Annotated in this window: 52 protein-coding genes, 1 tRNA gene, 2 pseudogenes and 1 riboswitch (2 of these 56 running past the window's edge); of the genes and pseudogenes, 24 read left to right on the plus strand and 31 right to left on the minus strand. The window is 71.0% G+C overall.

What is annotated here, in order from left to right; translation table 11 throughout:
* From ACF07B_RS31325 to ACF07B_RS31340, 4 genes are all read left to right on the plus strand, one after another.
* Positions 1-604, plus strand: partial view of a DUF5819 family protein gene (locus ACF07B_RS31325; RefSeq protein ID WP_369481175.1) — the 3' portion only. It extends 35 nt beyond the left edge of the window; 604 of the gene's 639 nt are visible here — the last part of the coding sequence; its start codon lies off the left edge, out of view; it ends in the stop codon at positions 602-604.
* Complete coding sequence (locus tag ACF07B_RS31330) at positions 601-1596, plus strand: hypothetical protein (RefSeq protein ID WP_392181448.1); 996 nt, start codon at positions 601-603, stop codon at positions 1594-1596. Before ACF07B_RS31325 ends, ACF07B_RS31330 begins: the two co-directional genes overlap by 4 nt.
* 111 nt (positions 1597-1707) lie before the next feature.
* Positions 1708-2244 carry a hypothetical protein gene (locus ACF07B_RS31335; RefSeq protein WP_392181449.1) on the plus strand — a complete coding sequence of 179 codons (537 nt, stop codon included), beginning with the start codon at positions 1708-1710 and terminating at the stop codon, positions 2242-2244.
* 96 nt (positions 2245-2340) lie between these two features.
* Positions 2341-3222 carry a serine hydrolase domain-containing protein gene (locus tag ACF07B_RS31340; RefSeq protein WP_392181450.1) on the plus strand — a complete coding sequence of 294 codons (882 nt, stop codon included), beginning with the start codon at positions 2341-2343 and terminating at the stop codon, positions 3220-3222.
* A 146-nt stretch (positions 3223-3368) separates the two neighbouring features.
* Here the strand turns inward: ACF07B_RS31340 and ACF07B_RS31345 are convergent, their stop codons facing one another.
* Positions 3369-3494, minus strand: a complete 126-nt coding sequence (locus tag ACF07B_RS31345; protein WP_392181569.1) for a hypothetical protein — start codon at positions 3492-3494, stop codon at positions 3369-3371.
* 210 nt (positions 3495-3704) lie between these two features.
* Between ACF07B_RS31345 and ACF07B_RS31350 the strand changes: the two genes are divergently transcribed.
* From ACF07B_RS31350 to ACF07B_RS31365, 4 genes are all read left to right on the plus strand, one after another.
* The gene (locus tag ACF07B_RS31350) at positions 3705-4025 is read left to right on the plus strand and encodes a hypothetical protein (protein WP_362400103.1); all 321 of its coding nucleotides are present in this window, start codon (positions 3705-3707) and stop codon (positions 4023-4025) included.
* A 201-nt stretch (positions 4026-4226) separates the two neighbouring features.
* Positions 4227-4694: a hypothetical protein gene (locus ACF07B_RS31355; RefSeq protein ID WP_392181451.1), complete on the plus strand. Its 468-nt coding sequence runs from the start codon at positions 4227-4229 to the stop codon at positions 4692-4694.
* Positions 4691-5044, plus strand: a complete 354-nt coding sequence (locus ACF07B_RS31360; protein ID WP_392181452.1) for a transcriptional regulator — start codon at positions 4691-4693, stop codon at positions 5042-5044. The genes ACF07B_RS31355 and ACF07B_RS31360 overlap by 4 nt, the downstream gene beginning before the upstream one ends.
* Before the next feature lie 190 nt (positions 5045-5234).
* Complete coding sequence (locus tag ACF07B_RS31365) at positions 5235-7205, plus strand: potassium transporter Kup (RefSeq protein WP_392181453.1); 1971 nt, start codon at positions 5235-5237, stop codon at positions 7203-7205.
* Between the two features lie 161 nt (positions 7206-7366).
* On the opposite strand, the pseudogene ACF07B_RS31370 reads toward ACF07B_RS31365, so the two are convergent.
* From ACF07B_RS31370 to ACF07B_RS31385, 4 genes and pseudogenes are all read right to left on the minus strand, one after another.
* Positions 7367-7504, minus strand: a pseudogene (locus ACF07B_RS31370) (RNA-binding protein); the annotation flags it as partial.
* A gap of 57 nt (positions 7505-7561) precedes the next feature.
* Positions 7562-8194 carry a M15 family metallopeptidase gene (locus ACF07B_RS31375; protein WP_392181454.1) on the minus strand — a complete coding sequence of 211 codons (633 nt, stop codon included), beginning with the start codon at positions 8192-8194 and terminating at the stop codon, positions 7562-7564.
* 40 nt (positions 8195-8234) lie between these two features.
* Positions 8235-8708 carry a GntR family transcriptional regulator gene (locus ACF07B_RS31380; protein WP_392181455.1) on the minus strand — a complete coding sequence of 158 codons (474 nt, stop codon included), beginning with the start codon at positions 8706-8708 and terminating at the stop codon, positions 8235-8237.
* Complete coding sequence (locus ACF07B_RS31385) at positions 8701-9492, minus strand: hypothetical protein (RefSeq protein WP_369481167.1); 792 nt, start codon at positions 9490-9492, stop codon at positions 8701-8703. The genes ACF07B_RS31380 and ACF07B_RS31385 overlap by 8 nt, the downstream gene beginning before the upstream one ends.
* A gap of 439 nt (positions 9493-9931) precedes the next feature.
* On the opposite strand from ACF07B_RS31385, the gene ACF07B_RS31390 reads away from it, so the two are divergent.
* On the plus strand, positions 9932-10651 hold the full coding sequence (locus tag ACF07B_RS31390; protein WP_392181456.1) for a hypothetical protein: 720 nt from the start codon (positions 9932-9934) through the stop codon (positions 10649-10651).
* Positions 10652-10690: 39 nt separating this feature from the next.
* Here ACF07B_RS31390 and ACF07B_RS31395 read toward each other — a convergent pair whose 3' ends face one another.
* Both ACF07B_RS31395 and ACF07B_RS31400 read right to left on the minus strand, forming a co-directional pair.
* Positions 10691-11560, minus strand: coding sequence for a PRD domain-containing protein (locus tag ACF07B_RS31395; protein ID WP_369481165.1), 870 nt, complete (start codon positions 11558-11560; stop codon positions 10691-10693).
* 115 nt (positions 11561-11675) lie between these two features.
* Entirely contained in the window at positions 11676-13802 is a 2127-nt protein-coding gene (locus tag ACF07B_RS31400; RefSeq protein ID WP_392181457.1) for a glucose PTS transporter subunit IIA, read from the minus strand.
* Between the two features lie 633 nt (positions 13803-14435).
* Between ACF07B_RS31400 and ACF07B_RS31405 the strand changes: the two genes are divergently transcribed.
* Positions 14436-17645, plus strand: a complete 3210-nt coding sequence (locus ACF07B_RS31405) for an alpha-L-rhamnosidase (protein ID WP_392181458.1) — start codon at positions 14436-14438, stop codon at positions 17643-17645.
* A 54-nt stretch (positions 17646-17699) separates the two neighbouring features.
* Here the strand turns inward: ACF07B_RS31405 and ACF07B_RS31410 are convergent, their stop codons facing one another.
* A complete protein-coding gene (locus ACF07B_RS31410) occupies positions 17700-19601 on the minus strand; it encodes an ABC transporter ATP-binding protein (protein WP_392181564.1) in 1902 nt (633 codons plus the stop codon).
* Between the two features lie 171 nt (positions 19602-19772).
* Here ACF07B_RS31410 and ACF07B_RS31415 point away from each other — a divergent pair, with 171 nt between their 5' ends.
* The 3 genes from ACF07B_RS31415 (at position 19773) to ACF07B_RS31425 (ending at position 23080) form a co-directional block, all read left to right on the plus strand.
* A complete protein-coding gene (locus tag ACF07B_RS31415; RefSeq protein WP_392181459.1) occupies positions 19773-20756 on the plus strand; it encodes a YbhN family protein in 984 nt (327 codons plus the stop codon).
* A gap of 139 nt (positions 20757-20895) precedes the next feature.
* Complete coding sequence (locus tag ACF07B_RS31420) at positions 20896-21660, plus strand: crotonase/enoyl-CoA hydratase family protein (protein WP_392181460.1); 765 nt, start codon at positions 20896-20898, stop codon at positions 21658-21660.
* 334 nt (positions 21661-21994) lie between these two features.
* On the plus strand, positions 21995-23080 hold the full coding sequence (locus tag ACF07B_RS31425) for a mechanosensitive ion channel family protein (protein ID WP_369486164.1): 1086 nt from the start codon (positions 21995-21997) through the stop codon (positions 23078-23080).
* 274 nt (positions 23081-23354) lie between these two features.
* On the opposite strand, the gene ACF07B_RS31430 is transcribed toward ACF07B_RS31425, so the two are convergent.
* Positions 23355-24908, minus strand: a complete 1554-nt coding sequence (locus ACF07B_RS31430; RefSeq protein WP_369486165.1) for a M1 family metallopeptidase — start codon at positions 24906-24908, stop codon at positions 23355-23357.
* A 315-nt stretch (positions 24909-25223) separates the two neighbouring features.
* Here ACF07B_RS31430 and ACF07B_RS31435 point away from each other — a divergent pair, with 315 nt between their 5' ends.
* From ACF07B_RS31435 to ACF07B_RS31445, 3 genes are all read left to right on the plus strand, one after another.
* Positions 25224-27443: an NADP-dependent isocitrate dehydrogenase gene (locus ACF07B_RS31435; protein ID WP_392181461.1), complete on the plus strand. Its 2220-nt coding sequence runs from the start codon at positions 25224-25226 to the stop codon at positions 27441-27443.
* 175 nt (positions 27444-27618) lie between these two features.
* Complete coding sequence (locus tag ACF07B_RS31440) at positions 27619-28677, plus strand: right-handed parallel beta-helix repeat-containing protein (protein WP_362400156.1); 1059 nt, start codon at positions 27619-27621, stop codon at positions 28675-28677.
* Between the two features lie 30 nt (positions 28678-28707).
* Complete coding sequence (locus ACF07B_RS31445; protein ID WP_362400158.1) at positions 28708-29736, plus strand: methyltransferase; 1029 nt, start codon at positions 28708-28710, stop codon at positions 29734-29736.
* An 85-nt stretch (positions 29737-29821) separates the two neighbouring features.
* Here the strand turns inward: ACF07B_RS31445 and ACF07B_RS31450 are convergent, their stop codons facing one another.
* From ACF07B_RS31450 to ACF07B_RS31480, 7 genes are all read right to left on the minus strand, one after another.
* A complete protein-coding gene (locus tag ACF07B_RS31450) occupies positions 29822-30154 on the minus strand; it encodes a TcmI family type II polyketide cyclase (RefSeq protein ID WP_369485466.1) in 333 nt (110 codons plus the stop codon).
* Between the two features lie 30 nt (positions 30155-30184).
* The gene (locus ACF07B_RS31455) at positions 30185-30664 is read right to left on the minus strand and encodes an SRPBCC family protein (RefSeq protein ID WP_326784245.1); all 480 of its coding nucleotides are present in this window, start codon (positions 30662-30664) and stop codon (positions 30185-30187) included.
* 1 nt (position 30665) lies between these two features.
* Positions 30666-30926, minus strand: a complete 261-nt coding sequence (locus ACF07B_RS31460; RefSeq protein ID WP_362400163.1) for an acyl carrier protein — start codon at positions 30924-30926, stop codon at positions 30666-30668.
* A gap of 29 nt (positions 30927-30955) precedes the next feature.
* Positions 30956-32203, minus strand: coding sequence for a ketosynthase chain-length factor (locus ACF07B_RS31465; RefSeq protein WP_392181462.1), 1248 nt, complete (start codon positions 32201-32203; stop codon positions 30956-30958).
* Positions 32200-33468, minus strand: a complete 1269-nt coding sequence (locus ACF07B_RS31470; RefSeq protein ID WP_392181463.1) for a beta-ketoacyl-[acyl-carrier-protein] synthase family protein — start codon at positions 33466-33468, stop codon at positions 32200-32202. The genes ACF07B_RS31465 and ACF07B_RS31470 overlap by 4 nt, the downstream gene beginning before the upstream one ends.
* Positions 33465-33947 carry a cupin domain-containing protein gene (locus ACF07B_RS31475; RefSeq protein ID WP_369485463.1) on the minus strand — a complete coding sequence of 161 codons (483 nt, stop codon included), beginning with the start codon at positions 33945-33947 and terminating at the stop codon, positions 33465-33467. Before ACF07B_RS31475 ends, ACF07B_RS31470 begins: the two co-directional genes overlap by 4 nt.
* A 67-nt stretch (positions 33948-34014) precedes the next feature.
* Positions 34015-35139, minus strand: coding sequence for a SchA/CurD-like domain-containing protein (locus tag ACF07B_RS31480; protein ID WP_384241487.1), 1125 nt, complete (start codon positions 35137-35139; stop codon positions 34015-34017).
* A 234-nt stretch (positions 35140-35373) separates the two neighbouring features.
* Here ACF07B_RS31480 and ACF07B_RS31485 point away from each other — a divergent pair, with 234 nt between their 5' ends.
* Together ACF07B_RS31485 and ACF07B_RS31490 are read left to right on the plus strand one after the other, a co-directional pair.
* Entirely contained in the window at positions 35374-37050 is a 1677-nt protein-coding gene (locus tag ACF07B_RS31485) for an FAD-dependent oxidoreductase (protein WP_392181464.1), read from the plus strand.
* Positions 37051-37683: 633 nt separating this feature from the next.
* Positions 37684-38700 carry a DNA-directed RNA polymerase subunit alpha gene (locus tag ACF07B_RS31490; RefSeq protein WP_369485460.1) on the plus strand — a complete coding sequence of 339 codons (1017 nt, stop codon included), beginning with the start codon at positions 37684-37686 and terminating at the stop codon, positions 38698-38700.
* A gap of 153 nt (positions 38701-38853) precedes the next feature.
* On the opposite strand, the gene ACF07B_RS31495 is transcribed toward ACF07B_RS31490, so the two are convergent.
* Both ACF07B_RS31495 and ACF07B_RS31500 read right to left on the minus strand, forming a co-directional pair.
* Positions 38854-38927 (minus strand) — tRNA-Pro (locus ACF07B_RS31495).
* Between the two features lie 148 nt (positions 38928-39075).
* Positions 39076-39999 carry a LysR family transcriptional regulator gene (locus ACF07B_RS31500; RefSeq protein WP_392181465.1) on the minus strand — a complete coding sequence of 308 codons (924 nt, stop codon included), beginning with the start codon at positions 39997-39999 and terminating at the stop codon, positions 39076-39078.
* A gap of 71 nt (positions 40000-40070) precedes the next feature.
* On the opposite strand from ACF07B_RS31500, the pseudogene ACF07B_RS31505 reads away from it, so the two are divergent.
* A pseudogene (locus tag ACF07B_RS31505) lies at positions 40071-40949 on the plus strand (SDR family NAD(P)-dependent oxidoreductase); the annotation flags it as partial.
* A gap of 205 nt (positions 40950-41154) precedes the next feature.
* On the opposite strand, the gene ACF07B_RS31510 reads toward ACF07B_RS31505, so the two are convergent.
* The 5 genes from ACF07B_RS31510 to ACF07B_RS31530 all read right to left on the minus strand — a co-directional run bounded on the left by ACF07B_RS31510 (position 41155) and on the right by ACF07B_RS31530 (position 46492).
* Positions 41155-42066 (minus strand): ATP-binding cassette domain-containing protein, encoded by a 912-nt coding sequence (locus tag ACF07B_RS31510; RefSeq protein ID WP_392181466.1) that lies wholly within the window; start codon positions 42064-42066, stop codon positions 41155-41157.
* Positions 42067-42074: 8 nt separating this feature from the next.
* Entirely contained in the window at positions 42075-43142 is a 1068-nt protein-coding gene (locus tag ACF07B_RS31515) for an ABC transporter permease (RefSeq protein ID WP_392181467.1), read from the minus strand.
* Positions 43142-44161, minus strand: a complete 1020-nt coding sequence (locus tag ACF07B_RS31520) for a sugar ABC transporter substrate-binding protein (protein WP_392181468.1) — start codon at positions 44159-44161, stop codon at positions 43142-43144. Before ACF07B_RS31520 ends, ACF07B_RS31515 begins: the two co-directional genes overlap by 1 nt.
* A gap of 176 nt (positions 44162-44337) precedes the next feature.
* Positions 44338-45822 (minus strand): ATP-binding protein, encoded by a 1485-nt coding sequence (locus ACF07B_RS31525; protein WP_392181469.1) that lies wholly within the window; start codon positions 45820-45822, stop codon positions 44338-44340.
* On the minus strand, positions 45815-46492 hold the full coding sequence (locus tag ACF07B_RS31530; protein WP_369480087.1) for a response regulator transcription factor: 678 nt from the start codon (positions 46490-46492) through the stop codon (positions 45815-45817). Before ACF07B_RS31530 ends, ACF07B_RS31525 begins: the two co-directional genes overlap by 8 nt.
* A gap of 150 nt (positions 46493-46642) precedes the next feature.
* Between ACF07B_RS31530 and ACF07B_RS31535 the strand changes: the two genes are divergently transcribed.
* The gene (locus ACF07B_RS31535; protein WP_392181470.1) at positions 46643-47230 is read left to right on the plus strand and encodes a hypothetical protein; all 588 of its coding nucleotides are present in this window, start codon (positions 46643-46645) and stop codon (positions 47228-47230) included.
* Between the two features lie 829 nt (positions 47231-48059).
* Here ACF07B_RS31535 and ACF07B_RS31540 read toward each other — a convergent pair.
* Together ACF07B_RS31540 and ACF07B_RS31545 are read right to left on the minus strand one after the other, a co-directional pair.
* On the minus strand, positions 48060-49217 hold the full coding sequence (locus ACF07B_RS31540) for a Gfo/Idh/MocA family protein (RefSeq protein ID WP_392181471.1): 1158 nt from the start codon (positions 49215-49217) through the stop codon (positions 48060-48062).
* Positions 49218-49481: 264 nt separating this feature from the next.
* Positions 49482-50045: a PadR family transcriptional regulator gene (locus ACF07B_RS31545; protein WP_369480090.1), complete on the minus strand. Its 564-nt coding sequence runs from the start codon at positions 50043-50045 to the stop codon at positions 49482-49484.
* An 82-nt stretch (positions 50046-50127) separates the two neighbouring features.
* Between ACF07B_RS31545 and ACF07B_RS31550 the strand changes: the two genes are divergently transcribed.
* On the plus strand, positions 50128-50520 hold the full coding sequence (locus ACF07B_RS31550; protein ID WP_328455723.1) for a nuclear transport factor 2 family protein: 393 nt from the start codon (positions 50128-50130) through the stop codon (positions 50518-50520).
* Positions 50521-50571: 51 nt separating this feature from the next.
* Complete coding sequence (locus ACF07B_RS31555; protein ID WP_392181472.1) at positions 50572-50943, plus strand: ferredoxin; 372 nt, start codon at positions 50572-50574, stop codon at positions 50941-50943.
* An 18-nt stretch (positions 50944-50961) separates the two neighbouring features.
* Here ACF07B_RS31555 and ACF07B_RS31560 read toward each other — a convergent pair whose 3' ends face one another.
* On the minus strand, positions 50962-51549 hold the full coding sequence (locus ACF07B_RS31560; RefSeq protein ID WP_392181473.1) for a histidine phosphatase family protein: 588 nt from the start codon (positions 51547-51549) through the stop codon (positions 50962-50964).
* 204 nt (positions 51550-51753) lie between these two features.
* Positions 51754-51915, plus strand: a riboswitch (cobalamin riboswitch).
* A gap of 36 nt (positions 51916-51951) precedes the next feature.
* On the opposite strand from ACF07B_RS31560, the gene ACF07B_RS31565 reads away from it, so the two are divergent.
* A complete protein-coding gene (locus ACF07B_RS31565; protein ID WP_326789518.1) occupies positions 51952-52173 on the plus strand; it encodes a CbtB-domain containing protein in 222 nt (73 codons plus the stop codon).
* Positions 52174-52397: 224 nt separating this feature from the next.
* Positions 52398-53588 carry an acyl-CoA dehydrogenase family protein gene (locus tag ACF07B_RS31570; protein ID WP_392181474.1) on the plus strand — a complete coding sequence of 397 codons (1191 nt, stop codon included), beginning with the start codon at positions 52398-52400 and terminating at the stop codon, positions 53586-53588.
* A gap of 120 nt (positions 53589-53708) precedes the next feature.
* Here ACF07B_RS31570 and ACF07B_RS31575 read toward each other — a convergent pair whose 3' ends face one another.
* The 5 genes in view from ACF07B_RS31575 to ACF07B_RS31595 are tightly spaced (each overlapping or abutting the next) and all read right to left on the minus strand, a layout consistent with a single transcriptional unit that may run on beyond the window.
* Positions 53709-54359: a CoA transferase subunit B gene (locus tag ACF07B_RS31575; protein WP_392181475.1), complete on the minus strand. Its 651-nt coding sequence runs from the start codon at positions 54357-54359 to the stop codon at positions 53709-53711.
* Entirely contained in the window at positions 54359-55114 is a 756-nt protein-coding gene (locus tag ACF07B_RS31580; RefSeq protein WP_369480095.1) for a CoA transferase subunit A, read from the minus strand. The genes ACF07B_RS31575 and ACF07B_RS31580 overlap by 1 nt, the downstream gene beginning before the upstream one ends.
* Positions 55111-55233 carry a hypothetical protein gene (locus ACF07B_RS31585; RefSeq protein WP_369480096.1) on the minus strand — a complete coding sequence of 41 codons (123 nt, stop codon included), beginning with the start codon at positions 55231-55233 and terminating at the stop codon, positions 55111-55113. Before ACF07B_RS31585 ends, ACF07B_RS31580 begins: the two co-directional genes overlap by 4 nt.
* Positions 55230-55985, minus strand: a complete 756-nt coding sequence (locus ACF07B_RS31590; protein ID WP_392181476.1) for an SDR family NAD(P)-dependent oxidoreductase — start codon at positions 55983-55985, stop codon at positions 55230-55232. Before ACF07B_RS31590 ends, ACF07B_RS31585 begins: the two co-directional genes overlap by 4 nt.
* On the minus strand, positions 55982-56316 hold the 3' end of the coding sequence (locus ACF07B_RS31595; RefSeq protein ID WP_392181477.1) for a fumarylacetoacetate hydrolase family protein. 637 nt of this gene lie beyond the right edge of the window; only the last 335 of its 972 coding nucleotides appear in the window; the start codon falls outside the window, past its right edge; its stop codon occupies positions 55982-55984. Before ACF07B_RS31595 ends, ACF07B_RS31590 begins: the two co-directional genes overlap by 4 nt.

Raw genomic sequence — 56316 nt, forward strand, 5'->3', positions numbered from 1 at the left:
CATTGCCGGGGCCGCCCTCCTGGGCGCCTACCTGTCCGTCGCCGCGCTGACCCAGACACCCCTGAATCCCGTCAAGCTGCGCTACTACGACGAGATGAACGCGGTGACGGAACCCTATCTGTCGCAGAACTGGATGCTTTTCGCCCCGGACCCTCTGTCGGACGACCGCGGCATTGTCGCCCGTGCCAGGTGCGCGAACGGCAAGGCCACCGATTTCTACGACGTGTCCCGCCCATACGTGACCAGAGTCCAGCACGACCGGTTCTTCCCGTCTCGCATCAACCGGCTGGTCAGCGGGACCATCACGCAGATGGACAGTCCCGATCCGGTTCTGACCCGGCTCAGGAACAAGGAAGCGGAGAAGAAGAAGCGACCGGTTCCTCTGCTTCCCTACGAGAAGACTTCGCGAGATCAGGCGGAGATCTTCCTGGCGCGCTACTCGCTGTCCCAGTTGCGGAACGTGTGCGACGGGTCTCCCTCCGCCGTGCAGGTGCGCATGTACGTGCACGAGCTCCCTTCGTGGTCGCGGCGAAAGGATCCGTCCGCCAACGGCACGATCAGCTTCGAGGATCTGAAATGGCGGAATGCGGAGGACGTCACATGAGGAAGGTCGTCTCCACCATCGACAGGTGGAGTTCGGTGCCGATCGGAGCCGTCGGCGTCTCCGGAACCCGTGCCCTCCTCGGGTTCGTCGGCCTGATGTTCTACGTCAGCCAGTACGCCGACCGGGACTATCTCTTCGGCCCTGACGCCGTTCTCCCCTGGCGCGAATTCGTTGAACAGGTCCACGGCAACGGCTCTTTCAGTCTCTACACATGGAGTTCCTCGGAAGCGTGGTTCCAACTGGTCTTCCACCTGGGCCTGATCACCGCTCTGATGGTCACCCTGGGCATAGGCGGCAGGGCCGGACTCGCCTTGCACTGGGTTTTCCTGTGGTCTCTCTACGAACGTCAGCCGGTCCTGCTCGACGGTGGCGACAACCTCGCCTACCTGGTGCTCCCGATGCTCCTGGCCACCCGCTGCTACGACCGCTTCTCCTTCTCCTCCGGTCGCGTGGAAAGACTCGGCCGGCGCCTGCCGACGCAGGTGCGTTCGTTGGCGACGCCTCTGCACAATCTCGGTGTCGTGGCGATCGCGTCGCAGATGTGCCTGGTGTACGTCGTCAGTGGTCTGTACAAGGTCCAGGGACAGATGTGGCAGGACGGAACCGCCCTGTTCTATGTGCTCCGGGTTCCGGAGTTCACGTTCCCCGGAGTCTCGAACCTCATCTATCACAACGATTTCATGGTGGTGGCCGGGACGTACACGACCGTCATGTTCCTCGTCTACTTCCCTCTCGGAGTGCTGGTCCCCGCACTCCGGCCCTGGGCCGCCGCCATGTCGATCGGCTTCCACGTCGCCATCGGTCTGTGCATGGGCCTGACGGGATTCGCGCTGACGATGATCGCCTGCGACCTCGTCTTCCTCGACAGGGAACTCGGCCGGGCCGTTTCCACCGTGTCCAAGCTGGCCGCCCGGCTGGGCCGGCGAGCCGGGAAGGAGAAGGCTGCGGGCGAAACCGCTGCCGAAGTCACGCTCGCGGAGGAGCCGGTGTAGCGTTCCCGGCGCCTTCGGCCGGAAGGCCGCAGTTCGATGCCGGGCGCCGTGCAGGCTCGCGGATGCGGCATTCCACCAAGGTGACATGGACAAAGGAGAGACAGACAGGCGATGGAAGCGAACCCGGCCCTCCCGTCCCACAACGACGGCACCACGGTGGGACTGTTCTGGGTCTCGGCCGACGGCGTGTACGTCGGCACCCCGGCCACGGCACCGGCTCCGTGCGTGGTGCTCGAGGCCTCTGGGCCCCGCGTTACCGGTCCGCACGCACATGACTGGGCGTGGTCCGGCATAGCGGGTCTGGAGGTCACCGAAGTCCCCGTCCGCTCCACCGTACGACGCTGGACGACCCACGCCGTGACCTTCGCCGCCGCGGCCCTGGACGCCTGGGTGCCGAGCAGTCCCACCGAGATGACCGTGTCCATCACCGCACCCGAGGGCACGGTCCTGACGCCTGCCCACTCCAGCGCCGCCGTCGCCTACTCCGCGCTCGAGGTCGATCTCTCCCGCCGACTGATCGGCCGCTTCATACGGGGCACCGTCACTCCCGCCGTCATGACCGAGTGGTGGGTGCGGACTCGGCCGACCAGAATTCTCCGGTCGCGCGAACGGGAGGCTCTGCTCAGAGCCTGGCTCGCGTCGGACTGAACGGGCGCACGTCCACTCGCAGAGCGGCGGCAGCGCGCCCGTCCACTCGCAGACCGGCGGCAGCGCGTCGGCCCGAACACACGACGGGAGACCATCATGATCCGAGTTCCCACCTGCGTACTCAGCAGCTTTCAGGCACCCCAGATCTCTCACGGCCACGACCCCGGCCTGTTCACACAGATCGGTTCGCTGACCAAGCCGCTCACCGCGACCGTCCTGACCGCCTTGGCCGACGACGGAGTCCTGAGCCTCGACGACCCGCTGGAGCTGTTCCTGCCGGCGCCCGGCGGCACGGGAATCACCCTGCGCCAACTTGCCGACCACACCTCGGGCCTTCCCCGCATGCCTCCCGGCATCAGCGGGCGCGATCCCTACGTGGCTTTCGACGCCGACGGACTGGACTCGGTCGTACGAAACCTCGACACCCTGCTCACCGCCCCCGCGGGGACGGCCGAGGAGTACTCCAACCTCGGCTACGCGCTCCTGGGCGCGGCCCTGGTCGCAGCCACGCGCACCCCGTACGAGGAACTGCTGCACCGCCATCTCCTCGACCCGCTCGGCATCGTCGATGTCGCCGTCGATCCGCCGTCCGGCAGGCGGCTGTGCCGCACAGGGTTGTTCGGCCGGTCTCGCCGGACCTGGACCATGGACGGCGCGATCCTTCCCGCCGGCGGGCTGTGGGCCACTCCCCGGGCCGCCGCCCGCCTTCTCACCGACCTGCTCGTCGACCGCAGGCTGGGTGAACCGGCTCCGGCCTGGCAGAAGGCGGGAAGCCTTCTGTGGCACAACGGCGCGACAGGCGGCGCGTCCGTCTTCGCGGGAGCCGCACCGCAGGGCTGGATTCTTGTTCACCGTCTGTCCGGTCGAAGCGCCGTGACGGACAAGATGGCCCTGGACACGCTCAGACGGTTCATAGGGCCGGGTCCTGACGCCGGGGCGGACGGACGAGGAGCCGCCGCAACGGGACATGTCTCCTGAGCCGTCGGGCCCCCTCGCATCCGGTCGGGAGCGGGCGAAAACCGTCCCTGCCGGATCACATGCCGCTCAGCCGGCCGAGGTTGCGGTCGGCCATCCGATCGTGACCGCTTCGCGATGGCAGACGGGCGGACCGGGTGCCGCACGGGTCAGTCGTCCTTGCGGTCCAGGACGCGTCGGGCGGCCTCCGCCTCCGCCGCGGGCGGCGACAACTCGTCGGGCGTGTCGGGTTCGGCGTCCGCCTCCGACTCGCGCGGCGAAGTGAGACCCGTCATCCGGGGCCCGAGGCAGCCAACTGCTCTGCTGTGCAGCCCTTCCGGGAAAGCAGCACAGGTGACAGACGATCAAAATGGAAACCTGTCAGGAGGTTCGTCCATGCGACCGAGGGGCGGTTCGGGGAGGCCTGTAGCGTGGCTGGGAGTTCATCTGTCCGGCGTTTTCCGGGCGGCGACCACGGACGACCGGGCGAGAGAGACGGAGCGGGAATGTTCAACAAGAAGGAAGCGCATCTGATCGCGCTCAGCGATCTCGGCGACGCGCGGGACGCGGTGAGCCGGGCGCTGTCGGACGCTCCCGCCGACGAGGCTCCCGGGCTGCGGCGCGCTGCGCGGATCCTGGACGAACTGGCGGAGCGGGGCGAGGAGCCGCGGGTGCGGTGGGCCCGGGGAATCCTGGAGCGCGACGGCGTGGACCCCGTCACCCACGAGGTGGCCGCCGTACGGGCCCTGCGCCAGGAACTGCCGGGCCTGAGCCTGCTGGCCGCCACCCAGCTGGCCCGAGAGGCGAAACTCTCCCAGCAGGCATGACGCCCGCCGGTCGCAGGTGACGCGCGCTCAGGGTCGGCGTCCATCGACTCACTCAGGCGCGTGAGAGCCCCGCCGAGATCCACTCCCGGCGGGGCTCTCCCATGCTCCGACATGCCTGAACGGAAACTACTTGCCATACTGGAAAGTAGATGTCAGCATGGAATCAGTAAGCACGCCTGTCGTACGGAATCCGGAGAACCCGTGAACAGCTCAGGTCCGATGGGCCCCAGTGCCGAGTCCGCCGCGGCACTGGGCGCCGCACGGGCCGCCGAGAACGCGGCACGGCGGTCGGCGTTGTCCCTGCCGGCCTGGTATCCCGCCGTCCACGGCCTGTTGCTCGCCGTGGCCATGACCGGCTTCGGTCTGGCGTCGGCACAGCCCCGATGGCAGGGCTGGATCCTCGCGGCAGCACTGCTCTGCGCGGGCGCGTTCCTCGTGGTGACCTGGAGGGTGCAGCGCACCACCGGAGTCGCACCGTGGTTCGCCCGGCGCCAGCGCGGGACCGCGTGGCACGCGTGGATCCTGCCCGCGATCCCCTTCGCCGCGGGCTTGGCGGGAGCCCTCCTCTACGGTGGAGCCGGAGCGTTCACCGGTTTCGGCGTGGTGGCGGGCGCGGTGTCCTGGATGCAGGCCGGCCGCGCGCGCGTCGCTGCCCGGGAGGCGTCGTGACCGACACGGGCCCGCCCGGCCTGGACAAGGAGATCCACCACCCGACCCGGCTGACGGTGGCCGCGTTCCTCTCCGGTTGCGCCGAGGCCGAGTTCAGCACGGTGCGGGACTACTGCGGGGTCACCGACTCCGTACTGAGCAAGACGGTCGCCGCGCTGGAGAAGGCCGGTTATGTGAGCGTCCGCAAGGGCTACTTCGGCAAGCGGCCCCGCACCTGGGTCGCTCTCAACCTGACCGGCCGCAAGGCGCTCGCCGCGCACCTGGCCGCCCTGGAGGCGCTGGCCGGAGCCGCCCGCCGGGCCGGAGCCGAGGTGCCGGGCGCCGGTGGTGCCGACGGGACGCACACCTAGAAGTACCGTCGGGCCCCGCCGAGGCGGAGGCGCCGACACCGCCTCCTCGCCCTGCCTGGCGGCGCGAGATCGCCCGAACGCGGCGGCGTGCGCTACGGGCGGCGGTGCGGGTGATCGGTATCGTCGCGCCGGACGGCACCTGTCGGCACACCTCGTCCGGCGCACGGCGGCCCGAGCGGAGGAGGACGCCATGACCGATCCCCGGAACGGGGCCGCGACGGACGACGGAGCGGAATCGCGGGGGCCCGGAGGACATGGCCCGAGTGCGCACGACACGGTACGTCTCGCGGTGGTGATCGGCGCTCTCGGCGTGGTCTTCGGCGACATCGGGACCAGCCCGATCTACACCCTCCAGACCGTGTTCAACCCGAGCGACCCGCATCCGGTCCCCGTCTCCACGGACAACGTGTACGGCGTGGTGTCGCTCGTGTTCTGGTCCGTGATGACCATCGTGACGGTCACCTACGTGCTGCTGGCGATGCGCGCCGACAACGACGGCGAGGGCGGCATCATGGCACTGATCACGCTCGTACGGCGGTGGGGCTCGCGGCGTGGGCGGCGGACCACGGCCGTCCTGGCCGCGCTCGGCGTCTTCGGCGCCTCCCTGTTCTTCGGCGACAGCATGATCACTCCGGCGATCTCGGTACTGTCCGCGGTCGAGGGGCTCAAGGTCGTCCAGCCGTCGCTGGAGAGCGCGGTCGTGCCGATCACCGCGGTCATCATCGTCCTGCTGTTCCTGGTGCAGCGCAGAGGGACCGCGGCCGTGGGCCGGGTGTTCGGGCCGGTCATGATCACCTGGTTCGTGGTCATCGGCGCCTGTGGCGTGGACGGCATCATCGACCACCCGGCGATCCTCAGGGCGCTGTCGCCCACGTACGCCCTGGGTTTCCTGTTCGGCCATTTCGGCACCGCCTTCTTCGCCCTCGCCGCGGTCGTGCTCTCGGTCACCGGCGCGGAAGCGCTCTACGCGGACATGGGGCACTTCGGCCGCCGGGCCATCACCCGCGGCTGGATGTTCCTCGTGCTTCCCGCGTGCGTGCTCAGCTACTTCGGCCAGGGCGCGCTGATCCTGGCCGATACCCGCAACATCAGCAGCCCCTTCTTCCTGCTGGTGCCCGACTGGGGCAGATGGCCGATGGTCCTGCTGGCCACGGCCGCCACGGTGATCGCCTCGCAGGCCGTGATCACCGGCGCGTACTCGGTCACCTCCCAGGCCGCCCAGCTCGGCTACCTGCCGCGGCTGCGCATCGCGCACACCTCCGAGTCCACCATCGGCCAGATCTACGTCCCCTGGATCAACTGGCTGCTGATGGTCTCGGTCCTCACCCTGGTGTTCGCCTTCCGCAGTTCCACGGCTCTGGCCTTCGCGTTCGGCATGGCGGTCACCGGCACCATCACGATCACCACGCTTTTGTTCTTCTACGTCGCACGGGCCAAGTGGGGCACACCCGTATGGCTCGTCGCGATCGGCGCGAGTGTGCTGCTCTTCGTGGACCTGCTGTTCGTGGCGGCCAACCTGACGAAGCTCGTCCACGGCGCCTGGCTGCCGCTCCTGATCGGCCTCACCGTGTTCACCGTCATGACCACCTGGCAGCGCGGACGCGAGATCGTCACCACGGAACGCGTACGGCAGGAGGGCCCGCTGCCCGACTTCGTCGAGCGCCTGCGCAGCGGTGAGTTGTCGACGCTCCGCGTCCCCGGGACGGCCGTCTTCCTCAACCGGGGCAAACAGACGACTCCCCTCGCCATGCGGGCCAACGTCGAGCACAACCACGTGCGGCACGACCACGTCGTGATCCTGGCCATCGAGACCGAGCCGGTGCCCCGCGTACCGGCCGAGCAGCGGATCGTGGTCGACGATCTCGGCTACGGCGACGACGGCATCATCCACGTCACCGCACGCTTCGGCTACATGGAGACGCCGGACGTGCCCAGCACCCTGGCCATGCTCGACCCGGACAGGACCGAAGGGCCGCTGGAGCTCGACCGGGCGTCCTACTTCCTGTCGACGATCGAGCTGCGGCGGGGCAAGGCGCCGACGATGGCCCCCTGGCGCAAGCGGCTGTTCATCGCCGCCTCCCACATCACCGCGGACGCCGCCGAGTACTTCGGTCTCCCCCGGGCCCACACGGTGATCATGGGCTCGCAGATCGACGTGTAGCGGCGCGCCGGCCGGCGTCGGTGGCGCGCCGCTCGTGCGGCATCCGGGCACGAAAGCCCGGACGGGCTGGTCGGCGAGGGAGGGTGGACCGGCCCGTCCGGAGATCAGCGGCCGGTCACAGGCCCACGTCGCGGCGGCGGATGTCGTCCAGGGATTCCCTCCGGATGGCCGGGGCCGTCGTCCAGCGCGACGAACACACCGAACCGTTCGATCGCTGTGACGGTGCCGGAAAGGAAGTCGCCGCGGTGCAGCGATTCCAGGAATGCCCAGAGTTCTGGGTTCTCAGACGGTCCACCCATCATGCTCCCAGCGTTTCACGTCCCGGTCCCGCTCCTCATCCATCTCTGCGGCTGTGTTCAGGCTGGTCCGTAGAGGGCGCTGTCAGCCTTGCTGATCAGTGCCCAGTAGCGGTCGCCGTAAGACCAGTGCCACCACTCGCTGGGGTAGTTGACGAAGCCGGCCCCGCCCATGGCTCGGGCAAGGATGTCGCGATGGCGACGCGCTTGATGTGATAGCCCCGAGGCATCCAGCGGACAGTACTTCTCGTCTCCGGTGCGGTGGCCGTTCACAGCGCCCCCCATGTCCAGCTCGACGCCGTCGGCATCGACGAGCGTCAGATCGAGGGCCGCGCCGGCACAGTGTGGCGCCACCTCGACCGGAGAGACGAAGGCACTGGCCTGGCGCCGCAGGTCGACGGGGTCGGTGATGCCGGAGCGGCGTAGGCGCTCCTCGTAGAGGGCGAACCGCCGTGTCTGTTCGGCGCGGCTGCGATGCCCTTCCACGACGAGGAACTTGAGGCCGTCGGGCAGCAGCTCCGATGCCGAGCACAAACGTTCAAGCACCCCGGTCCTGACCCGGCCGTATGCTCCTGCCTCGTCTCGCTCCCGGGGGTCCAGCACAATCGCCGGGACCGAGGCCATCTCCGCGAGAGGTTCACCGCAGTCCTGCACCGGGATGTTGATCACCTTGGGATCACTCAGCACGATCATGGCACCTGAGCCTAGGAGATCGTCCCGGTCGGCGTGCAGGTCACCTTCCACGCTCCGGTCCGTAGGACTCCTGGGTGTGGTGGCCCGGTCCTGTCGGCGGGTACTCCGGCTGAACGGGGCCCGGGTGGAAGGGACGGTCCGGGTCCAGGGCCTCGTGGACGGTGGTCAGGATGGCCTCGGTGTCGGCGCCCAGCGCGCGGGCGGAGGAGATGAAGTCGCGTGCGAGGGTGGCGAGCTGGGAGGCGTCGGGGTGGGTCGGGCCGGCCGGGGGCGCCGCGACCCGGGAGCCCGCCCCGCGTCGGGTGCGGATCAGCTCGGCGGCCTCCAGCTCGCGGTAGGCGCGGGCCACGGTGCCCGGTGCGAGGCCGAGGTCCGTGGCCAACTGGCGCACGGTCGGCAGACGGTCGCCCTCGGCCAGCCGTCCGGTGAGGATCAGCGCGCCGAGCTGGGCGCGGATCTGCGCGTACGGTGGCACCTGGCTGGTGGTGTCGACGCGGACGACGGGCTCATGCATGGTCGGGTGACTCCTCCGCCGCATGGTCGTTGACGGCCCGGGGTGCCACCAACGTGACCAGGGACCAGACGACGGTGAACAGGTTCAGCAGGGCCAGCGGGTAGAACACCCAGAAGGTGAGCGCGCCCACCGCGCCGGCGCAGCCCGTATCCGTCAACGAGATGGAGACCATCAGCACGGCGTACAGCTGCTGGCTCGACACCAGGAGGCCCCAGGCTCCGGTCACCGCCCACGCGCGGTCGCGACGCTGCTGCTCCATGCCCGGTCCGTGGGCGATGCGCCGCAGGGCCCACACACAGGTGGGGGTGGCTATGGCGAGCGCGCCGAACGTCGGCAGGCTGTAGTACAGACCGGGCCAGGGACCCAGGGACGTCCGCATCCCGTTGCAGGTGACGGCGATGACCTTCCCCGTACGGAAGACGCGGTCGGGATCCACGGAGGCGGTGACGGCCGTGATCGCCAGCAGCACGGTGAGGGAGAGCCCCTGAAGGGCGATCAGGGGGCCCATGCGCGGCGGCACATGGTCTCTGACCAGGCGCGGGGAGAGACTCGCGGTGCGTACCGCGTTCTGAGGGACCAGGGTCAGCGCGTCGGCGAGAAGGACGCCCGCCACCGCGCAGAGGCCGAAAGCCGTGATGCAGAACACGACGCGCTGCTCGAACTCGATGTGCCCCAGCGTGGACACCGCCTGTGCGGCGATGATGCCGATGGCCAGGCCGGACCAGCGGGCGTAGTGGTCCGCGTGATCGAGGAAGCGGCTCTGGAGCGGGGCGGCATCGAGCATGGAGGGATCCCCTCAGGTCATCTTGTACCAAGCGGCGAGTACAAGATGCCGCACGAAGAAAACTTGTGTCAAACCATCGATACAAGACGAGGCAATGATGGCAGTTTTGCCCCTGTCACGACGCATATTTCGCCGTAACGGCCCCGGCAGGGGATCCGGGCCATAGATTCACGTCCCGGCCGCGGAGCACCGGCAGGATCCGGCACGCGGGCAGACGGCGGTCAGGGCATGGGACAACGGGGGAACGGCTGTGCGCGCACGAGGGTTGTGGATCGGTCTTGTGGCTCTGGCCACCGCAGCGGCCGGATGCGCGGCGGGAACTTCCGATACGCAGGAGAGTGCCTCCCCACCGGCGTCATCGGCTGCCGGTGCGGGGGGAACGGCCGCCTCGCCACGTCCGACCCGTCAGCAACAGGCCGCACGTGCCATCGGCCGGGCCATGATCAGCCGTTCCGTGACCGCCTTCGACATCGAGGCACGCCATACGAGCGACCCCGCCCAGTTCCACGGCCAAGGCCGCATCGGCATGTCCTCCGACGGCACGAAGGCCGCAGCGACCCATGTCCTGTACGAGCCCGGCGAGGACCCGTGGTATCCCCCGGACGTCGTGGTGATCGGAAACCACGCCTGGGTGACTCCGGACGGCTCCTCCGGCGCCGCCGCGGCCACCTACGGGCCGACCACCTATGTCGGCGATGCCGGCGCCGCGACGGACGACCTCAACGTCAGCAACGCCCTGCAGACTCGCTGGCTGGCGTCGCCGGAACATCTCGCGGCGCTGCTGGAGCACGCCGATCACTACCGCGAGACCGATCGCGCCGGACGGGTCATCACCGGCCGCGTCCCCCTCCCGGCCCTGGCGTCCGACCCGGCCGGAGCCTTCTTCTACCGCCCCTACGCCCAGGCGAGCCCGGGCGAGGAAGTCGCCTTCACCCTCGTCACCAGCCTCAACTACCTGCCGGTGTCCGTGGCGTTGACCGTCCCCGTCCGCCACGACGAAGGGGACCACCTGTCCCGGTTCACCTCCGACCCCTTCTCGGTGACGTACCGCGACTGGGCCGAGGGCCAACCCATCACCGCCCCCAAGCCTTCCCCCTCACCCCAGTGGGGCGGCTTGCCGTCCCAGGCCGACAGCACCACCGTCCAGCCCTCCGCCTGAACACGGCGTTCATCACACCGTCGGCATCGCCTCCGGGGCTCACGCGGCGGTGGCGTCGGCCTCCATGGTCATGCGGGCCACGTGGAGCGCGAGGTAGGAGACCTCGTCCTCGCTCAGGCGCCGTCCCAGACGCAGCTCGACGATCGTCGCCAACTGCTGCGCCGTGCGGGTCGCCTCGGGGTAGTACTGGCGGATGCCCTTCCCGATCGTGGACTCGTGGCCCGTGAGCTGCCGGTGCTGCTGGATCCGTACGAAGAGATAGCGCACGTGGGTGATGAACCGCGCCACGTTCATGGACTCGTGGGAGACGTCGAGCCCGTACCGCTCCCGCAGGACGGCGAGCATCTGCTGGATGACCCCGGTCATCGTGTACGTGAAGGACAGATCGCCCGAGACGAAGCCCGCGTTGACCAGGTGCAGCGCGAGCGGGGTCGCCTCGGAGGCCTCCAGTCGCGGGCTCACGTGCTCGTTGATGGCCTGGAGCAGAAGCTGCGCCTGGGCGTACTCGGTGGCGTACAGGGTCTGCACCTCGGCGCGCAGCGGGTACTCGATGACGATGCCCTGCGCGGCCCGGTCCAGCGCGCCGGCGACGTGGTCGGCGACGGCGATGGCGAGGGTGGGGCGAGTGGACTCGCGCCCCTCGATGCCGACGTCACCGAGGGCGGTCACGACGGCCTCCAGGACCTCCTCGCTGATGAGGGCGAGGGCCTCGGCCAGATGGTCGGGATCGGCCGCGGGGCCCAAGGCGCGGTCGTCGGCCGGGACGAAGACCCGCTCGATCAGCGCGGGGTCGACGGGCTTGCCCTGGTGGGAGCTGAAGCCGATGCCGCGCCCGGTGAGGATGACCGGCTGGTCCTTCTCGTCGCTCGCGAGGACCACATTGTTGTTGAGGACACGCAGAGCCTTCACCGGCGGCCCTCCTTTCCGTCCGTTTTCCCATCCTCCCCCGAACCGGCGCGGCGCGTGCACGCGTCCCCTCCCGGGAGGGGGCGTGCACGCGCCGGACCGGATCAGTCGCGGCTGGTCACCGCCGTACGGTCACCACAGGGGCGCCCGCGGCGACGTCCTGCCCCGTGTGCGGCTCGACCGAGGCCATGTCCGCGGTGTTCAGGACGGTCATCAGGGTGACGGTCGGGTACCCCGCGGCGCGCACGGCGCCGAGGTCGACCTCGGCGAGGAGGTCGCCGGCGGAGATCTTCCGGCCCGCCTCGACGCGCACGTCGAAGCCCTTCCCGTTCATCTTCACCGTGTCGATGCCGATGTGGACGAGCACCTCGGTGCCGTCGGCGGTGCGGATGCCGAAGGCGTGGCCCGTGTCGGCGACGGTGATCAGTTCACCGTCGACCGGGGCGACGACGTGGCCGTCGGCCGGTTCGATGCCCACGCCCTCGCCGAGCGCGCGGGAGGCGAAGACCGGGTCCTCGACCTCGCCGAGGCCGACCACACGACCCGCGACGGGGGCCGCGAGTTCGAGACCCTTCCCGGCGGCGGGAGCCTCGGCCGCGACGGCGTCCGCGGAAGCCGGACCACCGGCGGCGACGGAGCCGGTGGAAGCCTGACCACGGGTGGTGGCCACGGCGCCGGCGGCGACGAGCTCGCGGTCCTCGGCCGGCACGGTCACGGCCGGGGCGGCCACCTCGCCGCGCGCGGCGGCCTCGGCGGCGTCGCGCTCGCCGTTGACCTGGGCGCGCTCCTCCTTGGTGCGGTAGTCGGAGAAGTACACGAGCGCCATCGAGGTGAAGAAGGCCGCCGAGATCGCGATGATGTACTTGATCATCGGGTCGAAGACCGGGATGGTCAGCAGCGAGGTGAAGGCGAAGGCCTTGGTGTCCACGCCGCCCAGAATGCCGACGATCAGACCGCCCACGAGGCACCCGGCGAGCATGCGCGGGTAGATCCTCTTGAAGCGCAGGTGGATGCCGTACAGCGACGGCTCGGAGATACCGCCGAGCAGACCCGCGGCCAGGGCGCCGGTGGCGGTCTGGCGCATGTCCTTCTCACGGTGGCGGATCGACAGCAGCAGGACACCGGCGGTGGCGCCGAAGCAGGCGAAGTTCCACGCGCCCATGGGGCCCTGGATGAAGTCGTACCCGAGGGTGTTGATGTTCACGAGCATGAGCGCGTTCAGCGGCCAGTGCAGACCCAGCGGCACCAGGAAGGGGTAGAGCAGCGGGATGACGATCGCGAAGACGATCGGGGCGTTGCCGTTCAGCCAGGACAGACCCGTGCCGAGGCCGTTGCCGGCCCAGACCCCCATGGGGCCGATGAGGAAGGCGGTCATCGGGATCATGATCAGCATGCTGAAGAACGGTACGAAGACCATCTGCACGTTCTCGGGGAAGATCCGCTTGAGGCCCTTGTAGACCAGGGCGAGCAGGGCGACCATCAGCAGCGGCACGAACACCTGGCCGCCGTAGTCGTTGAGCTGCATCGGCAGGCCGAAGACGTGCGCCACGGACTCCGAGGTGCCCAGGGTCGCGTTGGTGGTCGTGGTGACACCGGGGGTCTTGGACCCGATCATGCCCGTGAAGTTCGGGGTCATCACCGCGGCCATCACGGTGGCGCCCACCCAGGGGTCGATCCTCAGCTTCTTGGCCGCGTTGTAGGCGACCATGATCGGCAGGAAGTACAGCACCGAGCGCCACATCGAGTCGACGAAGACCCAGGTGGCGGACTTGTCCGCGGCGCGGAAGTCGACCACTCCGAAGGCGTCGAGCATGGAGGCGATCGCGATGATCAGCGAGGCGCCGAGCAGCACGCCCAGCAGGGGGCGGAACGAGTCCGAGAGGTACTCGAAGAAGGTGTCGAGCCAGGCGAAGCGGCCGCGGCCCCTGGCGCGGATCTCGGCCTTGACCTCGGCGTCGGACTGCGGGCGGGGCGTGCCGCCACCGCTCATCGACGGCAGGTTCACGATGTTCGCGTAGACGCTCGCGACGGCTCCGCCGACCACGATCTGGAAGCGGTCACCGGACTGCGGCACGGTGCCCATGACGCCGTCGAGGGCGTCGAGCGCGGCCTGGTCGGCCTTGGTGCCGTCATGGAGCTGGAAGCGCAGCCGCGTCGCGCAGTGCGTGAGGCTCTCGATGTTCTCGGGTCCGCCGACGCCGCGGAGGATCTTCTCCGCCAGCGCCTCGGGTGTGGGTGTGTTCATGCTGCGTCACTGCATCCCTGGTCGTCGCGATCCTGCACCGGTCCGCGATCTCTCCCGCCCGGACCGTGGCAACAAAAAAGGCCCGGGCCGCGCACGAGGCGCCACCCAGGCCTTGCCTCCCGTCGAGCGGGACGCCGCCGCGGCATCGCTCGGGGCGACGACGGTGGTGTCCGTAGGGAGTAACAATCCTGCGATCGAGATCGATCGAAAACAACTATATCGGCGCGGGGTCGGCGGGCTCCGCCGGACGGGCGTGACCTTCGCCACCGGAGAGCCACCCGCCACCGGGCGGGGCCGCCCACCACCCGGCGGAGCGCCCACGAGTCGACGGGTCCGGGCGTTCGGCGACCGCCCCTCACCCCGGCCACGTAGGCGGAACCGGCATGCGCGCCGGAGGTCGCTCACCCCAGCTCGCCGGAGGTCGCTCGTCCCTGCGCGTGGGCGGTCGACCGCCCTCCCCGGTCGATTGAAACCGTTCAATGTTCGAGGACGCGAACCGGCCGAATCCCGTGATGACACGGATCAGCAGGGCTGAATTCCGGAAAATACCGCCGCACTTGTTGACCTCCACCTCCGGTGCCCCTACCTTCACCGCGGTGAATCGATTCACAACTCCTAGGTGAGGGGCCGCAGTTGATCAGCAGGAGGAACATCCTGGCAAGCGCGGCGGGTGCGGCGGGGGTCGTCGCCGCGACGGCCGCCGGAGCGGGACCGGCCGCGGCGGCGCCCGCGCCGGCCGGCTCGCGCGCACGGCGCGGTGCTCCGCGTGTCACCGCTCCGACCGTCGAGTACGTCCAGCACCCCTTGGGGCTCGACACACCACACCCCCGGCTGAGCTGGCCGATGGTCTCCGACGAGCCGGGGACGCGGCAGAGCGCGTACCGGATCCGGGTCGCCTCCAGCGCGGCGGGCCTGTCCCGTCCCGATGTATGGGACAGCGGGAAGGTGGCGTCCGAGCAGTCCGTCCTCGTCCCGTACGCCGGTCCTCGGCTCGCCCCGCGCACGCGCTACTTCTGGTCCGTGCGGGTCTGGGACACCGACGGCGCGGCCTCCGGCTGGAGCGCGCCGTCCTGGTGGGAGACCGGCCTCATGGACACGCCGTGGTCGGCGGAGTGGGTCTCGGCTCCCCCCGCCCTCACGGACGCGCCCTCCCTCGAAGGCAGCGCGTGGATCTGGTTCCCCGAGGGGGATCCGGCGAGCAGCGCTCCGGCGGCCACCCGGTGGTTCCGGCGGGTCGTCGACCTCCCCGACGACGTCACGGCCGCGCGGATCGCCATCAGCGCTGACAACGTTTTCTCGCTCTCGGTCAACGGCACCGAGGTGACCCGCACCGACCTGGCGACCGAGTACGAGGACTGGCGCCGCCCGGCCGTCGTCGACGTCCTCGGACGGCTGCGACCCGGACGGAACGTCCTCGCGGTCGAGGCGGCCAACGCGACGGTGGGGCCCGCCGGTCTGGTCGCCGTGCTCACCGTGAGCACCGCCTCCGGTGAGCGGCGGACCGTCACCGACGCGTCCTGGAGGACCACGGACGCGAAGCCCGCCGACGACTGGCGCGGCGACGGCTTCGACGACAGCGGCTGGTCCGCGGCCCGGGTGGCCGCCGCGTGGGGCGCGGCCCCCTGGGGCCGGGTCGTTCCGGCGCGCTTCGCGGCGAACCAGCTGCGCCACGAGTTCAGCCTGCCCGCACGGCGGGTGGCCCGCGCGCGCCTGTACGCCACGGCTCTCGGCCTGTACGAGGCCCACCTCAACGGCCACCGGGTGGGCCGCGACCAGCTCGCCCCCGGCTGGACCGACTACCGCGAACGCGTCCAGTACCAGACCTACGACGTCACCTCCCTCCTGCGGCCCGGGGCCAATGCCCTCGGCGCCTTCGTGGCACCGGGCTGGTACGCCGGGAACGTCGGCATGTTCGGACCCCACCAGTACGGTGAACGCCCTGCGCTGCTCGCGCAGTTGGAGATCGAGTACACGGACGGGACGAGTGAGCGGGTCACGTCGGGCACCGGCTGGCGGGCCGCGGCGGGACCGATCGTCGCGGCCGACCTGCTGAGCGGTGAGACGTACGACGCGCGCGGGGAGACCGACGGCTGGACCTCACCCGGTTTCGACGACCGGGCCTGGCTCGCCGTCCGTGCCGCGGGCGACGGCGCGCCCCGCCAAGTCGTCGCGCAGCTCGACGGTCCGGTGCGCGTGGCCGGTGAACGGCCGGCCGAGAAGGTGACCGAACCGGCCCCGGGCGTCCACGTCTTCGACCTGGGCCAGAACATGGTCGGCTCGGTCCGGCTGCGTGTCTCGGGCGAGGCCGGGACGACCGTGCGGATGCGTCACGCCGAGGTCCTCAACCCGGACGGCACTCTCTACACCGCGAACCTGCGCTCGGCGGCGGCGACCGACACGTACATCCTCAAGGGCGGCGGCGAGGAGACGTACGAACCGCGCTTCACCTTCCACGGGTTCCGTTACGTCGAGGTCACCGGGTTCCCCGGCACTCCCTCCGCGCAGGCCGTGACCGGGCGGGTCATGCACACGTCGGCACCCTTCACCCTCGACTTCGAGACCGACGTCCCGATGCTCAACCAGCTGCACAGCAACATCACTTGGGGTCAGCGAGGCAACTTCCTGTCCGTCCCGACGGACACGCCCGCACGCGACGAGCGGCTGGGCTGGACCGGTGACATCAACGTCTTCGCCCCCACGGCCGCCTACACGATGGAGTCGGCGCGCTTCCTGGCCAAGTGGCTCGTGGACCTGCGCGACGGCCAGACCGCCGAGGGCGCGTTCACGGACGTGGCGCCCATGGTCGGAACGGTCGGCAACGGAGTCGCGGGCTGGGGCGACGCGGGGGTCACGGTCCCCTGGTCGCTGTACGAGGCCTACGGGGACCGGCAGGTCCTGGCCGACGCCTGGCCGTCCGTCCAGGCGTGGCTGGGCTATCTGGAGCGCCACAGCCACGGCCTGCTGCGGCCCGCGGACGGGTACGGCGACTGGCTGAACGTCTCGGACGAGACGCCCAAGGACGTCGTCGCCACCGCGTACTTCGCGCACAGCGCCGACCTCGCGGCCCGGATGGCCACGGTGCTCGGCGAGGACGCCGCGCCCTGGACCGGTCTCTTCGAGCGCGTCCGCGAGGCGTTCCGGAACGCCTATGTCGGCGCGGACGGGAGGGTGAGGGGCGACACGCAGACGGCGTACGTGCTCGCCCTGTCGATGAACCTGGTTCCGGACGCCCTGCGCACGGCGGCGGCCGGGCGCCTGGTCGACCTGATCCGCGCGAAGGACTGGCATCTGTCGACCGGCTTCCTCGGTACGCCCCGGCTGCTCCCGGTCCTCACGGACACCGGGCACACCGACGTCGCCTACCGGCTGCTCCGGCAGCGTTCCTTCCCGAGCTGGGGCTACCAGATCGACAAGGGCTCCACCACGATGTGGGAACGCTGGGACTCCATCCGGCCCGACGGCAGCTTCCAGACCCCGGACATGAACTCCTTCAACCACTACGCCTACGGCTCGGTGGGCGAGTGGATGTACGCCAACATCGCCGGTATCGCCCCGGCCCGGCCCGGCTACCGGGAGATCGTCGTCCGCCCCCGGCCGGGCGGCGGCGTCACCTCCGCGCGGGCCACGTTCACCAGCCTCTACGGCCCGGTCTCCACCCGGTGGCGGCAGCGCCCCGACGGCTTCGACCTCACCTGCGCCGTGCCCGGCAACACGACGGCCGAGGTGTGGATCCCCACGACCGGCCCGGACGCGGTCTCGCACACCGGCGCCGCCTTCCTGCGCGAGGAGGACGGCTGCGCGGTGTACCGCGTCGGCTCCGGCCGCCACCGGTTCACCACCTGACCGAAGCCCCGAGGGGACCGGGGAGATCGGGTGACCACGGCGTTCGCGTCGCCTCTACGGCGTCGCGTCCGCCGTGACGGGGAGCCGCGCCTCGTCCGGTCGGCCGGTCCTGAACTGGGTCCGGTAGAGCTCCGCGTAACGGCCGTCCGCCGCGAGCAGGGCCTCATGGGTGCCCCGCTCGACGATCCGGCCCGCCTCGACGACCAGGATCAGGTCGGCGGCCCGTACCGTCGACAGCCGGTGCGCGATCACGACGGCCGTGCGGCCCTCCAGTGCCTCGGTGAGCGCCTCCTGGACAGCCGCCTCCGAGGTGTTGTCGAGATGGGCGGTGGCCTCGTCCAGGATGACGACGCGCTGGCGGGCGAGCAGCAGCCGGGCGATGGTCATGCGCTGGCGCTCGCCGCCGGAGAGCCGGTAGCCGCGCTCGCCGACCACGGTGTCGAGACCGTCGGGCAGCGACCGTACGAGCTCTTCGAGACGGGCCCTGCGCAGGACGTCCCACAGCTCCTCCTCGGTCGCGGCCGGCCGGGCGAGGAGCAGGTTCTCGCGGACCGAGTCGTGGAAGAGGTGCCCGTCCTGGGTGACCATGCCGAGGGTGGCGCGCATCGACGCGGCGCTGAGCTCACGGACGTCGACCCCGCCGATGCGTACGGTGCCGGCGTCGGTGTCGTACAGGCGCGGCAGCAGTTGCGCGATGGTCGACTTGCCGGCGCCCGAGGAGCCGACGAGCGCGACGGTCTGGCCGGGTTCGGCGCGGAAGGAGATGCCGTGCAGGACCTCGTCGCCGCCCCGGGTGTCGAGGGCCGCGACCTCCTCCAGGGAGGCCAGGGAGACCTTGTCGGCGGACGGGTAGGCGAAACGGACGTCCTCGAACTCGACGGCGGCGGGCTCGTCCGGGAGCGTGCGGGGCTCCGGCTTCTCCTCGATGAGGGGCTTCAGGTCGAGCACCTCGAAGACGCGCTCGAAGCTGACCAGGGCGCTCATGACCTCGACGCGCGCCCCGGCCAGCGAGGTGAGCGGCGCGTACAGACGGGTGAGCAGCAGCGCCAGTGAGACGACGGCACCCGGCTCCAGGGTGCCCCGCAGGGCGAACCAGCCGCCGAGCCCGTAGACGAGGGCGAGCGCCAGAGCGGACACCAGGGTCAGGGCGGTGATGAAGGCGGACTGGGCCATCGCCGTACGCACCCCGATGTCCCGCACCCGCCGGGCGCGCGCCGCGAACTCGGCGGACTCCTCCCCGGGCCGCCCGAAGAGCTTGACGAGGGTGGCGCCGGGCGCGGAGAAGCGCTCGGTCATCCGGGTGCCCATGGAGGCGTTGAGGTCGGCGGCCTCCCGCTGGAGCCTGGCCATGCGGCTGCCCATCCGCCGGGCGGGGAGCACGAACACCGGCAGCAGCACCAGCGCGAGCAGGGTGATCTGCCAGGACAGGGTGAGCATCACGACCAGGGTGAGCAGCAGGGTGACGACATTGCTCACGACTCCGGACAGGGTGTTGCTGAAGGCGCGCTGGGCGCCGATCACGTCGTTGTTGAGTCGACTGACGAGCGCGCCCGTACGTGTACGTGTGAAGAACGCGACCGGCATGCGCTGCACATGATCGAAGACAGCCGTCCGCAGATCGAGGATGAGTCCCTCGCCGAGCGTCGACGAGAGCCAGCGGCTCAGAATCCCGAAGGCCGCCTCGGCCAGCGCGATGACGGCGATGAGCACGGAAAGACGGACGACGGTGCTCTCGTCCCCGTGGGCCACGATCGTGTCCACGACGTGCCCCGCGAGCACCGGCGTCGCGACGGCCAGCAGCGCGGTCACCACACTGAGGAGGACGAACTGCGCGATACGACGGCGGTGCGGGCGGGCGAAGGCGGCGATGCGGCGCAGGGTCGCGCGGTCGAAGGGACGACGCTCCTGTTGGGCGTTCATGACACTGTGCAACTGTGTCCAGGCTGTGGTCTCCATGCTCATAAGAGAGACAGTAGGACCTCAAGCTTTGTTGAGGTCAACGGATCGGGGCGGGCCCACTCGCCCGGGCACCCGGGGGCCGCCCCTCCCGCGGCTTGCCCGGCACGCCGACCGCCGTCCCCGCGCCCGCAACCTCGCGTTGGTGCGGCGGGGAGAACCTCTCCGGGTGTGACAGCCGTACGACTTCCCCGGGCGATGCCCCGGCTCCCCCGCCGCCTCACTCTGCGGCCGGCCGTCCGGCCGGTCCTGTGCCTGCTCCCGCTCGCGCTGGTCCTCGTGGTGGCCGTGCGCCACCGCTCCGTGCTCGCCGAGGGGTTCGGCCAGCTCAGGTCGGCCGAGTGGCCCTGGCTCGTCGCCGCGGCCGCCGCGACCTGTCTGACCTGGGTGGCCGCGGCGGTGACCCGGCAGGGCGCGGTCGTGGAACGGCTGCCCGCCCGCCGGCTGCTCGCCACGCAGTTCGCCGCGGGCGCCGCGAACCATCTGCTGCCGACGGGGCTGGGCGCCGGGGCGGTCAATCTGCGGTTCATGACGGTGTGCGGGGTGCCGCTGGCCCGCTCGTCGGCCGCGCTCGCGCTGTATCTGCTGGCCGAGGGGGTCGCCCGGCTGGCCCTGCTCCTGGGCCTGCTGATCGCGTTCCCCGACGCGCTCCGGGTCGACGGTCTGCTTCCGGAGGGTGCTGTCGGGCCGCTGCTGCTCGGCGTCGCCCTGGCCCTGTGCGCCGCGCTGGCGGTGCTCGCTCTCGTACGACGGCTGCGCACGGCGGTCCTCTCCTTCCTGCGCACCGCTTTCGGGGAGGCCCGCTCGGTGCACACCCGGCCGTCCCGCGCCCTCGCCCTGTGGGGCGGCTCGCTCGCGTTCCCGCTGCTCCAGGCCGCGGGACTGGCCTCGGTGGGACGGGCGCTGGGCCTCTCGGTGTCACCCACGCACATGATGATCGCCTACCTCGCGGCGACGATCGCGGTCGCGATGGTGCCGACGCCCGGGGGCATCGGTTCGGTGGAGGCCGCGCTGGTCGTGGCCCTGGTCGCCGCGGGCGGCCCGGTGGCCGTGGCGACCGCGGTGGTGCTGGGGTACCGGATCATCACGGTGTGGCTGCCCCTGCTGCCGGGAGCGCTCACGCTCGGCGCGCTGGTCCGCTGGAAGGTGATCTGACGCGAGAGGCCGACAGCTTTGCCGCCCCGGGCCGAACGGTGGGCCTGCCCCGGGCCCAGCGGTGGGCCGCGTGCTGTGATACCGAGGAGTAACCACGGCGTGCGGTGTGGCGCGCCGGCCGCCGAAAGGGGACGGCGCGATGCCGGTCCGCAGCGAACGTCAGGGTCACGTCACCACCGTCGTCCTCTCCCGGCCCGCGGCCCGCAACGCGGTGGACGGGCCGACCGCCGCCGAACTCGCGGACGCCTTCCGCGCGTTCGAGGCGGACGAGACGGCGCGCGTCGCCGTGCTCTGGGGCGAGGGCGGCACGTTCTGCGCGGGGGCGGACCTCAAGGCCATCGGCACCGAGCGGGGGAACGAGGTCGCCGAGGACGGTGACGGGCCGATGGGTCCCACCCGGCTGCGCCTGACCAAGCCGGTGATCGCGGCGGTCGCGGGGCACGCCGTGGCCGGCGGTCTGGAACTGGCGCTCTGGTGCGATCTGCGGGTGGCCGAGGAGGACGCCGTCTTCGGGGTGTTCTGCCGCCGCTGGGGCGTGCCGCTGATCGACGGGGGCACCGTACGGCTGCCGCGGCTCATCGGCATGAGCCGTGCGATGGACATGATTCTCACCGGCCGTCCGGTCGGCGCCCGGGAGGCGTACGAGATGGGGCTCGCCAACCGTCTCGTCCCGGCCGGCCGGGCCCGCGCCGAGGCCGAGCGGCTGGCCGCCGAGATCGCCGGCTTCCCGCAGTCCTGTCTGCGCAGCGACCGGGCCTCGGTCCTCGACCAGGAGGGCCTGATCGAGAAGGAGGCCATGCGGACCGAACTCCGTCACGGCATGGGCGTGCTGGAGGAGAGCCTGGAGGGCGCGGCCCGTTTCGCCTCCGGCGCGGGGCGGCACGGCGCGTTCGGTGAACGGTGACACCCGGCGGGCGCCGGTCCGGGCGCCGGTGCGGCGGGCTCCGTGGACCTCGGGCTCCCCGGCGCCGGGCCGGTGAGCGCCCCACCGGCGAACCCCTGCTCGGCGCCGGGCCCTTGGCCGAGGTGCGCTCGGGGGGGTGTCAAGGGCGGGCCCTCGCAGGGATGGTGACGGAGGGGCAGCCGGATGCGGCAGGATGAGCTGTCTCCCCGGACGACGACGAACAAACGTCCGGGCTTGATCGCGCGTTCCCGGATTCGAGCAGGTGGCAAGTGACTACACAGCACATTCGGCCCGCGGGCCCTCACCCCGGTCACGGTCTCCGAGGAGGTCACCGATGAAGCGCTCCGTCACCCTGGACGACCTGATGATCGCCGGAATAGCCGTGGCGGCCGGGCTGCTGGCGGCCTTCCTGCTGCGGATGCTGCTGCGCTGGCTGGGCAAGCACGCCCAGCGCACCCGCTGGAGCGGCGACGACGTCATGGTCGACGCCCTGCGCACCGTCGTACCGTGGTCGGCGGTGGCCGGAGGCGTGGCCGCCGCGGCCGCGGTGCTCCCGCTGACCGCGCCGGTCGGCCGCACCGTCAACCGGTCCCTGACCGTGCTGCTCATCCTGGTGGCGACGGTCACCGCGGCCCGGCTGATCACCGGTCTGGTCCGGTCGGTGACCCAGTCCCGCTCGGGCGTCGCCGGTTCGGCCACGATCTTCGTCAACATCACCCGGGTCGTGGTGCTGGCGATCGGCTTCCTGATCGTCCTCCAGACCCTGGGGATCTCGATCGCTCCCCTGCTGACGGCCCTGGGTGTGGGCGGTCTGGCCGTCGCCCTCGCGCTCCAGGACACCCTCGCCAACCTCTTCGCGGGCGTGCACATCCTCGCCTCGAAGACGATCCAGCCGGGCGACTACATCCGGCTGAGCAGCGGGGAGGAGGGGTACGTCGTCGACATCAACTGGCGTAACACCACGGTCCGTCAGCTCTCCAACAACCTGGTCATCATCCCCAACGCCCAGCTCTCGGGCACCAACATGACCAACTTCACCCGGCCCGAGCAGCAGATGACACTCCTGGTGCAGGTCGGCGTCGGCTACGACAGCGACCTCGACCACGTCGAGCGGGTCACGAACGAGGTCGTCGCCCAGGTGATGACCGGGATCGACGGTGCCGTCCCGGAGCACGAACCCGCCGTGCGCTTCCACACCTTCGGCGACTCGCGCATCGGTCTCACCGTGATCCTGGGCGTGGGCGAGTTCAGTGACCAGTACCGGATCAAGCACGAGTTCATCAAGCGCCTGCACAAGCGCTACCGGGAGGAGGGCATCCGGATCCCGTCGCCCGCCAGGACGGTCGCGCTCCAGCCCGGCGGCACGGGCTTCCTGGAGACCGCCATCCCGCATCAGCGCGAGGGTGCGAAGCTGCCGTGAGACGGGGCCGGGGGCCGGGCGGAACACTCCGCCCGGCCCCCGGCCGTGGGCCCCCCCCCGCCCCGCCGGGGGGGGGGGGCGCGGGGGTGGGCCGGGGCGGCGGGGGGGGGGGGCGCCCCGCGCCCCACCCCCCCCGGGGCCCCCCCCGACCCGGCGGCCGGGGCTCCCTGGCCACCGCCCCCCCCCCGCCGGGGGGGGGGGCGGGGGGCCCGGCCGGGGGGGGGGGGGGGGGGCCGCACCCCCCCCCCCCCCCCCCGGCCGTTCGCCCGCCCGGTCAGAGCGTGGCGGTCGAGTCCGGGTAGTGGCCGGGCGCGCGGTTGCGCGGCGCGACCAGGCTCGACACGACCGGGGTGACCGTCCAGTCCGGGTGGTTCGGCATGCGCGGTGTCTTCGTCCCGTACAGCCAGTCGTTCAGGAAGCCGGACTGGTCCGCTCCGGAGATCTCGGAGGCGACCGCGATGTAGTTCGCGGTGCTCGCCGCGGAGTTGCGGTAGCGCTCCAGGAAGGTGCGCTCGATGCGGTTGAAGACGTCCTCGCCGACGAGCTCGCGCAGCGCGTAGAGGACCAGGACACCGCCCAGGTAGCGCTGGTTGTCGAACAGGTTGACGGCGTTCGGCGCGGCGACGGGACCCGAGGACTGACGCCATTGGTCGCCCTTGGCGTACGTGTCCTTCATCCGGGCTTCCATGGTGAGCAGGCCGAGCGAGTCGGCCCAGCCGCGCTCGTAGCGGTAGAGCAGCCCGTAGAAGTCGGCGTGGCCCTCGTTGATCCACAGGTCGGCCCAGTTGGCGGGGCTGACGCTGTTGCCGAAGTAGGAGTGCACCAGCTCGTGCATCATGTGCGAGCCGATGCTCTTCTCCGCCTGGAGCAGGAAGTTCGGCTTGTAGAGCGTCAGGGTCTGGGTCTCCAGGCCCGTGAAGTCGAAGGCGTTCGCGGCGTCGGAGTTGCAGGGCAGCAGCCCGTACGTCTCGAACGGGTAGGCGCCGAGGCGCTGTTCCAGCCATTCCACGAGGCCCGGGGTGAGCGCGAGCGCCGGCTCCAGCGCGGCGGCGCGCGCCGTCGGGACGACGTCCCGCAGCCCCAGCCCGTGCGGGCCCTGACGCTCCTTGACGACGTAGTCGCCGACGGTTATCTGCACCAGCTCGGTGGCTATCGGGTCGGCCGAACGGTACGTGTACGCGGTCCGGCCGCCGTCGAGCTGCTCCGTGCCGGTCAGCGAGCCGTTCGCCACACCGCGCAGCGTGTTCGGCACGGTGATGCGGAAGCTGAAGTCCGCCTTGTCCGTCGGGTGGTCGTTGCACGGGAAGACCGTGTGCGCCGCGTTCGGCTGGGGGCAGATGGCGAAGCCGTCGGGAGTGGGAACCCAGGCGGTGTACGCCAGCGTCCTGGCCGGGTCGGCGCCGTACTCGACACAGACCGCGACGGCGCGGGACTTCGGCAGGGTCCGCACCGGAGTGATCCGCAGCTTCTCGTCCACCTGCTCGAAGCCGGCGGCCACGCCTCCGACCTTCACCGCGCGCACGTCCAGGCCGAGGGCGTCGAGCGAGAAGCGCGAGAGGTCCTGGGTCGCCTTGATCCTCAGGGTCGCCTTGGCGTCGACCAGGCGGGTCGTGGCGTCGTACGAGAAGTCGAGGTGGTACGCCTCGACGCGGTAGCCGTCGTTGCCGAGGGACGGGTAGACGGAGTCACCGAGGGTCTCGGGACCCGGGGTGCCCTGGTCCGGACGTAAGGCCAGGGGCCGCGCCGAGGCGGAGGGGGCGGCGGCGAGCGCGGCCGCCGTGCCGAGCAGCGCGGCCGCGGGGGCCGTCACTCTGGTGCGATATCTCATGGTTCGCTTTCGTTCGGGCGGCGAAAGGCCCCATGGGTTCGCCGCAAGATCAAGTACGCGATCACACACCAGTACGCACGGGCGGGCCGCCCGGTTGCCTTCGAACGCCGATTCCCGGTTTCACTTCGCCCAGGGCATTCACAGCCGCCGTACCGGGAGGGGGATGCCCGTCGTCGCGTCGGCGGAGCCGGCCGGGTGCGGACGGCGGTTTTCCACCAGGCCCGGTCCGACGCGGGCCGGACCGCTGTCGAGCCGGGGGCGCTCACGAGATATCTTGATGTCGAGCAATGTTGCAGACGTGGAGCGGAGCACCCGGTGACTGACTCGACCATCATTTACACGCACACTGACGAGGCCCCGGCCCTGGCGACGTATTCGTTCCTGCCGGTGGTCCAGGCGTACGCCTCTCAGGCGGGTGTCACTGTGGAGACCCGTGACATCTCGCTGGCCGGGCGCATCATCGCCCTCTTCCCGGAGTTCCTCCAGGAGGACCAGCGCATCGCGGACGCCCTGTCCGAGCTCGGTGAGCTGGCCAAGACGCCCGGCGCGAACATCATCAAGCTGCCGAACATCTCGGCGTCGATCCCCCAGCTCAAGGCCGCGGTCGCCGAGCTTCAGGCGCAGGGCTACGCGCTTCCGGACTACCCGGACGACCCGAAGTCGGACGAGGAGCGCGACATCCGCGCCCGGTACGACAAGGTCAAGGGCAGCGCCGTGAACCCGGTCCTGCGCGAGGGCAACTCCGACCGCCGCGCCCCCGCGTCGGTCAAGAACTACGCCAAGACCCACCCGCACCGCATGGGCGCCTGGTCGTCGGACTCGAAGACGAACGTCGCCACCATGGGCGTCGACGACTTCCGCTCCACCGAGAAGTCGGCCGTGATCTCCGAGGCCGGCGCGCTGCGCATCGAGCTGGTCGGCGACGACGGCTCCACCACCGTGCTCCGCGAGTCCGTGCCCGTACAGGCCGGCGAGGTCGTGGACGCGTCCGTCATGCACGTCGCGCCGCTGCGTGAGTTCCTCACCGAGCAGATCGCCCGCGCCAAGGCCGAGGGCGTCCTGTTCTCGGTGCACCTCAAGGCCACGATGATGAAGGTCTCCGACCCGATCGTCTTCGGTCACGTGGTGCGCGCCTTCTTCCCGAAGACGTTCGCGCGGTACGGCGAGACGCTCGCCGCCGCCGGTCTGACCCCGAACGACGGTCTCGGCGGCATCTACAAGGGCCTGGAGGCCCACCCCGAGGGTGCCGAGATCAAGGCGTCCTTCGACGCCGAGCTCGCCGAGGGCCCGGCCCTCGCGATGGTCGACTCGGACAAGGGCATCACCAACCTGCACGTGCCGTCCGACGTCATCGTCGACGCCTCGATGCCGGCCATGATCCGCACCTCCGGCCACATGTGGGGCCCGGACGGCCAGGAGGCCGACACCCTCGCGGTCCTGCCGGACTCCTCCTACTCCGGCGTCTACCAGGCCGTGATCGAGGACTGCCGCGCCAACGGCGCCTACGACCCGTCGACCATGGGCTCCGTCCCGAACGTCGGCCTCATGGCGCAGAAGGCCGAGGAGTACGGCAGCCACGACAAGACCTTCGAGATCGCGACCACCGGCACGGTCCGCCTGGTCGACCAGGCCGGCGACGTCGTCCTGGAGCAGGCCGTCTCGGCCGGCGACATCTTCCGCGCCTGCCAGACCAAGGACGCGCCGATCAGGGACTGGGTGAAGCTCGCCGTCACCCGCGCCCGCGCCACCGGAGACCCGGCCGTGTTCTGGCTGGACGAGACCCGCGCCCACGACGCCAACCTGATCGCCAAGGTCGACGCGTACCTGACGGAGCACGACACCGAGGGTCTGGACATCCGCGTCCTGGCCCCGGTCGAGGCCACCAAGCTGTCGGTGGAGCGCATCCGCCGCGGCGAGGACACCATCTCGGTGACCGGCAACGTGCTGCGTGACTACCTGACCGACCTGTTCCCGATCCTGGAGCTGGGCACCAGCGCCAAGATGCTGTCGGTCGTCCCGCTGATGGCGGGCGGCGGCCTGTTCGAGACGGGCGCCGGCGGCTCCGCGCCCAAGCACGTCCAGCAGCTCGTCAAGGAGGACTACCTGCGCTGGGACTCCCTCGGTGAGTTCTTCGCCCTCGTACCGTCCCTCGAACAGTTCGCGAAGACCACCGGCAACGCCCGGGCCCAGGTCCTCGCCGACACCCTCGACCGCGCCACGGCGACCTTCCTCGAAGAGGACAAGTCCCCGACCCGTCGCGTCGGCGGCATCGACAACCGCGGCAGCCACTTCTACCTGTCCCTGTACTGGGCCCAGGAACTGGCGCGCCAGACCGACGACGCGGACCTCGCCAAGGCGTTCGCCCAGCTCGCCGAGACGCTGGCCGCGCAGGAGCAGACGATCGTCGGCGAGCTGAACGCGGTCCAGGGCAACCCGGCCGACATCGGCGGTTACTACCAGCCCGACCCCGCCAAGGCCGCGAAGATCATGCGCCCGTCCGCCACCTGGAACGAGACGCTGGCGAACCTCGCCTGATCCACCGCGTCACCACGCACCACCTCGCGGGCTCGGCTCCGCACCCGCCGCCCCGGCCGGATCCTCCGGCCGGGGCGGCGTCGTCGTGAGGTCTCCCGGCGCGTCACGGTGACGGAGAAGGCCACCTGGGCGATCACCGGTGGCGGGCCGGAACGCCCGTTCATAGCTTCGGCCCATGACCAGACAACAGATGGCCTACCTCGCGTGCACGGCGGTGGTCGTGGCATCGGGCGTGGGCGCAGCCCTGCCCGCCGACCACCCGTCAGTGCACCTGGTACGCCCGGGTGAATCCATCCAGAAGGCCGTGGACTCGGCGCGAGCGGGCGACACCGTCGTCGTCGCCCCCGGCACTTATCACGAGAGCGTCACCATCACGGTGCGGGACCTGACCCTGCGCGGCGCGAGCGCCAGGTCCACGGTCATCGCGCCGGACACCGCCGCCACCGGCGCCTGCGCCAAGGCGGGCAACGGCATCTGCGTGACCGGGTCCGACAGCAAGCGTCTGCGCGGCGTCACGGTCGCCTCACTGACCGTCAGGGGCTTCTCCAAGCAGGGCCTGTGGGCGTCCGGGACCGACGGGCTGACGGTGCGCGGGGTGACCGCCGAGAAGAACGGTCAGTGGGGTCTCGCCGAGGAGCGGTCCGTGCGGACCAGGTTCGTCCGCAACACCGCCAGGAACAACGGTGACGCCGGTCTGTTCCTCTCCAACACGGTCACCACCGAGGAGGGAGCCCGCGACACGCAGGGGACGGTGGTCGCCCACAACCTGCTGAGCGGCAACCGGATCGGCATCACGGTGCGGCGGCTGCGGAACCTGACCGTCGCCCGCAACGAGGCCACCGGCAACTGCACCGCGGTGTTCGTCGTGGGCGACGAGAACAAGCCGCGCGTCGGGAACCTGTCCGTCCGCGGGAACTACATCCACGCCAACAACAAGTCCTGCCCCAAGACCCCCCGGCTGCCCGCCCTCCAGGGCTCGGGGATCGTCCTCACCGGCGCCGAGGACACCCGGGTGACGCACAACCGGGTCGAGGACAACGTGGGCTCCTCCCCGCTGTCGGGCGGCATCGTGCTGTTCAAGAGCTTCGTGGGCGCGCTCAGCGAGCGCAACGAGGTGCGCGACAACGTGGTCCTGCGCAACGGTCCCTCCGACCTCGCCAACCGCGACACCGGCAAGGGCAACACGTTCCGGGGCAACACCTGCAAGGTCTCCGAACCCGCCGGAATGTGCTGAGTGGGGCACGACACAGAAACGAGGCATGGAATGACAACTGTGGATCAGAGTCCCCCGCCGTCCATGCAGCTGCGGGAACTCGTCTTCGGAGCGGCCCGCGCCGCCGCCGTACGCGCCGCGGCCCGGCTGGGTGTGGCGGACGCCCTGGACGACATCCCCATGAGCGCGGAGGACCTGGCCGCCGCGGTGAAGACCCAGCCGGGGACCCTGCGCCGGCTGCTGCGCGCCCTGTCCTGCCAGGGCGTCTTCGCGGAGCGCCCGGACGGCATGTTCGAGCACACGCAGATGTCCCGGCTCCTGCGCGAGGACGACCCGAACAGCCTGCGGTACATCGCCCTGTGGTGCACCGAGCCGTGGACGTGGAACGTCTGGCCGAAGCTCGACGAGGCGGTCCGCTCCGGCCGCAACGTCTTCGAGGAGGTGTACGACAAGGAGTTCTTCGAGTACCTCAACGAAGACGCCCCCGAGTCCGCGCACGTCTTCAACCGGGCCATGACGACGTCCAGTTCGCAATCCGCCCAGGACGTCGCGAAGCTGCTCGACCTGCGGGGCGTGACGTCGGTCGCCGACATCGGAGGCGGCCAGGGTCACGTCGTGGCCAGCCTGCTGGAGAAGCACCCCACGATCCACGGCACCCTGCTCGACCTGCCGGGCGTGGTGGAGAACGCCGACCCGCGCCTGCGGAGCGGCGGGGCGCTGTCCGACCGGGTGCGGATCGTGGCCGGGGACTGCCGCGAGGCCATCCCCGTCCAGGCGGACGTCTACATCATCAAGAACATCCTGGAGTGGGACGACGAGAGCACCCGCCGGGCGCTCGCGAACGTCCGCGCGGCCGCCCGGCCCGGCGCCCGCGTCGTCGTCATCGAGAACCTCGTGGACGACACCCCGTCGATGCGGTTCACCACGGCCATGGACCTGCTGCTGCTCCTCAACGTCGGCGGTGCCAAGCACACCCGGCAGAGCATGGTCGACCGGCTCACGGCGGCGGGCCTGGTCATCGGCGAGATCCGCCCGGTGAACGCCTATCTGCACGCGTTCGAGTGCACCGTCCCCGGCTGACCGGACGGCGTACACGGAAAAACCCGAGGCCGCCGGCTCCGCTTCGTCGCGGAGCCGGCGGCCTCGGGTTGTGTCACGGTGCCGATCAGGAGGCGGTGTCGCGCTCCCAGCGGTAGAAGCAGCGCGCCATGGCGTCCTTGGGACCGCGCCAGGTCTGCGGGTCGTACGCGCTGACGTACGCCGACAGTTCCTCGCTGACGCTGCGGAACTCGGGGTGTCCGGCCACCTTCGCGATGGCGGGCCCCGGGTCCCTTTCGGACTCGATGAGGTGCAGGTACACATCACCGAACTGGAAGAGGCTGCGCCGGTTGACCCCGATGAGGTGCGGGAGCTCACCCCGGTCGGAGGCGGCGAACACGTCGGAGATCGCCGGAGCCGAGTCGGGCGCCATACGGGCGACGATCAGGGCGTGGTGCATCGGATGTCCTTCCTGTGCCGGCTTCGGCGGTCAGCGGGGCATGGCCGCGGGGCTGCGGCGCTCACGGGCGACCTGCTCGATCCGGTCCCGGATGAGGGCCATCTGCGTGACGGAGTTGCGGTTGATGTTGTCCGTCATCCAGGCGTCGTCGACGGGGGCGTCGGGCTTCATCGCGAAGTCCTGCACCCAGCGCATGTGCGTACCGGCCGGGGTCTCCTCGTACTCCCACCGGATGTTCATGTGCGCGAAGGGTCCCGTCTCGACGCGGCGCGCCCGCACGGTCCGCCCGGCACGGTCCACGGTGCGCTGCGAGACCCAGCTCCACACCTTGCCGTTGTCGTCCGGGTGCATGGTGAGGCGGAAGGTGGTCGTGTCGCCGTCCCGGGTCAGGATTTCGAGGGACGCGTACTCGCTGAAGAGCCGCGGCCAGTTCTCGATGTCGTTCGTGATGTCCCAGACGAGGTCGAGCGGGGCGTCGATGACGACGCTGTTGTCGGTGTGTCCAGCCACTTCAGGCTCCTGCCTTGAGGGTGTCGTTGACGAGATCGAGGAACGCCCGCGGGGTCTTGCAGCGCTCCGCGTCGGGGGGCAGGGGCCGGCTGTACCGGTTCTCCAGTTCGCCGACGATGCCGAGCAGGGCGAGCGAGTCGAGTCCGAGGGTGCCGAACGGCGCGTCGAGTGACTGCGCGAGTTCGTGGGGGTCGACGGTGATCCCGGCGGCCTTCTTCATGAGAGCGGCCAGTTCGTCGACGGTCACTTCGGTGGTGATCATCCGGTTGTTCTCCTCACGTGCGGCCCGGGCTACCGGGCGTGGTCGCCGCCGCGTCGTACGACCAGGGCCGCGTTGGACCCCATGAGTCCCCTGCTGAGGACCAGGGCCGTACGCAGTTCGGCGGGTCGGGCGTTCGACGTCACCAGGTCGAGGTCGTGGCAGATGTCGAACACGTTGGGGGTGGGCGGGATCTGGCCGTGCTCCATGGCGAGGACCGCGGCCGCGGTGTCCAGCAGGGGCGCCCCGCAGTAGGCCCGTCCGATGCCCGTCTTGGGCGCCGTGACGGGTACCCGGGTGCCGTGCGCCCCCAGGGCGTCGGCGATGGCCAGGGCTTCGGCGCGGTCGGCGGCCGGGACGCCGAGAGCGTCGGCGAAGACGACGTCGATCTCCTCCGGGGCGCAGCCGGCCTCGGTGAGGGCGCCCTGGATCGCGTGAGCGAGCCCTTCGCGGGACCGCTCCCACTGGGAGGCCCCGGTGAACGTGGCCGCGTGTCCGGCCACCAGGGCGCGGACCTCCGCCCCCCGCTCACGCGCCCGCCGCTCGTCCTCCACGACGAGCATGGCGCCGCCTTCCGCGGGCACGAAGCCGCAGGCTCCCTCGGTGAAGGGGCGGTAGGCGCGAGCGGGGTCCTCGACGGTACTGAGCTCGGGGTAGCCGAGCTGGCAGACCATCGAGTACGGGGCGAGCGGCGCCTCCGCGGCGCCGACGACCATCGCGCCGGTGCCGCGCCGTACGCCGCGTGCGGCGTGCGCGATGGCGTCCAGTCCCCCGGCCTCGTCGCTCGCGACGACTCCGCACGGCCCCTTGAATCCGCCGCGGATGGAGATCTGGCCGGTGCTGGCCGCGTAGAACCAGGCGATGGACTGGTACGGACCGACGAACTTGGAGCCCTGGCCCCATAGTTTCTGCAGCTCACGCTGGCCGAACTCGCCGCCGCCCGATCCGGCGGCGGTGACCACGCCGATGTCGTACGCGTCCTCGGGGCCGACCGCTCCGAGGCCCGCGTCGTCGAGGGCGAGGACGGTCGCGGCCAGCGCGAAGTGGCTGAAGCGGTCGGTCTGGACGAGGAAGCGCTCCTCGATGAGGTCCGCGGCGTCGAAGGCCCGGACCTCACCCGCGACGCGCAGCGGCAGGTGTTCGCATCCCTCGCGGGTGATCCGGTCCAGGACGCCGAGGCCCTCCCTGACGGACTTCCAGTAGGCGTCGGCGCGCAGTCCGTTGGGCGCGATGACACCGATGCCGGTGATCGCCGCGTGCCGGGGGCGCTGAGTGCTCATCGTGTCCTCCCAGCCGGCCCGGTCAGGAGCACGGCGGACTGGAATCCGCCGAACCCGCTACCGACGGAGAGCACGTTCCTGAGCTTCCGCTGGCGTGCGGTGCGCGGCACGTAGTCCAGGTCGCACTCGGGGTCGGGGGTTTCGTAGTTCGCCGTGGGCGGCACCACCTGGTGCTTCAGGGCGAGGACGCAGGCGACGACCTCGATCGCGCCGATCGCGCCCAGCGAGTGGCCCACCATGGATTTGATGGAGCTCATCGGTGTCCGGTGGGCGTGTTCGCCCAGGGACCGTTTGACGGCGGCGGTCTCGTGCCGGTCGTTCTGCCGGGTGCCGGAGCCGTGCGCGTTGACGTAGTCGATGAGGGTGGGGTCGAGGCGGGCCTGGTCGAGCGTGCTGTCGATGGCCCGGGACATCTCCAGGCCCTCGCTGGTCAGACCGGTCATGTGGTAGGCGTTGCCGTAGGTGGCGTAGCCGCCGATCTCGCAGTAGATGTGCGCGCCGCGGGCCCTGGCGTGCTCGTACTCCTCCAGGACGAGTACGGCCGCGCCCTCGCCCATGACGAAACCGTTGCGGTTGGCGTCGAAGGGCCGGGAGGCGTGCTCGGCGTCGTCGTTGTCGGGCGACGTGGCCTTGATGGCGTCGAAGCAGGCCATCGTGATCGGGGATATCGGCGAGTCGGACGCCCCGGCTATCAGGACGTCGGCCCGGCCTTCCTCGATGGTGTGGAAGGCGTATCCGACGGCGTCGAGTCCGGAGGTGCACCCGGTGGAGACGGTCTGCACCGGTCCCTGTGCCCCGAACTGTTCGGCGACGACCGAGGCGAGGGTGCTGGGCGCGAACGCGAGGTGCAGTTTCGGGTCGGCGGCGCGGTGGTCCACGTCCCACCGCCGGCCTCGCTCGCTGACCTGGACGTAGTCGTGTTCCAGACGGGTGGTGCCGCCGACGGCGCTGCCCAGGGAGACTCCGACGCGCCAGGGGTCTTCCCGGTCCGTGTCGAGGCCGGAGTCGCGGACGGCCTCTCCGGCCGCGACCACGGCGAACTGGATGTACCGGTCGGTGTGTTCGACCAGATCGGGGTCCAGGCCGTGCGCGAGGGGGTCGAAGTCGCATTCGGCGGCTATGCGCGAGCGCAGGCCCACCGGGTCGAAGAGCGTTATGCCACGGGTCGCGGTGCGGCCGCCTTCGAGGAGGTCCCAGAACGCCTTTGTCCCGGTGCCTCCCGGAGCGACCACACCGATGCCGGTGACGGCCACCCGGCGGGTCACTTTATGGCCCCGCTTCGTTCGGACGGCTGTCCGTGGTCCGGCGCGGACAGGTGGGGTACGGCGGTCATGAACTCGGGGTTCGGCACGGTGTCGTCGGTGGCCTCCGTGTCGACATGGCCGAGGCTCGGTCGCGGCGCGAGCGGGCCGAGGTGGAAGACCATGCGGGCCTCCTCGTCGCCGACGTTGCGGAAGCGGTGCCGCATGTCGATCGGGATCAGCAGGCCCTGGTCGGGCCTGAGCGCGAACGCCTCACCGTCCAGGTCCACTTCGAGGGCGCCGCTGACCACGTACACGAACTCCTCGGAGTACGGGTGGTAGTGCTCGCCGATGCGCTCGCCGGGCTGGATGATGGCCAGGCCCATGAAGCCGCTGGTGGACCCCGCCGTTGCGGGCGTGAGCAGGGCCCGGATGTCTCCTCCGCGCCTGCGGTTGGGTTCCGTCTCGCTCAGGTCCACGATGCGTGGATGGTGCTTGATCATGCTTGAACCTCCGGGTGGGGCGAGGACGTCGGATGGGACGTCCGGGGACGCGGGTGGCGGCGGTCCGTCAGGAACCCGCCGAGCTCCGGTCGGTGACGGGCAGCATGTCGGCGTGCGACAGGAGGCGGTTGATGTTGCGTTCCGTCTCCAGGGAGCCTTCGACGCCGATCGCGGGGCCGTCGAGGAGGCGCTCCAGCTCGGCGGCCTTCCTGGTGCCCTTGAGGCCGAGGGAGGCGACGGGGTCGAGGTCGAGGTCGCCGGTGATGTCGATGAGCCGTACGACGATGTCGTCGCGCTGGAAGACGGTGCTGCTGTACACGGGGCTGTTCTTGTCGTCGGCCGCCGCCTCGTCCTGGTGGGCCAGGAGCCGGGCCAGTTCCATGCCGCAGCCCGTCCGGGCCGGGTAGTACAGCGCGTGCCGGCGCAGCTTCGCGGGTTCCTTGCGGCCGGAGACCACATGGTGCACGGCCGGGAGCGCCGCCCGGGTGAAGAAGACCCGCGCCGAGTCGGGGTCGCTCAGGTCCCGGTCCTGCTCCAGGTAGGGGTTGATGGCCTCCTCGACCGCCCGTACCTCGGGCTGGCGCGACACGTGGCGCAGGGCCGCGAGGAGGTCGCCCTCCACCTCCACGGCCCGCACGACGCGGTTTCCGTGCATGAAGAGCGAGGTGCGGCGCAGCCGGGTGTTGTCGTCGACCTGGGCCTGGGGCGACTGGTATCCGGCGAGGATCTCGGCGACCTTCGACTCGGATCCGGGCTTGACGGTGAAGGTGAGGGCGTGGCGCGCGACCCCGTTGCCCTCGCGGGCCTCGACCTGCCGGGCCGACCTGGCCGACTCGGGGGTGAGCGGCTCGGCGGGGCTGGTCTCGCGGAGGATGCTGTAGCGCATCGACCGGGTGTCCCGCACGCAGCTGTGCATCGGCCGTACGGTCTCGACGTGCTCCTCGCTGTTGACCCAGGCGAGGAAGGGCGGGGCGCTCTCCCACTCGCTGGTGATGAGCCACTGCGAGGGGTTCTCGATCGACTGGCAGAGCTGGTCGCTGATGTGGCCGGGGACCGAGGCGACCTGGTTGCGCATGAGTTCGTACGCGTCGAGGAACTGCTGCTGCGCGCCTTCGTACAGGTCGAGCAGCAGGATCACCCGAAGCCTCGATCCGTCGAACGCCGACTGCGAGATCCGTCCGGAGTTGGACATTGCGGCACACCTCTCCTTTTCGTCACGGAAGTCACGAACGACCGCGGTAGCCGAAACGCCGGGGCCGCCATGAACTGATCGTTGCCGCGTGCCCGGGACTCCGCGAGCCCCGCGGGTCAGGCGAGTGAACCGCGCGCCATCCGGGTGCCCCTGCCGTGCGAACCGGCCCGCACCGGGCATGGAACCTGCATCCCCATCCCTGACTCGCGTCCCAGGCGGCGCTGGAGGCAATCGATGAACCGATTGGAAGAGGCCGGCGAGAACGGTCTCCATACGCCCGTCCTCATCGTCGGCGGCTCGCTGGTGGGCCTCTCGACGTCGCTGTTCCTGGGGCGCCTCGGGGTGCCGCACGTCCTGGTCGAGCGTCACGCGGACACGTCGAGGCATCCGCGGGGGCGCGGCAACAACGTCCGCACCATGGAGATCTTCCGGGTGGCCGGGGTGCAGCGGCGCATCGAGGAGGCGGCGTCGGTCCTCGCGGACAACCACGGCATCCTGCAGACGCCGACCCTGGTGGGCGACGCCGGGGAGTGGCTGTTCAAGGAGATCGACCCCGGCGGCGGGCTGGCCCGCTTCAGCCCGGGCGCGTGGTGCCTGTGCAGCCAGAACGATCTCGAACCGGTGCTGCTGAAGAGTGCCCGGGAGCTGGGCGGCGACCTGCGGTTCTCGACGGAGCTGATGTCGTTCGAGCAGGACCCCGAAGGAGTGACGGCGAAGGTCAAGAGCCGGGAGACCGGCGAGCACACGACGATCCGCGCGGACTATCTCGTGGCGGCGGACGGTCCGCGCAGCCCCATCCGCGACACGCTGCGCATCGGCAGGACCGGGCCGGGCGACCTGTTCCACAACGTGAGCCTCACGTTCACCTCGCGCGGCCTCGCGGAGGTGGTCGGCGACCGCCGGTTCATCGTCTGCTATCTGACCGATCCGGAGGCCGACGGTGCTCTGCTGCCCGTCGACAACAAGGAGCACTGGGTCTTCCACGCCCCCTGGCACCCCGAACACGGGGAAACGCTGGAGGAGTTCACCGACGAGCGCTGTGTGGAGCACATCCGGCGGGCCGTCGGCGTACCGGATCTCGACGTGGAGATCACCGGCCGTGCGGCCTGGCACGCGGCCGAGCGGGTGGCCGAACGGTACGCGCAGGGGCGGGTGTTCCTCGCCGGTGACTCGGCCCACGAGATGTCCCCGACCGGGGCGTTCGGCTCCAACACCGGTATCCAGGACGCCCACAACCTCGCGTGGAAGCTGTCCGCCGTGCTGGCCGGGTGGGCCGGCCCGGGGCTGCTGAGGTCCTACGACGCCGAGCGCCGGCCGGTCGCGGAGGCGACGAGCGCGCGTGCCTCGTCGCGTTCGGTGGAGCACAGCCACCCCGGGTACACCCCCGAGCCCGCGGCGGCCGGGCAGGGCGGGCAGGGCGGCCCCGGCGGCAGGAAGGGCGGGATCCTCAATGTGGCGCTCGCCTACCGCTACCCGAGGGGCGCGGTCCTCGGCGCCGATCCGGCCGCTCCCGTCGTGCCCGAGGGCGTACGGCTGACGGGCGAGCCGGGGAGCAGGGCGCCGCACCTGTGGCTGACCCGCGCCGGCGCCCGGATCTCCACCCTCGACCTGTACGAGCGTTCCATGGTGCTGCTGAGCTCGGCGGAGGGCGCCGGCGGCTGGCACGCGGCGGCGAAGGACACGGCCCGGCAGCTCTCCGTCCCCCTCGACTCGTACCGGGTCGGCGGCGGGCCCGAGGCGGATCTGGTGCCCGCGGGCGACTCGGACTGGGCGCAGGCCCACGGTGTCGGCCCGGACGGCGCGGTGCTGGTCCGCCCCGACGGGTTCGTCGCCTGGCGGTCCGAGGGGCCGTCCAAGGACCCCCGGACGACCCTGCGGAAGGCTCTGGTGGCACTGCTGGACCAGGCCTGATCCGCCGTTGGCGGGCGGCGGTCCACGGACCGCGCCGGGCGCCCGCGCCCGTGGCCCGCGCGGTGCGGAGGGAAAAGGCCGGAGGCCGTATCGGCGTTCCGATACGGCCTCCGGCCACGACTTCGACAGTCGGGACGACAGGACGATCCTGCGGGCAAGGCCGTCGACGACGTCCGGCCCATCCACGACGCCGTCGAACGCCGCGCCCGCGGCCTTCTCGACGACCTCGGCGCGCCGGCACAGCACTGACTTCGGACATCGGCACGGCGGCCGGCCTGTGGCTCGTCTTCGGCGACGCGCCCGGCGACTGAGGCGACGGGGATTCCCTGCCGGGAAAGCGCGGCGCCGTGAGCGGTGCACACCACCCCTGCCAACTGTCCCGGCCAACGCCATGACCACACCATCACCCTGCCGTGGCTGCGCATGCCTGCCTGGCCGTCCTGCGCGCCCGAGTGCTGGACGCGGGTAAAGCCCGTGGGGGCGGCGGGCGTATGGGAAGCCCAAAGCCTCTCCGCTGGGTCGGGGGACGGGCGGCTCGGCCTCTGCGAAGGCCGTATCGCCCGGATCACACGTACGCTTCGTGGTGTCTACGGCGTCACATAGCGGGCGCGAAACCACTGGAGGCAACACCTCGTGCTGATCGCTCAGCGTCCGTCCCTGACCGAAGAGGTCGTCGACGAGTTCCGCTCCCGGTTCGTGATCGAGCCGCTGGAGCCGGGCTTCGGCTACACCCTCGGCAACTCCCTGCGCCGCACCCTCCTCTCGTCGATCCCCGGCGCTGCTGTCACCAGCGTCCGTATCGACGGTGTCCTGCACGAGTTCACCACCGTGCCGGGCGTCAAGGAGGACGTCACCGACCTGATCCTCAACATCAAGCAGCTGGTCGTCTCCTCGGAGCACGACGAGCCGGTCGTGATGTACCTGCGCAAGCAGGGCCCGGGTCTGGTCACCGCCGCCGACATCGCGCCCCCGGCCGGTGTCGAGGTCCACAACCCCGACCTCGTCCTCGCCACGCTCAACGCCAAGGGCAAGCTGGAGATGGAGCTGACCGTCGAGCGCGGTCGCGGCTACGTCTCCGCCGTTCAGAACAAGCAGGTCGGTCAGGAGATCGGGCGCATCCCGGTCGACTCGATCTACTCGCCGGTGCTGAAGGTCACGTACAAGGTCGAGGCGACCCGTGTCGAGCAGCGCACCGACTTCGACAAGCTGATCGTCGACGTCGAGACCAAGCAGGCCATGCGTCCCCGTGACGCCATGGCGTCGGCCGGTAAGACCCTGGTCGAGCTGTTCGGTCTGGCCCGCGAGCTCAACATCGACGCCGAGGGCATCGACATGGGCCCGTCCCCGGTCGACGCCGCCCTCGCCGCCGATCTGGTCATGCCGATCGAGGAGCTGGAGCTCACCGTTCGGTCGTACAACTGCCTCAAGCGTGAGGGCGTCCACTCCGTGGGTGAGCTCGTCGCCCGCTCCGAGGCCGACCTCCTGGACATCCGTAACTTCGGTGCGAAGTCCATCGACGAGGTCAAGGCGAAGCTGGCCGGCATGGGCCTGGGCCTGAAGGACAGCCCGCCCGGATTCGACCCGACCGCCGCCGCCATCGGCGCGGACGACGACGCGGACGCGGGTTTCGTGGAGACCGAGCAATACTGAACGCTGCGCCGCGCAACCCTGCGTAGCCGCTCATCGTGCACGGAGGTCACTGACCACCAGCCACCGGTGCCTGCACCAGGACGTCCCCAAAAAATGATCGAGGGCCGGTTTCGGATACCTCCGAAACCGGCCCTCTTTCACGACTGTCTCCAGTCGGGACGACAGGATTTGAACCTGCGACCCCTTGACCCCCAGTCAAGTGCGCTACCAAGCTGCGCCACGTCCCGATGCGTCTTACGCGCGGTGTCCCGCGTGTTCGCGCATCCGAACCTTACCGCACGTCGGTGGATGACCACGCACGCATTGTTATCGTCGCAGCGCAGGCGGGGTCTTCGTACGCGGGCAGGCTTGCCGTACGAGGCGGGAGGATCGCCCTCAGGCCGCATCGTCCAAGTCGGCCGCGACCGCTCGGAGTGCGTCGGCCAGCCGGGCGGCGGGCTCCGACAGGGGGTGCGGAAGGCGGGCGAGGACGAGGCGGCGCCGCTCCTCGGGGCCGCCCCGCACGGACAGGATCCGTACACCGGGTGGCGCCGCGGGGGCCAGTGAGGCGGGAACGGTGGTCAGACCGCAGCCCGCGGCCACCAGGTGCAGTTTGGCCAGCCAGTCACGGGCGGTGTGGGCGATCACAGGGCGCTCGTCCAGTCCCGGCCAGACACCCATCAGCCGCTCGTCGCCGACGGACGAACCGGCGATCCAGCGCTGCCCCCGCAGGTCGGCGATGTCGACGGAGCCGCCGGCGGCGAGCGGATGGGCGGCCGGCACCGCGAGCCGCAGACTGCGTTCGCCGAGCGTTCGCACGGTCAGCGCGGGCGACTCGCTGTCCAGGGGCCGGAAGGGCGGCGCCGAGGCGAGCAGGGCCAGGTCCAGGGTGCCGGCCCGCAGCGCACGGACGAGCGCGGGGGTGCTGCCCTCCCGGGTGGTCACGGTGATCGCCGGGTGGCTGCGGCGCAGCGCGGCGACGGCACGGGGCAGCAGGACGGCGCCCGCGCTCGCGAACCAGCCGAGACGGACGGTCCCGGCCTCGGCGGGCAGCCCGGCGAGTTCCCGTGCCGTCGCGTCGATCTGGTCGAGAACCGTCACGGCCCGCCGCAGTACGACGTGTCCGGCCGCGGTCAGCCGCACGCCGTCCCTGCGCCGCTCCAACAGCGGCGCCCGTGCGGCCCGTTCGAGCGAGGCGATCTGCCGGGACACGGCGGACTGGGTGTAACCGAGCGCGCCGGCCGCCGCGGTGAGCGTGCCTCGCTCGGCCACCTCTCGGAAGACACGCAGGGCGACCAGTGAGACGTCGGTGAAGTCCATGACGATGACGCATACCAGACCTGAGCAGGTTTCGTTGGACGCATGCCTGAGGTGTTCCTAGCGTGGTGGGCATGACCAACGCACGCATCGCTCTTGTCACCGGAGCCAATCAGGGGCTCGGCTTCGCGCTCGTCGAAGGGCTCGCCGCCCGGATGGCCCGCGACGACCTGGTCCTGCTCACCGGGCGCGACGCCCACCGGGTCGCCGACGCCGTCGCGCGGGTCGACGCGTCCGCGGCCACCGTGAGCCGGGTCGAGGGCCGCGTCCTCGACGTCACCGACGCGCGGGCCGTTCGGGAGCTGGCGGCCGAACTCGACGCGCGCCACGGCGGGGTGGACATCGTGGTGTCCAACGCGAGCGCCATGCTGACGCCGGACCGGTCGCAGTCCGAGCAGGCCGACGCCTTCATCGATGTCGCCAACGGAGGCGCGCACGCGGTGCTGCGTTCCTTCGGCCCCGTACTGCGCCCTGGTGGTCGGCTGATCGTCGTGGCCAGTTCGCTGGGCAGGCTGGGTCATCTCGACGCCCGGCTGCATGCGCTGTTCGACGGCTCCTCGCTCGACGAGGTGGAGGCGGCGGTCGAGTCCTGGCGGGCCGCCGTGCACGCGGGCACCGAGCGGGAACTCGGCTGGCCCCAGTGGATCAACGTACCGTCCAAGGTGGCCCAGGTCGCCGCCGTGCGGGCGCTCGCGGCCGAGCGCCAAGACGCCGACCTGGCGCGCGGCACCCTGGTCGCGGCCGTCTGCCCGGGGCTTGTGGACACCCCGCTGTCCCGCCCGTGGTTCACCGACTTCAGTCAGGCGCAGACCCCGGCGCAGGCCGCCGTCGCGATCCTCGATCTGCTGCTGCGCGAGAAGGCCGATCCGGCGCGGTACGGCGAACTGGTGCGGTTCGGGGAGGTGCTGCCGTGGCACGCGGGCCGGCCGCCACGTCACCAGGAGAGGCTTCTCGACTCGTGGAAACCGTGCGGGAACCGGCCGGGGGGGGGGGGGGGGGGGGGGGGGGGGGCCCCCCCCCCCCCCCCCCCCCCCCCGGCCCGAGCGATCCGTCCTGGGGCCGGTTGGGGTCGGTTGGGGCCGGTCGGGCGGCGGTGCGGCCGTCCGTCACCGACCGTGGTCCCTTGACGCGTCGGGGGCGGGCCGGACGGGGGGCGTGTCAAGGTGCCTCCTCGGGGGAGGCCGTTGCGGGCGCCGCGAGGTCCTCCGCCTCCGGCAGCCGCTGGACGTCGACCCCACGCACCTGCGCCAACTCGTGCTTGAGCGCGGCCAGTTCGGTGCCTCCCGCCATGTGGTCGGTGAGCTCCTCCAGGCCGACCTCGCCGCGGTCGGCGCTGAGTTCGAGCGTGCCCAGCCGCAGCACGCTGAAGTGGTCGCCGACCATGTACGCGTGGTGGGGGTTGTGGGTGATGAAGATGACGCCGAGGCCGCGGTCGCGGGCGGCGGCGATGTACTTGAGCACGACGCCGGACTGTTTGACGCCGAGTGCGGCGGTCGGTTCGTCGAGGATGAGGACGCGGGCGCCGAAGTACACCGCGCGGGCGATGGCGACGGACTGGCGCTGCCCGCCCGAGAGCGTGCCGATCGGCCGGTCGAGGTCGTCCAGGACGATGCCCATGTTGCGCAGTTCCTGGTCGGCGGTCCGCCTCATCCGCGCGATGTCGAGCCGGCGTACGGGCCAGGGGCCCTTGGTCAGTTCGGAGCCGAGGAAGAAATTCCGCCACACCGGCATCAGCGGCACCGTCGCGAGGTCCTGGTAGACGGTGGCGATGCCCTTGGCGAGGGCCTCGCGCGGGGTGCTGAACCGTACCGCCGTGCCGTCCACGAGGAACTCGCCCTCGCTGTGCTGGTGCAGCCCCGAGATGATTTTGATGAGGGTGGATTTCCCGGCGCCGTTGTCGCCCAGGACGCAGGTCACCCGGCTGGGACGGACGGTGAGGGACACGTCGTGGAGAGCGCGGATGTTGCCGTACGACTTTCCCGCTCCGCGCAGTTCCACGATGGCGGCGCCGCCGTCCTCGGTCGGGGCGTCCGGGCGGGCGCCCGCGGCCGCGGATCCGTTGTCTGCCATGGGTCGGTTCACCTCCGGGTCGCCGTGCGGCGGACCCACAGATTGACGAGCGTGGCGCCGAGCAGCATCACGCCGAGGAAGGCCTTGAACCAGTCGGGGTTCCAGCCGGCGTAGACGATGCCCTGGTTCACCATGCCGAACATGAAGGCGCCGAAGACCGGGCCGATCGCGGAGCCGTAGCCGCCGGTGAGCAGACAGCCGCCGATCACCGACGCGGCGATGTAGATGAGTTCCTGGCCGACGCCCTCGCCCGACTGCACCGTGTTGAACGAGAACAGCTCGTGCATGCCGACGAACCAGGCGCCGAAGCCGACCGCCATGAACAGCGTGATCTTGGTGAAGGTCACCGGTACGCCGACCGCGCGGGCGCTCTCCTGGTCGCCGCCGACCGCGAAGACCCAGTTGCCGTACTCGGTGCGCAGCAGCACCCAGGTGGCGAGCGCCGCGAAGACGAGCCACCACACGACCGTGATCTTCACCTGGACGCCGCCGACGCCGAACGACGAGGCGAAGATCCTCTTCGCCTGGCCGAAGCCGTCCATGTCGCTGATGTCGTCGGTGGCGACGTTGTCGGTGACCAGTTTGGTGACGGCGAGGTTGACGCCTTGCAGGATCAGGAAGGTCCCGAGCGTCACCAGGAAGCTGGGCAGCCCGGTGCGGACCATCATCCAGCCGTTGAACGCCCCGATCGCGAGCGAGAGGACGAGCGCCACCACGACACCCGCCCACACGTTCACGGTGAGCTGGTAGCTGAGCATGCTCGCCGTCAGCGCCGAGGTGATCACCGCGACGCCGGCGGACAGATCGAACTCGCCGCCGATCATCAGCAGAGCCACGGGCAGGGCCATGAGGCCGATCGTCGACGACTGGTAGAGCACGGTCGCCATGGAACTGCCGGAACGTACCGAGGGCGCCGCGATCAGGAAGAAGACGAACACGGCGGCGGCGCCGAGGAACACCCCGACCTCGGGCCGGGCGAGCAGCCGCAGCGCCAGGGGGCGCCGTGCGGTCCGCCCGTCGGCCGTACGAGGGCCGGGAGCCGGCGGCGCGGTCGCCGTCGGCCCGGCCGTGCTCATCACCGAGTGCCCTTCGAGGCGTACTTGGCGACGGCATCGACGTTGCCCTTGTCCACGAACGCCGGACCGGTGAGCACCGGCTGCTCGCCGCCACCGCTGTAGTTGCCGTTGTTCTTGTAGAGCCACAGCGAGTCGATCGCCAAGTAGCCCTGGAGGTACGGCTGCTGGTCGACGGCGAACTGGATGGTGCCCTTGCTGATGGCGCCCGTGAGTTCCTTGTTGAGGTCGAAGGTGGCGATCTTCGCCTTGCTGCCGGCTTCACTCACCGACTGCACCGCGGTCAGGGCGTACGGGGCGCCCAGCGCGACGACGTAGTCGATCGCCGGGTCCTGCTTGAGCTTCGCGGTGATCGTGGACTTCACGGACGGCATGTCGGTGCCGTTGACGTACAGGGTCGCGGTCGAGCCGCTGAAGGTCTTCTTCACGCCGTCGCATCGCTGGGTGAGGCCGACGTTGCCCTGTTCCTGGATCACGCAGACGGCCTTCTTGGCGCCCTCCGCGTTCAGCTTCTTGCCGAGCGCCTCGCCCGCGACGGTCTCGTCCTGGCCGAAGAACTCCGTCAGGCCCAGCTTCTTCCAGTCGCTCAGGCCCGAGTTGAGGCCCACGACGGGTATGCCGGCCGAAGTCGCCTTGCTCACCACGTCCTTCATGGCGTCGGGCTTGGCCAGGGTGATGGCGATGCCGTCGACCTTCTGGTCGATCGCGTTCTGCACCAGGCCGGCCTGGTCGCCCGCGTTCGGGTCGTGCGCGTAGACGAGATCGATGTTGTCCTTGGCCGCCGCGGCCTCGGCGCCCTTGCGGACGATGTCCCAGAACGTGTCGCCGGGCGCCTGGTGGGTGACCAACGCGACCGTCATCCGCGGTGTGTTCGCCTTGCCCGCGGCGCCGCCGTCCCCGCTCTCCTCGGCCTTCTTGCCGCCGGAGCCGCTGGAGCAGCCCGCCACGAGCAGTAAGGACGCGGCGGTCAGGGCGACGAGCGGGGTGATTCTCCGTGAACGGGGGTGGGACGTGCGATCCATCTCTGCAGCACCTCACTGTGCGACCGGGGCCTGTGTGTCTCCTCCCCTACATCCCCAGCATCAGGCGCATCACGCATCGAACAGGACCTGACCGCCCCGCAACACCCGTGAAAGGCCCGCGACTTGACCCTTCACGGATGTCCGAGGCGGCGGCTCTTGAGGAGTGCCACCCGTCCTCATGCCCGGGTGCCGTCAGGGAGGCGGGTGCGGAACGTGGTGCCGTCCGGGGTGTCGACGACGGTGATCGTGCCGCCGTGAAGGGCGGCGATGTCCAGAGCGATGGGCAGGCCGAGACCGGTGCCGCCGTCGTCACGGCTGCGGGCGTCGTCGAGGCGGGCGAACCGTTCGAAGATCTTCTGCCGGTCGGCCGGGGCGATCGGGGCGCCGTCGTTGGTGACGTCCAGGACGGCGTCGCCGGTCTGCGGGTCCGCTGACAGCCGCACCGTGACGGTGTGCCGGGCGTGGCGCTGGGCGTTGTCGAGAAGGTTGGTCAGCAGCCGGCCGATCCACAGGGCGTTGCCGGGAACGGTGATGTCGTCCGGGGCGTGGAGCGTGACCGGGTGGGAGTCGGTGGAGCGGACCGACACGGTGCTGCGGGCGAGTTCGGCGAGGTCGACGGGTTCGGTGGGCCGGCTCTGTCCGGTGGCGTCGAGGCGGGCCAGCAGCAGGAGGTCGGCGGAGAGGGCCTGGAGCCGCTCGGTGTCCTGGAGGGCGCCCGCCACCAGGGTGTCGCGCACTTCCGGATCGGGGTGGGTGAGGGCGACCTCCAACTGGGTGCGCAGTACCGCGAGGGGACTGCGCAGTTCGTGTGAGGCGTCGGCGATGAACTGACGCTGCCGCGTGCCCGCGGCCTCCAGCCGTTCGAGCATGGCGTTCATGGTGTCGGCGAGGCGGGCGATCTCGTCGTCGCTGCGCGGGGCGGGGACCCGGCGGTCCAGGCCGCGGTCGCCGATGGCGGCGACCTCGGCGCGGATGGCCTCGACCGGCCGCAGCGCGCGGCCGGTCGTACGCCAGGTCAGGACACCGACGGTGGAGATCAGCAGGGCGCTGAGGGCGGCGAGGGCCGCGGCGGTGATGTCCTCGGCGGCGTCGGCCGTGCGCAGTGAGGCCCCGATGTGGATGGTGACCGAGCCGGTGGGGCTGGTGGTGGTGACCGTGGTGACGCGCTGGTGGTGTTCCTCCCCAAGTGCGTCGAGGTTGTACGTCCGGTGGCCGTTGTGGGTGCCGGTCGGGGTGAGGGCGGGGCGGCCGGTGAGGTTCGGGCTCTGCGCGACGACGTTTCCCTGAGCGTCGACGACCTGGATGAAATCGGTGCCGGGCCCGAGCGCCAGCGGTTCGGGCAGGCGTCCGGCCGCGGCGAGGCGGGCGACGTCCCGGGCCTGCGCGCGGCCCCCGGTCTCCACGGTGCGTTCGAGGTTGCCCCGCAGCAGCAGCAGGACGACGGCCGACGTGGCGAGCAGGACGACGGCCACGCTCGCGCACGCGGCGAGGGTGGTGCGGGTACGCACCGAGCGCGGCGCCAGCCGACGGATCAGCGTGGCCGCACGGGGATGTCCGGTCAGGCGGCGCAGCGCGGCCCGGACCCGGTGGCGCGAGGCGGGAGCGATCCCGGGACGCCTCGGACGCTTCGGCTTCCGCGTGGTCGGATCCGGCTCAGCCACCGTCGGCCGCCAGTCGGTATCCGGCGCCTCGGACGGTCTGTACCGCCGCCCGCCCGAACGGTGTGTCGATCTTGCGGCGCAGGGCGCTGACATGGACTTCGACGGTGTTGGGGTCGCTGTCCGCACCGCTGTCCCAGACCTCGTCCAGGATCTCCCGCTTCGAGACGGCCTCCCCGGCCCGCCGGGCGAGGTGGTCCAGCACGGCGAACTCGCGCGGGGTGAGAGGGACGGACACGCCGCCGCGGGTGCAGGTGCGGGCGGCGGAGTCGACCACCAGGTCGCCCAGCACGGTGCGTCTCGGGGCCCGGGTGCCTATCCGGCGGGCCAGCGCCCGCAGGCGGGCGACGAGCACCACGAAGGAGAAGGGTTTGGACAGGTAGTCGTCGGCGCCGGTGTCCAGCGCCTCGGCCTCGTCCCACTCGCCGTCCTTGGCGGTCAGCATGAGGATGCCGACGTCGCTGCCGGTGGCCCGCAGTCGCTGGCACACCCGGTAGCCGTTGAGGCCGGGCAGCATGATGTCGAGCACGACCACGTCGTAGGCGCGCTCGGTGGCTTTGGTGAGCCCGGTCAGGCCGTCGTGGGCGACGTCCACGCTGAAGCCCTCGGCCGTCAGGCCGTGCTGGAGCGCCAGGGCCAGCCGGCGCTCGTCTTCCACCACCAGTACACGCATGCCCCCAGGGTGGCAGGTGGCCGGGCGGGGGAGGCACCAAGCTGAAGGCGCCTTCAGGTCTTCAGGAAGTCTTCAGCAGCCTCCAGCGATGCTGTGCCCGGACGACCGGGCACAGGGCCTGGACGTCTCCGGGAGATCGGGGTGGGCGCAGTGAGCGAATCTGTAGAGCCGCAGGAGCCGCAGGAACACCGGGACGAGGACGGTCCGGACACGACGGAGGCGAAGCCGGCCGGCAGGCGCAGGCTGGGCGGTCGCGGGGCGCGCTGGGCCGTGGCCGGCACGGCCGCCGTGGTGGTCATCGGCGGCGGCGTCGCCGCGGCGGCGATCCACCACCACGAGGAGGACGGCCGCGTCGAGCACAGAATGGCGCCCGCCGGCGCGCACGCGTGGCGTGACGGGTTCCGGGTCGAGTCCGAAGGCCGTGACGGGCACGACGGCTTGAAGCAGCGCGACGGGCGGATCCGCGGCGGCGAGGCCGGCTCGCTCGGCGAGGACGGCCGTGGGCTGTCGGCCGGCGAGGCTCCGGCCCCGCTGCCCTCGCTCTCCGCGGCGGACGCCGTGGACAAGGCCGCCTCCGCGGTCAAGGACGGCAAGGTCGAGTCGTTGGCGCCGGTCACGGAGCAGGGCGGCGGCCGGGCCTGGCGGATCGTGGTCGTCGGCCCCGACGGCGTACGGCATGTGGTGACCGTCGACGGCACCGGCGGCACGGTGACCGGCAACACCGTCCTGGGCGGCTGACCGGACGACCCGAGCGGCGCGGCCCGGGCCGCGCCGCACAGGCCCCGTCGCCGAGTTCGCCCGCAGCCGGGTTCGGGGCACAGTCGCCGGTATTGCGCGTCGGGCGGAGGCAGGGACTCTTCTCCGGACGGCACTGGGTCAACCTCGCCCGACGGCCCGGAGGGCTGCATCGGTCGCGGGCGGCGCCGCAGGCGCTCTGTCGCCATGCGGGGCGGCGGGTATGTACTGGGGGCTTGCCGCATCGAGGGGGAAGTATGCCGCGAACGCCAGATCCGGGAGGACCCGAGGCAGCCCAGGAGGAGGAGCCCTGGCTGGACAGTCGCGAGGTCGCCGAGCTGTGGCCGGTTCGTGAGGAGTGGCTGCGGGGCGCCGCTGGTCGTGCGGATGTCCGCGTCCGCCGGTACGGCGGGGAGAGTCGGGGCACGTACGGGGCGGCGCCGACGTTTTACTCCTATCACCCAGGGGACGTGCGACGGGCCGCGACGGCTATCGCCGAAGGCCGCGTCGACCTGCCGTCGGTCTGGCGCACGGACACTCCCGACGGTCGGCGGGCGGAACACTGGAGCAGATTCCGATTCCGTCTCACCTGCGGGGTCATCCTGGCCTGTGCCCTCCTTCTCCTGGGGTTGGCGATCTACGCCATGGTGTCCTGAGCCCTGAGCCCTGAGCCCTGAGCCCTGAGCCCTGAGCCCTGAGCCCTGAGCCCTGAGCCCTGAGCCCTGAGCCCTGAGCCGGCGGGCAGCGGGCAGAGGGTCCAGGTCGGTCGCTATGCCGCCCGGCATCCGGGGCCGCCTGGGCCGAGCGACTGTCCGGCGACGGGCCCGGCGGGTTACGACTCCAGCGTCACCCACGTCCCCGACGCCGCCGAGCGAGCCATCGCGTCCAGCACCGTCGCGCTACGGACCGCGTCGACCAGCGTGGCGCCGTACGGTCGGTCGTCGGCGATGGACCGGAGAAAGGTGTGCGCCTCGATGACCTTGAGGTCGTCGTAGCCCATGCTGTTCGCCGCCCCCGGCTGGAACGCGGCGTAGTCACCGGCCTCCGGACCGACGTACACGGTGCTGACCGGCTGGTCCTGGTACGACGTGCCCCGGCTGACGCCGAGTTCGCCCATCCGGCGGAAGTCCCAGAACACCGCGCCCTTGGTGCCGTGGATCTCGAACCCGTAGCTGTTCTGCTCACCCACCGAGACCCGGCACGCCTCCAGGACGCCGCGCGCGCCGGAGACGAAGCGCAGCAGGCAGTTGACGTAGTCCTCGTTCTCCACGGGCGCCGGTTCGCCGCCCGCGGCGTGCTCGTGCCCCTCGGTCGCGCCGGCCGGCCGGGCCCGCAGCGGCACGAACACCGCCGTGTCCGCCGCCAGTGCCTCGATCTCGCCCAGCAGGAAACGGGCCAGGTCGACGCCGTGCGAGGCCAGGTCTCCGAGGACACCGCTGCCCCCGCGCTCCCGCTCGTAGCGCCAGGTCAGCGCGCCCTCCGGATGGGCCGCGTAGTCGCTGAGGAGACGGACGCGCATGTGCGTCACGTCCCCGATGTCGCCGGAGGTGATCAGCTCGCGGGCCGCCACGACGGCGGGGGCGCCCCGGTAGTTGAAGCCGACCGTGCCCCGTACCCCGGCCTCGGCCACCGCGCCCGACACCGCCCGGGCGTCGTCGGCGGTGAGCCCCACCGGCTTCTCGATCCAGATGTGCTTGCCGGCCCGGGCCATGGCCACACCGATCTCACGGTGCAGGAAGTTCGGCGCGGTGATGCTCACGGCCTCCACGCGCGGATCGGCGGCGATCTCCCGCCAGTCACGTACGGCGCCGGCGAAGCCGTACCGCGCGGCGGCCTCCTCGGCGCGGCCTGGCACCTCGTCGGCGACGGTGACCGGTTCGGGACGCAGGGCGAGCCGCGGGAAGTGGTGGAGTACGCGGGCGTACGCCTGCGTGTGCACCCGCCCCATCCAGCCGAACCCCACGACAGCGACACCGAGCGCACGCACCACGATCGCCCTCCTTGGAACCGCACCGCACCGAAACCGTCCGCACCGAAACCGTCCGCACCGGAACCGCCCGCACAGGACCCGACCCCTCCGCACCGAAGCACGACTCGATCCCGCCGAACCGGAGTCATTCCCGCCGAACCGCGGTCCTTCACATCGACCCGGGCCGGACCTGACCGACCGGAACCAGGCCGGACCTGACCGACCGGAATCAGGCCGATCCGGTCCGATCCGGCCCGTGACCAGGCTAGTGCGATGTGGCCCTGCTCAGCCCGCGACCGACGCCCGCTGTTCCAGGACCCGCAGGGCCCGCTCGGCCCATTCGATGATCGCCTGCTCGAAGGCGCGTCCCCCCAGGAGAGTGAGATACGGGCCGACGCGCTCCGCCCCCGCGAGGTACTCCTCCTCGGTGCGCCCGTCGAGCAGGCGGGCGCCGATCCGCTCGTAGTGCGCCAGCTTGGCGCGCGACCACTCCAGCCGCTCGGCGATCGCCACGCGGACGGCAGCGGCGTCCCCCATGTCGAGTGCGTACACCTTGACCATCAGCTCGTCGCGGATCGCGGTGGGTTTCGCGGGCCCGGAGGTGAAGGAGGCCAGCGCTTCGAGCCCCGCCTCGGTCAGCGAGAAGACCCGCTTGTTGGGCCGCCGTTCCTGCTGCACGAGCCGGGCCTCGATGAGCCCCTCGGACTCCATCCGGTCGAGCTCCCGGTACAGCTGCTGCGGGGTCGCCATCCAGAAGTTGGCCACCGAGGCGTCGAATCCCTTGGCCAGGTCGTAGCCCGACGCCTCGCCCTCCAGGAGCGAGGCCAGTACCGCGTTGCGCAATGCCATCCCGCAAGGCTAGACGGCCCCCGCCCACAGGACTAATCTTATCCGCACCTAATCAATTAATTGAGTATGAGAGGTGGTCGCAATGAACTCCTTCCGCAAGGCCGTGGAGGCAGGAGACCTCGGCGCGGTCGAGGAGCTGCTGGCCGACGATGTCGTGTTCACCAGCCCCGTCGCCTTCAAGCCCTACCCGGGCAAGCCGATCACCGCCGCCATCCTGCGCGGCGTCTGGCGTGTCTTCAGCGACTTCCGCTACGTCCGTGAGATTGCCGGGGCCGACGGCCGCGACCACGCGTTGGTCTTCACGGCCAAGGTCGGCGACAAGGAGATCAACGGCTGCGACTTCCTGCACTTCGACGAGGACGGACGCATCGACGAACTCATGGTGATGGTGCGCCCGTTGTCGGCGGCTCAGGCGCTCTCCGAGGCCATGGGGGCGCAGTTCGAGCAGATCTCCCGGGAGGCGGCCGGCGCGTGAGGGCCCGGACTCGCACTGTTTGAACCGACTCCCTCCGGCAACCCGGCTGGTGTGACGACGACTTCACAGCAGGAGCTCTTCCGGTTCCTTGAGGACCGTTTCGAGTGTGCCCGGGCCTGTTCCGAATGCGCCAGGAGTTCCGCGCTGCGCGCGAGCCTCATGAATCCCGACGGGCCGAAGAAGCAGGAGGCCGCGCGGCGTTCGGGCATCCTGTGCGCGGAGGTGTGCGAGGCGACCTGCCATGTGCTGTCCCGTCACCCGGGGCAGAGCGAGCGGGATGTCCGCGCTCAGCTGGAGTGGTGCAGGGACGTCTGCCTGGAGTGCGCCGAGGCCTTCGACGCGTGCCCCGGGTCGGAGGCCGCCGCGCGGAAATGTCGTGAATGCGCCCGGTCGTGCACGGACTTCATCGCCATGCTGCGCTGAGCCCGTACGCCGTCCGGGTCAGGCCTGTCCGGCGAGCGGGCGTCCGGCGCGGACGTTCCAGCGTCCCGCGCGCCCGCTCAACTCCGTGACGGTGAGCGGCGGCACGTCCACGCGCCAGAACGCCGCCTCTGGTGCCCCCAACGCCCTTACCACCAGGGCTCGTACGACCTCGGGCTCCACCACGGCGACGGTTCGGCCGTCGAGACCCGCCGCCCTGTCGAGGCGTTCCGCCACCCGGTCGCAGAACGCCCGCACCGACTCGCCGTCGTGCGGCGCCGACGCGGGATCGGCGAGCCAGCGCGCCACCGCCTCCGGCTCCTTCGCGCTCACCTCGGCCAGTGTCGCCCCGCGCCAGCGGCCCACATCGAGAGGGGCCAACTCCGCCGTCTCGACGCCGCCTTCGAGCCCGAGTGCCTCCGCGGTCTGGCGGCATCGCGTGGTGGGGGAGACCCACAGCCGGGCGCCCGCCGGAACGGCACCCGCGTCGGCCGCCGACCGGGCGGCCCGCAGGCTCGACGCGTCCACCGGACTACCGCCGTCGTCGAAGCGGGCCTCGCGCAGCGCCTCGCCGATCGCCGCGGAGATCAAGAACACTCGGCTGGTCATGCCATCACTCTCGTGTGTCGTGGACCCGGCTCGTGCCGGGCTCGTGCTGTAGGGGCCGGGCTCGTGTGGACGGGCCTGGGGCGTGCGTCGTGGACCGTGACCCGGAGCCGAACACCCCGGCCCGGCAGGGCGGTTGTCGCCGCCAGGCCATGCTCCATGAGCGGTGGGGCGCGCAGAGCGCCGGGGCGTGCGCCCTTGGCCGGGATACGGCTTCGCGGTACGGTCACGTGGATATTGACGACGGTTCGGCGGAAGCCCGGTGGAAATCCGGCACGGTCGCGCCACTGTAAGCCCGGCACCTGTCACTCCCGCCAGGGGTGACGGACACGGGCAAGTCAGACCCGTGGCTGTCGTCCTGTGCACCACCGAGACGGGACGCGAGTTCCCCAGGAGGTTCTGCCCATGGCGCAGTCCGTCGTTCAGCCGACCGTCACCCCCACCGCCGTACCCGCCAAGCTGCCGATCGGTGCGATCGCCCCCTGGGCGGCGTTCTTCGGCATCCTGATGCTGGTCCTGCTCTACTTCGTCGGCGCCGAACAGGGCGCCACCTCCCTCGTCTCCGGCGAGAACGTCCACGAATGGGTCCACGACGCCCGTCACCTGCTCGGTTTCCCCTGCCACTGACGGCGGCAGGGAACGTACGAGCCACGATATTCCCGCGACGGCCTGGGAAACCCGGCCCGCACGAGGGGGCGGTGCCCGCACGACCGGGCACCGCCCCCTCGCATGAGAGGGCGCGCCCGGCCACACACCACCGCCCCGGCGTCCGCGTCATCGCCATTCCCAATTTCTGAAACACGTTCTACGGTGTGCGCCGTCAGGTCGGGCCCGGGGAGGCAGGAGGCGCCGTGCATCTCGAATACACGCCGGAGCAGCAACGGTTGCGGACCGAACTTCGTCTCTACTTCGCCGAGTTGGTGCCGGACAACGCGTACGCGCGCTACGCGGATCCGGGGGCGCAGAAGCGCTTCTACCGCGAGACGATCCGACGGCTCGGCGCGGACGGCTGGCTCGGGGTCGGCTGGCCCAAGGAGTACGGCGGGCGGGGCCTGAGCCCGATGGAGCAGTTCATCTTCTTCGACGAGGCGGCCCAGGCCGGGGTGCCGCTGCCGCTGATGGCGCTCAACACCGTGGGGCCGACGATCATGCGGTTCGGCACGGAGGAACAGAAGTCGTACTTCCTGCCGAAGGTCCTCTCCGGCGAGATCGACTTCGCGATCGGCTACAGCGAGCCCGGCGCCGGGACGGACCTCGCCGCGCTGCGGACCAGGGCCGTGCGGGAGGGCGACGAGGAGACCGGCCACTACACCGTCGACGGCCAGAAGATCTGGACGACCAACGGCGACACGGCCGACTGGGTGTGGCTCGCGGTCCGCACCGATCCGGACGCCCCGCCGCACAAGGGCATCACCATGCTCCTCGTGCCGACTTCCGACCCCGGCTACTCGTGCACCGTCATCAACACGCTCGCCTCGCACGACACCACCGCCAGCTACTACGAGAACATCCGGGTCCCCGCCACGCGCCGGGTCGGCGAGGAGAACAAGGGCTGGCGGCTGATCACCAACCAGCTCAACCACGAACGCGTCACCCTCGCCGCGCACGGCACCATGGCCATCCGCGCCCTGCACGACGTCCAGCGCTGGGCCATGGGGACCAAGCTCGCCGACGGCCGCCGCGTCGTCGACCTCCCCTGGGTGCGCCGCCTCCTGGCCCGTACGCACACCAGGCTGGACGCCATGAAGCTCCTCAACTGGCGCATGGTGAACGCCGTCCAGGAGGGCACCCTCACCCCGCAGGACGCCTCCGCGGTCAAGGTGTACGGCTCCGAGGCGCGCCGGGACGCGTACGCCTGGCTGATGGAGATCGTCGCCGTCCCCGGTGTCCTCAAGGAGGGCTCCGCCGGCACCGTCCTGCACGGCGAACTCGAACGCGGCTACCGATCGGCGGTGATCTTCACCTTCGGTGGCGGCAACAACGAGATCCAGCGGGAGATCATCTCCTGGATCGGACTGGGGATGCCCCGGGTTCGGCGCTAGCGCGTTGTGACCAGGCACGATGTGTCCGGCCACTCGCCTGTCTACGTACTGCCAGGAGCCAGGAGCCAGGAGCCAGGAGCCAGGAGCGTGGAGCCAGGAGAAAGAGACGAGCAGTTTGCGTCAGCAGACAGTTGTGGTGCTGTCCACACGAAGCGGAGCATCCGTGCGGGCAGTGATGTCCTCGATCGTGACGCCGGGGGCGGTCTCGACGAGGGCGAGGCCGTCCGGGGTGATGTCGAGGACGCCGAGGTCGGTGATCACGCGGTGCACGCACTGTTCTCCCGTGAGCGGGAGGGTGCATTCCTTGAGGATCTTGGGGCTGCCGTCCCTGGCGGTGTGTTCCATGAGGACGATGACCCGGCGGGCGCCGTGGACGAGATCCATGGCTCCGCCCATGCCTTTGACCATCTTGCCGGGGATCATCCAGTTGGCGAGGTCGCCCCCTGCCGAGATCTGCAGGGCACCCAGCACGGCTGTGTCGATGTGGCCGCCTCGGATCATGCCGAAGGAGAGGGCGGAGTCGAAGAAGCTCGCGCCGGGCAGGACGGTGACGGTCTCCTTGCCCGCGTTGATGAGGTCGGGATCGACCTCCGTTTCCGTGGGGTAGGGGCCTGTCCCGAGGATGCCGTTCTCGGAGTGCAGGACCACATGCACGCCGGCCGGCAGGTGACCGGGGATCAGCGTGGGAAGGCCGATGCCCAGGTTGACGTAGGAGCCGTCGGTGAGTTCGGCGGCGGCGCGGGCGGCCATCTGGTCGCGGGTCCAGGCCATCAGGAACGTACCGTCCTCTTCTCGATCTTCTTGTCGGCGGCTTCCTCGGCAGTGAGCGCCACGATCCGCTGGACGTAGATGCCGGGCAGGTGGATGTCGTCGGGGCGCAGCTCGCCCGGCTCGGCGAGTTCCTCGACCTCGGCGATCGTGATGCGGCCGGCCATCGCGGCCAGCGGGTTGAAGTTGGCTGCGGCTTTCCGGAAGACGAGATTGCCGTGACGGTCGCCGCGCCAGGCCCGTACGAGGGCGAAGTCGGTGATGATGCCGTGTTCCAGAACGTGTGCGCGGCCCCCGAAGTCGCGGGTCTCCTTGGGCGGGGAGGCCACGGCGACCGAGCCATCGGGCCCATGCCGCCAGGGCAGTCCGCCCTGGGCGACCTGCGTACCGACGCCTGCCGGGGTGTAGAAGGCCGGGATACCGGCGCCGCCGGCCCGCAGGCGCTCGGCCAGAGTGCCCTGTGGCACCAGTTCGACCTCGAGCTCTCCGGACAGGTATTGCCGGGCGAACTCCTTGTTCTCGCCAACGTAAGAGCCGGTGACCCGGCTGATGCGGCTCGCGGCGAGGAGGATGCCGAGGCCGCGGTCGTCGACGCCACAGTTGTTCGAGATGACCTTCAGGTCGCTGGCGCCGTGTACGTACAGGGCGCGGATGAGGACATCGGGTACGCCACTGAGGCCGAAGCCGCCGACAGACAGCGAGGCGCCGTCGGGGATGTCGGCGACCGCTTCCGTGGCGCTCGCTCGGACCTTGTTCATGCTGAGGGAGTCCTTTCAGGGCTCGCGCCGGGCAGGACGGTGGACCAGCCACCGTCGATGACGTCCAAGGGGCCGGCGGTCCCGGAGATCAGGGCCACCTTGCCGTCGAGCCGCTTCACGCGCCGGCCTCCCCGAGGAGGGCGTCCGACACGGACTTCACACCGCCGTGCGCGGTCAGGCCGCCGTCGACGGCGATCTCCGCGCCGGTGATGAAGGAGGATTCGTTCGACAGGAGGAAGACGACCAGCGGGGCCACCTCGGCCGCGGTGCCCGTGCGCCCGAGCGGGGTCTCGCGGATGTTGGCTTCGCGGAAGGCCGGTGCGGCGGAGGCGGTCATCTCGGTCTCGATGTAGCCGGGGTGGATCGTGTTGACGCGGATGCCGCGTGGGCCGAGTTCCGTGGCCGCGGTCTTCGACAGGCCGCGCAGGGCCCATTTGCTGGTCGTGTAGGCGACCGGGTAGTGAGCGGTGAGGGCCGCCGAGGAACCGACGTTCACGATGGATGAGCCGGGCGGCATGAGCGGGGCGAGGTGCTGGATGCCGAGCAGCGGGCCGGTCACGTTGACCGCGTGGACCCGTGCCAGGTCGTCTGGGCGCACGTCGCCGATGCGGGCGCGCCAGGTGATGCCGGCGTTGTTCACCAGGCCGTGTACCTGCCCGTACGCCTCCTTGAGCTCGGCGGACAGTTCCGCCCAGTCCTTCTCACTGGTGACGTCGAGGCGACGACAATTCTCGGCGGATGCGATGTCGGTGGCGATGACGCGCGCTCCCTCCCGCACCAGTGCCTCGGCCTCGGCGGCCCCCTGGCCCCGGGCCGCTCCGGTGACCACGACGACCTTGCCGAGCAGCCTCTTGGGGTGCCGGTCGCTCATGGCCTCTCCCGTGAGCGGCGTCGGCCGGCGGGGAGTGCGATGGGTTCGGTGCCGGGAGCGACGGTGTTGGACACGGTGCCGATGCCCTCGACCGTGAGCGTGACGGTGTCGCCCGGTTTGAGCGGGGGCGGGGTCTGTTCTCCGCGTACGCCCCACAGTTCGGCGAGGCAGCCGCCGTTTCCGCAGGTGCCGGAGCCGAGCACGTCGCCCGGGACGACCCGGGTGCCGCGGGAGGCGTACGCGACCATTTCCTCGAACGTCCAGCTCATGTTGGACAGCAGATCCCTGCCGACGACCTCACCGTTGACTTCGGCGGTGAGGGCCAGCCTCA

This window comes from Streptomyces sp. NPDC015532 (assembly GCF_043078065.1).
Lineage (GTDB): Bacteria > Actinomycetota > Actinomycetes > Streptomycetales > Streptomycetaceae > Streptomyces.

Bases quoted from the DNA above. Each gene is read 5' to 3' on its own strand.
- ACF07B_RS31330 (WP_392181448.1), top strand. From the start codon at position 601: ATGAGGAAGGTCGTCTCCACCATCGACAGGTGGAGTTCGGTGCCGATC.
- ACF07B_RS31335 (WP_392181449.1), top strand. From the start codon at position 1,708: ATGGAAGCGAACCCGGCCCTCCCGTCCCACAACGACGGCACCACGGTG.
- ACF07B_RS31340 (WP_392181450.1), top strand. From the start codon at position 2,341: ATGATCCGAGTTCCCACCTGCGTACTCAGCAGCTTTCAGGCACCCCAG.
- ACF07B_RS31345 (WP_392181569.1), bottom strand. From the start codon at position 3,494: ATGACGGGTCTCACTTCGCCGCGCGAGTCGGAGGCGGACGCCGAACCC.
- ACF07B_RS31350 (WP_362400103.1), top strand. From the start codon at position 3,705: ATGTTCAACAAGAAGGAAGCGCATCTGATCGCGCTCAGCGATCTCGGC.
- ACF07B_RS31365 (WP_392181453.1), top strand. From the start codon at position 5,235: ATGACCGATCCCCGGAACGGGGCCGCGACGGACGACGGAGCGGAATCG.
- ACF07B_RS31375 (WP_392181454.1), bottom strand. From the start codon at position 8,194: ATGATCGTGCTGAGTGATCCCAAGGTGATCAACATCCCGGTGCAGGAC.
- ACF07B_RS31380 (WP_392181455.1), bottom strand. From the start codon at position 8,708: ATGCATGAGCCCGTCGTCCGCGTCGACACCACCAGCCAGGTGCCACCG.
- ACF07B_RS31385 (WP_369481167.1), bottom strand. From the start codon at position 9,492: ATGCTCGATGCCGCCCCGCTCCAGAGCCGCTTCCTCGATCACGCGGAC.
- ACF07B_RS31390 (WP_392181456.1), top strand. From the start codon at position 9,932: ATGATCAGCCGTTCCGTGACCGCCTTCGACATCGAGGCACGCCATACG.
- ACF07B_RS31400 (WP_392181457.1), bottom strand. From the start codon at position 13,802: ATGAACACACCCACACCCGAGGCGCTGGCGGAGAAGATCCTCCGCGGC.
- ACF07B_RS31410 (WP_392181564.1), bottom strand. From the start codon at position 19,601: ATGGAGACCACAGCCTGGACACAGTTGCACAGTGTCATGAACGCCCAA.
- ACF07B_RS31420 (WP_392181460.1), top strand. From the start codon at position 20,896: ATGCCGGTCCGCAGCGAACGTCAGGGTCACGTCACCACCGTCGTCCTC.
- ACF07B_RS31425 (WP_369486164.1), top strand. From the start codon at position 21,995: ATGAAGCGCTCCGTCACCCTGGACGACCTGATGATCGCCGGAATAGCC.
- ACF07B_RS31430 (WP_369486165.1), bottom strand. From the start codon at position 24,908: ATGAGATATCGCACCAGAGTGACGGCCCCCGCGGCCGCGCTGCTCGGC.
- ACF07B_RS31440 (WP_362400156.1), top strand. From the start codon at position 27,619: ATGACCAGACAACAGATGGCCTACCTCGCGTGCACGGCGGTGGTCGTG.
- ACF07B_RS31445 (WP_362400158.1), top strand. From the start codon at position 28,708: ATGACAACTGTGGATCAGAGTCCCCCGCCGTCCATGCAGCTGCGGGAA.
- ACF07B_RS31450 (WP_369485466.1), bottom strand. From the start codon at position 30,154: ATGCACCACGCCCTGATCGTCGCCCGTATGGCGCCCGACTCGGCTCCG.
- ACF07B_RS31460 (WP_362400163.1), bottom strand. From the start codon at position 30,926: ATGATCACCACCGAAGTGACCGTCGACGAACTGGCCGCTCTCATGAAG.
- ACF07B_RS31465 (WP_392181462.1), bottom strand. From the start codon at position 32,203: ATGAGCACTCAGCGCCCCCGGCACGCGGCGATCACCGGCATCGGTGTC.
- ACF07B_RS31475 (WP_369485463.1), bottom strand. From the start codon at position 33,947: ATGATCAAGCACCATCCACGCATCGTGGACCTGAGCGAGACGGAACCC.
- ACF07B_RS31480 (WP_384241487.1), bottom strand. From the start codon at position 35,139: ATGTCCAACTCCGGACGGATCTCGCAGTCGGCGTTCGACGGATCGAGG.
- ACF07B_RS31485 (WP_392181464.1), top strand. From the start codon at position 35,374: ATGAACCGATTGGAAGAGGCCGGCGAGAACGGTCTCCATACGCCCGTC.
- ACF07B_RS31500 (WP_392181465.1), bottom strand. From the start codon at position 39,999: ATGGACTTCACCGACGTCTCACTGGTCGCCCTGCGTGTCTTCCGAGAG.
- ACF07B_RS31510 (WP_392181466.1), bottom strand. From the start codon at position 42,066: ATGGCAGACAACGGATCCGCGGCCGCGGGCGCCCGCCCGGACGCCCCG.
- ACF07B_RS31515 (WP_392181467.1), bottom strand. From the start codon at position 43,142: ATGAGCACGGCCGGGCCGACGGCGACCGCGCCGCCGGCTCCCGGCCCT.
- ACF07B_RS31520 (WP_392181468.1), bottom strand. From the start codon at position 44,161: ATGGATCGCACGTCCCACCCCCGTTCACGGAGAATCACCCCGCTCGTC.
- ACF07B_RS31530 (WP_369480087.1), bottom strand. From the start codon at position 46,492: ATGCGTGTACTGGTGGTGGAAGACGAGCGCCGGCTGGCCCTGGCGCTC.
- ACF07B_RS31545 (WP_369480090.1), bottom strand. From the start codon at position 50,045: ATGGCATTGCGCAACGCGGTACTGGCCTCGCTCCTGGAGGGCGAGGCG.
- ACF07B_RS31550 (WP_328455723.1), top strand. From the start codon at position 50,128: ATGAACTCCTTCCGCAAGGCCGTGGAGGCAGGAGACCTCGGCGCGGTC.
- ACF07B_RS31560 (WP_392181473.1), bottom strand. From the start codon at position 51,549: ATGACCAGCCGAGTGTTCTTGATCTCCGCGGCGATCGGCGAGGCGCTG.
- ACF07B_RS31565 (WP_326789518.1), top strand. From the start codon at position 51,952: ATGGCGCAGTCCGTCGTTCAGCCGACCGTCACCCCCACCGCCGTACCC.
- ACF07B_RS31575 (WP_392181475.1), bottom strand. From the start codon at position 54,359: ATGGCCTGGACCCGCGACCAGATGGCCGCCCGCGCCGCCGCCGAACTC.
- ACF07B_RS31580 (WP_369480095.1), bottom strand. From the start codon at position 55,114: ATGAACAAGGTCCGAGCGAGCGCCACGGAAGCGGTCGCCGACATCCCC.
- ACF07B_RS31590 (WP_392181476.1), bottom strand. From the start codon at position 55,985: ATGAGCGACCGGCACCCCAAGAGGCTGCTCGGCAAGGTCGTCGTGGTC.